52 protein-coding genes (2 of these 52 cut by a window edge) are annotated in these 56,836 nt (G+C 67.2%); 19 read left to right on the top strand and 33 right to left on the bottom strand.

The window, feature by feature from the left end:
• Positions 1-1,734: the 5' portion of an NADP-dependent malic enzyme gene (locus tag EAO27_RS17950; RefSeq protein WP_242772837.1), read on the bottom strand. 531 nt of this gene lie to the left of the window's left edge; only the first 1,734 of its 2,265 coding nucleotides appear in the window; its start codon is at positions 1,732-1,734; its stop codon lies off the left edge, out of view.
• 182 nt (positions 1,735-1,916) lie between these two features.
• On the opposite strand from EAO27_RS17950, the gene EAO27_RS17945 reads away from it, so the two are divergent.
• Both EAO27_RS17945 and EAO27_RS17940 read left to right on the top strand, forming a co-directional pair.
• On the top strand, positions 1,917-3,314 hold the full coding sequence (locus EAO27_RS17945) for a methyl-accepting chemotaxis protein (RefSeq protein ID WP_242772834.1): 1,398 nt from the start codon (positions 1,917-1,919) through the stop codon (positions 3,312-3,314).
• A gap of 139 nt (positions 3,315-3,453) precedes the next feature.
• The gene (locus tag EAO27_RS17940) at positions 3,454-4,551 is read left to right on the top strand and encodes a putative 2OG-Fe(II) oxygenase (protein WP_242772829.1); all 1,098 of its coding nucleotides are present in this window, start codon (positions 3,454-3,456) and stop codon (positions 4,549-4,551) included.
• Position 4,552: 1 nt separating this feature from the next.
• Here the strand turns inward: EAO27_RS17940 and EAO27_RS17935 are convergent, their stop codons facing one another.
• From EAO27_RS17935 to EAO27_RS17915, 5 genes are all read right to left on the bottom strand, one after another.
• Positions 4,553-5,398 carry a MoxR family ATPase gene (locus EAO27_RS17935; RefSeq protein WP_242772816.1) on the bottom strand — a complete coding sequence of 282 codons (846 nt, stop codon included), beginning with the start codon at positions 5,396-5,398 and terminating at the stop codon, positions 4,553-4,555.
• A 90-nt stretch (positions 5,399-5,488) separates the two neighbouring features.
• Positions 5,489-6,160, bottom strand: a complete 672-nt coding sequence (locus tag EAO27_RS17930) for a hypothetical protein (RefSeq protein WP_242772813.1) — start codon at positions 6,158-6,160, stop codon at positions 5,489-5,491.
• Positions 6,161-6,414: 254 nt separating this feature from the next.
• Positions 6,415-6,699: a PspC domain-containing protein gene (locus tag EAO27_RS17925; RefSeq protein ID WP_242772810.1), complete on the bottom strand. Its 285-nt coding sequence runs from the start codon at positions 6,697-6,699 to the stop codon at positions 6,415-6,417.
• A 292-nt stretch (positions 6,700-6,991) separates the two neighbouring features.
• Positions 6,992-7,765, bottom strand: coding sequence for a formyltransferase family protein (locus EAO27_RS17920; RefSeq protein ID WP_242772807.1), 774 nt, complete (start codon positions 7,763-7,765; stop codon positions 6,992-6,994).
• A complete protein-coding gene (locus EAO27_RS17915) occupies positions 7,762-8,613 on the bottom strand; it encodes a polysaccharide deacetylase family protein (RefSeq protein ID WP_242772803.1) in 852 nt (283 codons plus the stop codon). The genes EAO27_RS17920 and EAO27_RS17915 overlap by 4 nt, the downstream gene beginning before the upstream one ends.
• A gap of 124 nt (positions 8,614-8,737) precedes the next feature.
• Between EAO27_RS17915 and EAO27_RS17910 the strand changes: the two genes are divergently transcribed.
• The 4 genes from EAO27_RS17910 (at position 8,738) to EAO27_RS17895 (ending at position 15,569) form a co-directional block, all read left to right on the top strand.
• A complete protein-coding gene (locus EAO27_RS17910) occupies positions 8,738-9,505 on the top strand; it encodes a tetratricopeptide repeat protein (RefSeq protein WP_242772800.1) in 768 nt (255 codons plus the stop codon).
• 63 nt (positions 9,506-9,568) lie between these two features.
• Positions 9,569-10,057: a hemerythrin domain-containing protein gene (locus tag EAO27_RS17905; RefSeq protein ID WP_242772797.1), complete on the top strand. Its 489-nt coding sequence runs from the start codon at positions 9,569-9,571 to the stop codon at positions 10,055-10,057.
• A gap of 95 nt (positions 10,058-10,152) precedes the next feature.
• Positions 10,153-12,813, top strand: a complete 2,661-nt coding sequence (mutS, locus tag EAO27_RS17900) for a DNA mismatch repair protein MutS (RefSeq protein ID WP_242772791.1) — start codon at positions 10,153-10,155, stop codon at positions 12,811-12,813.
• Entirely contained in the window at positions 12,810-15,569 is a 2,760-nt protein-coding gene (locus EAO27_RS17895) for a [protein-PII] uridylyltransferase (RefSeq protein ID WP_242772789.1), read from the top strand. The genes mutS and EAO27_RS17895 overlap by 4 nt, the downstream gene beginning before the upstream one ends.
• A 78-nt stretch (positions 15,570-15,647) precedes the next feature.
• On the opposite strand, the gene EAO27_RS17890 is transcribed toward EAO27_RS17895, so the two are convergent.
• From EAO27_RS17890 to rpmI, 7 genes are all read right to left on the bottom strand, one after another.
• Positions 15,648-17,453 (bottom strand): diguanylate cyclase, encoded by a 1,806-nt coding sequence (locus EAO27_RS17890; RefSeq protein WP_242772787.1) that lies wholly within the window; start codon positions 17,451-17,453, stop codon positions 15,648-15,650.
• A gap of 95 nt (positions 17,454-17,548) precedes the next feature.
• Entirely contained in the window at positions 17,549-18,181 is a 633-nt protein-coding gene (catB, locus tag EAO27_RS17885; RefSeq protein ID WP_242772784.1) for a type B chloramphenicol O-acetyltransferase, read from the bottom strand.
• A gap of 214 nt (positions 18,182-18,395) precedes the next feature.
• A complete protein-coding gene (gene pheT / locus EAO27_RS17880; protein ID WP_242772781.1) occupies positions 18,396-20,783 on the bottom strand; it encodes a phenylalanine--tRNA ligase subunit beta in 2,388 nt (795 codons plus the stop codon).
• Positions 20,780-21,877 (bottom strand): phenylalanine--tRNA ligase subunit alpha, encoded by a 1,098-nt coding sequence (pheS, locus tag EAO27_RS17875; protein ID WP_242772771.1) that lies wholly within the window; start codon positions 21,875-21,877, stop codon positions 20,780-20,782. The genes pheT and pheS overlap by 4 nt, the downstream gene beginning before the upstream one ends.
• Before the next feature lie 99 nt (positions 21,878-21,976).
• Positions 21,977-22,840 (bottom strand): helix-turn-helix domain-containing protein, encoded by an 864-nt coding sequence (locus EAO27_RS17870; protein WP_242772769.1) that lies wholly within the window; start codon positions 22,838-22,840, stop codon positions 21,977-21,979.
• Positions 22,841-23,185: 345 nt separating this feature from the next.
• Entirely contained in the window at positions 23,186-23,551 is a 366-nt protein-coding gene (rplT, locus tag EAO27_RS17865) for a 50S ribosomal protein L20 (protein ID WP_242772767.1), read from the bottom strand.
• Positions 23,552-23,564: 13 nt separating this feature from the next.
• Positions 23,565-23,768 carry a 50S ribosomal protein L35 gene (rpmI, locus tag EAO27_RS17860; RefSeq protein ID WP_106000796.1) on the bottom strand — a complete coding sequence of 68 codons (204 nt, stop codon included), beginning with the start codon at positions 23,766-23,768 and terminating at the stop codon, positions 23,565-23,567.
• Positions 23,769-23,951: 183 nt separating this feature from the next.
• Between rpmI and EAO27_RS17855 the strand changes: the two genes are divergently transcribed.
• Positions 23,952-24,365 carry a VOC family protein gene (locus tag EAO27_RS17855; protein ID WP_242772759.1) on the top strand — a complete coding sequence of 138 codons (414 nt, stop codon included), beginning with the start codon at positions 23,952-23,954 and terminating at the stop codon, positions 24,363-24,365.
• Positions 24,366-24,414: 49 nt separating this feature from the next.
• Here EAO27_RS17855 and EAO27_RS17850 read toward each other — a convergent pair whose 3' ends face one another.
• From EAO27_RS17850 to EAO27_RS17830, 5 genes are all read right to left on the bottom strand, one after another.
• Positions 24,415-24,999 (bottom strand): outer membrane beta-barrel protein, encoded by a 585-nt coding sequence (locus tag EAO27_RS17850; RefSeq protein ID WP_242772750.1) that lies wholly within the window; start codon positions 24,997-24,999, stop codon positions 24,415-24,417.
• Between the two features lie 200 nt (positions 25,000-25,199).
• Complete coding sequence (gene hisN, locus EAO27_RS17845) at positions 25,200-25,979, bottom strand: histidinol-phosphatase (RefSeq protein ID WP_242772748.1); 780 nt, start codon at positions 25,977-25,979, stop codon at positions 25,200-25,202.
• A gap of 96 nt (positions 25,980-26,075) precedes the next feature.
• Positions 26,076-27,629 (bottom strand): phospholipase D family protein, encoded by a 1,554-nt coding sequence (locus EAO27_RS17840; RefSeq protein ID WP_242772736.1) that lies wholly within the window; start codon positions 27,627-27,629, stop codon positions 26,076-26,078.
• A gap of 142 nt (positions 27,630-27,771) precedes the next feature.
• On the bottom strand, positions 27,772-28,707 hold the full coding sequence (locus EAO27_RS17835) for a ribose-phosphate pyrophosphokinase (protein ID WP_242772733.1): 936 nt from the start codon (positions 28,705-28,707) through the stop codon (positions 27,772-27,774).
• A gap of 71 nt (positions 28,708-28,778) precedes the next feature.
• On the bottom strand, positions 28,779-29,192 hold the full coding sequence (locus tag EAO27_RS17830) for a YcaO-like family protein (protein WP_242772715.1): 414 nt from the start codon (positions 29,190-29,192) through the stop codon (positions 28,779-28,781).
• A gap of 170 nt (positions 29,193-29,362) precedes the next feature.
• On the opposite strand from EAO27_RS17830, the gene EAO27_RS17825 reads away from it, so the two are divergent.
• The 4 genes from EAO27_RS17825 (at position 29,363) to rpmG (ending at position 33,775) form a co-directional block, all read left to right on the top strand.
• Positions 29,363-31,027, top strand: coding sequence for an NAD+ synthase (locus EAO27_RS17825; RefSeq protein WP_242772712.1), 1,665 nt, complete (start codon positions 29,363-29,365; stop codon positions 31,025-31,027).
• 90 nt (positions 31,028-31,117) lie between these two features.
• Positions 31,118-32,425: a glutamate--tRNA ligase gene (gltX, locus tag EAO27_RS17820; RefSeq protein WP_242772709.1), complete on the top strand. Its 1,308-nt coding sequence runs from the start codon at positions 31,118-31,120 to the stop codon at positions 32,423-32,425.
• A gap of 264 nt (positions 32,426-32,689) precedes the next feature.
• Positions 32,690-33,400: an energy transducer TonB gene (locus tag EAO27_RS17815; RefSeq protein WP_242772694.1), complete on the top strand. Its 711-nt coding sequence runs from the start codon at positions 32,690-32,692 to the stop codon at positions 33,398-33,400.
• Between the two features lie 207 nt (positions 33,401-33,607).
• Complete coding sequence (gene rpmG, locus EAO27_RS17810; RefSeq protein ID WP_242772691.1) at positions 33,608-33,775, top strand: 50S ribosomal protein L33; 168 nt, start codon at positions 33,608-33,610, stop codon at positions 33,773-33,775.
• Positions 33,776-33,883: 108 nt separating this feature from the next.
• On the opposite strand, the gene EAO27_RS17805 is transcribed toward rpmG, so the two are convergent.
• Both EAO27_RS17805 and EAO27_RS17800 read right to left on the bottom strand, forming a co-directional pair.
• Positions 33,884-34,711, bottom strand: a complete 828-nt coding sequence (locus EAO27_RS17805) for a PhnD/SsuA/transferrin family substrate-binding protein (RefSeq protein WP_242772675.1) — start codon at positions 34,709-34,711, stop codon at positions 33,884-33,886.
• Positions 34,712-34,797: 86 nt separating this feature from the next.
• On the bottom strand, positions 34,798-35,457 hold the full coding sequence (locus tag EAO27_RS17800; protein ID WP_242772659.1) for a YggS family pyridoxal phosphate-dependent enzyme: 660 nt from the start codon (positions 35,455-35,457) through the stop codon (positions 34,798-34,800).
• Positions 35,458-35,518: 61 nt separating this feature from the next.
• On the opposite strand from EAO27_RS17800, the gene EAO27_RS17795 reads away from it, so the two are divergent.
• A complete protein-coding gene (locus tag EAO27_RS17795) occupies positions 35,519-36,115 on the top strand; it encodes a thiamine phosphate synthase (RefSeq protein ID WP_242772644.1) in 597 nt (198 codons plus the stop codon).
• On the opposite strand, the gene EAO27_RS17790 is transcribed toward EAO27_RS17795, so the two are convergent.
• Positions 36,112-37,128, bottom strand: a complete 1,017-nt coding sequence (locus EAO27_RS17790; protein WP_242772641.1) for a hypothetical protein — start codon at positions 37,126-37,128, stop codon at positions 36,112-36,114. The genes EAO27_RS17795 and EAO27_RS17790 overlap by 4 nt on opposite strands.
• Here EAO27_RS17790 and EAO27_RS17785 point away from each other — a divergent pair.
• The 4 genes from EAO27_RS17785 to holA all read left to right on the top strand — a co-directional run bounded on the left by EAO27_RS17785 (position 37,115) and on the right by holA (position 41,865).
• Entirely contained in the window at positions 37,115-37,576 is a 462-nt protein-coding gene (locus EAO27_RS17785; protein ID WP_242772638.1) for a DUF3576 domain-containing protein, read from the top strand. The two genes, EAO27_RS17790 and EAO27_RS17785, sit on opposite strands and share 14 nt — an antisense overlap.
• Before the next feature lie 48 nt (positions 37,577-37,624).
• On the top strand, positions 37,625-40,174 hold the full coding sequence (gene leuS / locus EAO27_RS17780) for a leucine--tRNA ligase (RefSeq protein WP_242772635.1): 2,550 nt from the start codon (positions 37,625-37,627) through the stop codon (positions 40,172-40,174).
• A gap of 120 nt (positions 40,175-40,294) precedes the next feature.
• Positions 40,295-40,837, top strand: coding sequence for an LPS assembly lipoprotein LptE (lptE, locus tag EAO27_RS17775; protein ID WP_242772632.1), 543 nt, complete (start codon positions 40,295-40,297; stop codon positions 40,835-40,837).
• A complete protein-coding gene (holA, locus tag EAO27_RS17770; RefSeq protein ID WP_242772629.1) occupies positions 40,834-41,865 on the top strand; it encodes a DNA polymerase III subunit delta in 1,032 nt (343 codons plus the stop codon). Before lptE ends, holA begins: the two co-directional genes overlap by 4 nt.
• Before the next feature lie 31 nt (positions 41,866-41,896).
• Here the strand turns inward: holA and EAO27_RS17765 are convergent, their stop codons facing one another.
• From EAO27_RS17765 to EAO27_RS17750, 4 genes are all read right to left on the bottom strand, one after another.
• Positions 41,897-42,364, bottom strand: coding sequence for an SRPBCC domain-containing protein (locus tag EAO27_RS17765; protein WP_242772625.1), 468 nt, complete (start codon positions 42,362-42,364; stop codon positions 41,897-41,899).
• Entirely contained in the window at positions 42,361-42,687 is a 327-nt protein-coding gene (locus EAO27_RS17760; protein WP_242772622.1) for a metalloregulator ArsR/SmtB family transcription factor, read from the bottom strand. Before EAO27_RS17760 ends, EAO27_RS17765 begins: the two co-directional genes overlap by 4 nt.
• The gene (locus tag EAO27_RS17755; RefSeq protein ID WP_242772605.1) at positions 42,684-43,157 is read right to left on the bottom strand and encodes a VOC family protein; all 474 of its coding nucleotides are present in this window, start codon (positions 43,155-43,157) and stop codon (positions 42,684-42,686) included. Before EAO27_RS17755 ends, EAO27_RS17760 begins: the two co-directional genes overlap by 4 nt.
• Positions 43,158-43,480: 323 nt before the next feature.
• The gene (locus EAO27_RS17750) at positions 43,481-45,223 is read right to left on the bottom strand and encodes a diguanylate cyclase (RefSeq protein ID WP_242772602.1); all 1,743 of its coding nucleotides are present in this window, start codon (positions 45,221-45,223) and stop codon (positions 43,481-43,483) included.
• 127 nt (positions 45,224-45,350) lie between these two features.
• Here EAO27_RS17750 and EAO27_RS17745 point away from each other — a divergent pair, with 127 nt between their 5' ends.
• Entirely contained in the window at positions 45,351-46,277 is a 927-nt protein-coding gene (locus EAO27_RS17745) for a glutaminase (protein WP_242772599.1), read from the top strand.
• 358 nt (positions 46,278-46,635) lie between these two features.
• Here EAO27_RS17745 and EAO27_RS17740 read toward each other — a convergent pair whose 3' ends face one another.
• Positions 46,636-47,403: a helix-turn-helix transcriptional regulator gene (locus EAO27_RS17740; protein WP_242772596.1), complete on the bottom strand. Its 768-nt coding sequence runs from the start codon at positions 47,401-47,403 to the stop codon at positions 46,636-46,638.
• A gap of 90 nt (positions 47,404-47,493) precedes the next feature.
• Between EAO27_RS17740 and EAO27_RS17735 the strand changes: the two genes are divergently transcribed.
• On the top strand, positions 47,494-48,738 hold the full coding sequence (locus EAO27_RS17735; RefSeq protein WP_242772593.1) for an MFS transporter: 1,245 nt from the start codon (positions 47,494-47,496) through the stop codon (positions 48,736-48,738).
• Positions 48,739-48,761: 23 nt separating this feature from the next.
• Here EAO27_RS17735 and EAO27_RS17730 read toward each other — a convergent pair whose 3' ends face one another.
• The 5 genes from EAO27_RS17730 to EAO27_RS17710 all read right to left on the bottom strand — a co-directional run bounded on the left by EAO27_RS17730 (position 48,762) and on the right by EAO27_RS17710 (position 53,853).
• A complete protein-coding gene (locus EAO27_RS17730; RefSeq protein WP_242772590.1) occupies positions 48,762-49,493 on the bottom strand; it encodes a peptidase in 732 nt (243 codons plus the stop codon).
• A 34-nt stretch (positions 49,494-49,527) separates the two neighbouring features.
• On the bottom strand, positions 49,528-50,331 hold the full coding sequence (locus EAO27_RS17725) for a transglutaminase family protein (RefSeq protein ID WP_242772587.1): 804 nt from the start codon (positions 50,329-50,331) through the stop codon (positions 49,528-49,530).
• An 8-nt stretch (positions 50,332-50,339) separates the two neighbouring features.
• Positions 50,340-51,281, bottom strand: a complete 942-nt coding sequence (locus EAO27_RS17720; protein WP_242772584.1) for an alpha-E domain-containing protein — start codon at positions 51,279-51,281, stop codon at positions 50,340-50,342.
• Positions 51,282-51,408: 127 nt separating this feature from the next.
• Positions 51,409-52,806, bottom strand: a complete 1,398-nt coding sequence (locus EAO27_RS17715; RefSeq protein WP_242772568.1) for a circularly permuted type 2 ATP-grasp protein — start codon at positions 52,804-52,806, stop codon at positions 51,409-51,411.
• 312 nt (positions 52,807-53,118) lie between these two features.
• Positions 53,119-53,853, bottom strand: a complete 735-nt coding sequence (locus EAO27_RS17710; RefSeq protein ID WP_242772565.1) for a sulfite exporter TauE/SafE family protein — start codon at positions 53,851-53,853, stop codon at positions 53,119-53,121.
• Positions 53,854-53,930: 77 nt separating this feature from the next.
• Between EAO27_RS17710 and EAO27_RS17705 the strand changes: the two genes are divergently transcribed.
• On the top strand, positions 53,931-54,365 hold the full coding sequence (locus tag EAO27_RS17705) for a hypothetical protein (protein ID WP_242772562.1): 435 nt from the start codon (positions 53,931-53,933) through the stop codon (positions 54,363-54,365).
• A gap of 635 nt (positions 54,366-55,000) precedes the next feature.
• On the opposite strand, the gene EAO27_RS17700 is transcribed toward EAO27_RS17705, so the two are convergent.
• Both EAO27_RS17700 and secA read right to left on the bottom strand, forming a co-directional pair.
• Positions 55,001-55,342, bottom strand: coding sequence for a LysR family transcriptional regulator (locus tag EAO27_RS17700; RefSeq protein ID WP_242780638.1), 342 nt, complete (start codon positions 55,340-55,342; stop codon positions 55,001-55,003).
• A gap of 2 nt (positions 55,343-55,344) precedes the next feature.
• A protein-coding gene (secA, locus tag EAO27_RS17695; RefSeq protein WP_242772559.1) for a preprotein translocase subunit SecA crosses the window boundary here: on the bottom strand, positions 55,345-56,836 show its 3' portion. Its footprint extends 1,244 nt past the window's final position; only the last 1,492 of its 2,736 coding nucleotides appear in the window; the start codon falls outside the window, past its right edge — the gene reads right to left on this strand; the stop codon is at positions 55,345-55,347.

The following is a 56,836-nucleotide window of genomic DNA, read 5'->3' as shown; positions in this document are numbered from 1 at the left end:
CTTGCCCTCGGCGGGGTCAATCACGCGCCGCACCTCGCGCATCGTCTGCGAATAGGTGCGTGTGACGCCGGTGATCATCGCGTCGCCCAACCCCAGCTTGAGCAGTAGCGAGCCGAAGATGTTGCGGTCGCGGTTGACCATGCGCTCGATGTCGCGGCGCAGATAACCGCGCCGCTGGAGCCGCTCGTACAGCATGTCGACCATCTGCGGCACATGCGGCGAATTGACGCTGTTGTGGACCTCGAAGCTTTCGGCGTCGGCGACGCCCATCGCACGCAGCTTGTCGTGAAGCCCCTCGCGCCCGACGAGCACGGGAATGCCGTAGCCGCCGTCGCGGAACTGGATCGCCGCGCGCAGCACGACTTCCTCTTCGCCTTCGGCGAAGACGACACGCTTCGGATTGGCGCGTGCCGCCTCATAGGCCAGCGTCAGCACCGACGTCGTCGGGTTCAGCCGCGCGCGCAGCCGGTTGCGATATTCGCCGAGGTCTTCGATCGGCCGCTGGGCGACGCCGGTGTCCATCGCTGCCTTGGCGACTGCGGTCGGAACGATCTCCATCAGCCGCGGATCGAAGGGGGAGGGGATGATATATTCGGGACCAAAGCTCGACGCGCGCCCGCCATAGGCCGCCGCGACCTCCTCGGGCACCTGCTGGCGTGCCAGGTCGGCGATGGCGTAAGCGGCGGCGATCTTCATCTCTTCGTTGATCGCGGTCGCGCGCACGTCGAGCGCGCCGCGGAAGATGAAGGGGAAGCAGAGCACGTTGTTGACCTGGTTCGGATAGTCCGAGCGCCCGGTCGCGATGATCGCGTCGGGCCGCGCCGCGCGGGCATCCGGCGGCGAGATTTCGGGATCCGGGTTCGCCATCGCAAAGATGATCGGCGCCGCCGCCATGTCCTTGACCATCTCGGGCTTGAGCGCACCCGCGGCCGACAGGCCCAGGAAAACGTCGGCGCCGACCAGCGCCTCGGTCAGGTTGCGCGCTTCGGTCGGCACCGCATGCGCCGACTTCCACTGGTCCATGCCTTCGGTGCGGCCCTGATAGATGGTGCCCTTGCGGTCGCACATGATGACATTTTCATGTTTGACGCCCATCGCCTTGATCAGCGCGGTGCAGGCGATCGCCGCCGCACCGGCGCCGTTGACGACGACCTTGACCGTCGCAAGGTCACGCCCGGTCAGGTGACAGGCGTTGATCAGGCCCGCGGCGGTGATGATCGCGGTGCCATGCTGGTCGTCATGGAACACCGGGATGTTCATCTTTTCCTTGAGCGCCGCCTCGATGATGAAGCAGTTGGGCGCCGCGATATCCTCGAGGTTGATCCCGCCGAAGCTCGGTTCGAGCAGTTCGACCGCCTCGATGAAGGCCTGCGGGTCTTCGGTCGCGACCTCGAGGTCGATCGAATCGACGTCGGCGAAACGCTTGAACAGCACCGCCTTGCCTTCCATCACCGGCTTCGAGGCGAGCGCGCCGAGGTTGCCGAGCCCGAGGATCGCGGTGCCGTTCGAGATGACGGCGACCAGATTGCCCTTGGCGGTATAATCATAGGCCTTGGCGGGATCTTCGGCGATCGCGTTCACCGGGACGGCGACGCCGGGCGAATAGGCGAGGGACAGGTCGCGCTGCGTCGCCATCGGCTTTGACGCGATGATCTCGATTTTTCCCGGGCGCCCATGTTCATGGTAGAGCAGGGCTTCGCGATCGGAGAATTGCACCTTGCTGCCGCTGTCCATTTTTATCCCCTTGGTTCGAATTTTCCAGACGCGCGCCCAGAAGGGTTCCCTAGCGTCACGCGAGGCAATTGTAACCGCCAATGTGCGAGACGCCCGCGCCGGCGCCGTGTGCAGCAAAGCATTGACCCTGCATTAACCAATATCGGGCATGACCGGTCGATGATCTTGACCTGGGTGGCGCAATGAAATTCGATCCGATCAATCCGGCGACTCCGATGCTCGACCAGTCGGTCGCGGGCGACTGCGGCGAACTGGCCGTCGGTTGCAGCGAGGCAGCGGGCCGCATCCGGCGCTCGACCGACCAGATGGAGCGGCAGATTGCCGAACTCGGGCGGCTCGAGGAATATGTCGTCGGGCTCGAGGCCGACCAGCGCCAGATCGCCGATTCGACCGACGAAGCGAAGCTGCTGTCGGCGCGCGCCTGCGAACAGCTCGACACCGGTGCCGAACGCGTCAACGCGGCGGTCGCCGAATTCCGGTCGGTGATCGACCTGATCGCGCGACTCGGCGCGCACGTCACCAATTTCGCCGCGGTGATGGAACAGGTGCAGCAGGTCAGCCAGTCGATCGAATCGATCGCCAAGACGACCAACATGCTCGCCTTGAACGCCGCGATCGAGGCCGAGCGCGCAGGCGATGCGGGGCGCACCTTCGCGGTCGTCGCTGCCGAGGTAAAGAAGCTGGCGCAGAACACGCGCAGCGCCACCGACGAAATCCGCCGCAGCATCGGAAGCCTCGCGACCGAGGCCAGCGGGCTCGTCACCGAAATCCAGTCGGGGGTCGAACAGTCGAGCCGCGCCGAGGCGCAGTTCGAGACGATCACCGAGGCGCTGCACGATGCGACGCACCTCGTCGCGCTGCTCGACGACCAGAGCGACCGCATCGCCCAGTCGAGCGCGATGGTGCACGCCAATGGTGCGAAGGTGCGCGGGGCGCTCGACCGCGTCGTCGGCTCGGTGCGCGACAACAGCGCGACGCTCGACGGCACGCGCGATTCGATCCTCAAGATGGAGCATGTGTCGAACCGCATGTTCAACGCGGTGATCTCGGCCGGGGTGTCGCCGCGCGATTCGGCGGTGGTCGCGCTCGCTGCCAGCGTGCGTGACGAATTCGTCGCCATCGCCGAACGCGCCGTCGCCGACGGCGCACTCTCGATGGACCAGCTTTTCGACACGCAATATGTCCGGGTGCCGGGCTCGAACCCCGAACGCTTTCGCACCAGCCTGTGCGACTGGGCCGACGCGCACTGGCGTCCGCTGTTCGACCGCATCGTTGCCAACCATCCCGAGGTGAAGATGTCGTCCGCGGGCGACATGAACGGCTTCCTGCCGACCCATATCACCGATTGTTCGCGCGCCCCGACGGGCGATGTTGTCCATGACACCGCGCATTGCCGCAACGGCCGCATCCTGTTCGACGACACCGACAGGGCGGCGAAGAAAAGCGACGCGCCCTTCTTCATGGCGGTCTATCGCCAGGAAGGCGACGGCACCAATTATGTCACCGTGCGCAACGTCTATATGCCGGTCGTGATCGGTGGTCGCCGCTGGGGCGATGTCGAGGTCGCCTACCAGCTTTGATCGCCGGTTGGTCGGCTTGTCTTCGCCCCGCGCGCCGCATAGCGTCGCCGGCGAGGAGGGTGTGCCGGTGCAATGGGTTGAATCGGAAAGAACGGCCCCGCCGCGTCTGGCAGCCGCGGCGCGCCTGGCGCAGGAGGCAATGCGGCTTCGGCCCGACAGCGGTCCCGCGCGCGCCGCCGCGGCCGCGATCGCTTTCCGCAGGCGTGATTTTGCTGCGGCGATTGCCGGGTTCGAATCGCTCGCTTCCCATCGGGGCGGCGCCGCGCCCGACTGGGCGATGCTCAGCGAAAGCTATTTGCGGGTCGGCGACCCCGGGGCGGCGCTGGCGGCCTGTGATCGCGGCCGCGCGGCGGGTTGCGACGGTGCCGCGCTGGCGATCTGTCGCGGCAAGGCGCTGGCGGCGCTGGGCCGGCCGGGCGAAGCGCGCGCGGCCTTCGTCGATGCGATCGATCGCGGCGACGACCGGTTTCGGGGACTTTTCAATCTGCTCGCGCCGCTCGCGCGGCTCGCCGATGGCGGGCCGCTGCTGGCCGCCTGCGATGCGCTGCCGTCGCTGCTAGCGCACGGCACCGTCGCGCGCGCCAATCGCGCGATCGCCCTGTCGCGGCTGGGCCGCGAGGACGAGGCGCGCGCGCTCGTCGACCTTGACCGGCATATCGTGCAGGTGCCGATCGCCGAACAGGCGTCGGACGGCGATGCGGCGGCCTTCAACGCGCAGCTTGCGGCAGAGGCGCTCGCGCTCGCCGGATCGGGCGTGGCCGATGCCGAAACGCGCATCGTCTACGATCCCGATACGCGCGCCGCGCCCGCGATGACGCGGCTGCTGGATCGGGTCCGCGCGGCGATGGAGGCGTATCTGGCAGAGGCGCCGGCGCTTGGCCTCGACCAATGCCTGCCGCCGCCGCCCGCCCGGGCGCGCCTCTTCTGCGGGGTGACGGTGCTGCGCGGGGCAGGGCACAACGGCCTGCACATTCACCCGTTCGGGCATGTGTCGAGCGTCTATCACGTCAACTGCCCCGACACGGTGGCACGCGCCGCCGATGGGCGCGGCGCGCTGTCGATCGGGGCGTGTGCGGCCTATACCGGGGGCTATGCGCCGTGCTGGGGCGAACGGCGGCTGGCGCCGCGGCCGGGCTGGCTCACGCTCTTTCCGTCGCATTTCTTCCACGACGTCATCCCGTCGCGCGACCGCGCGGCGCGGATCTCGATCCCGGTCGATCTGGAACCCGTGGCCTGACTCAGCCGCCCTGGCGGCGCGCCATGAACGCCAGCTTTTCGAACAGCATCACGTCCTGCTCATTCTTGAGCAGTGCGCCGTGGAGCGGCGGGATCGCCTTGCCGACGTCGCGGTTCTGCAGCACTTCGATCGGCATGTCCTCGGCGAGCAGCAGCTTGAGCCAGTCGATCAGCTCGCTGGTCGAAGGTTTCTTCTTCAGGCCCGGCACGTCGCGCACTTCGTAGAAGATATCCATCGCGCGGCTGACCAGCGTCTTCTGGATGCCCGGGAAATGGACCTCGACGATCGACGCCATCGTGTCGCGGTCGGGGAACTTGATATAGTGAAAGAAACAGCGGCGCAGGAAGGCGTCGGGCAGTTCCTTTTCATTGTTCGAGGTGATGACGACGATCGGGCGTTCCTTCGCCGTGATCGTCTCGTCGGTCTCATAGACATGGAACGCCATGCGATCGAGTTCCTGGAGCAGGTCGTTCGGGAACTCGATATCGGCCTTGTCGATCTCGTCGATCAGCAGGACGGGAAGCTTGGGCGAGGTGAAGGCCTCCCACAATTTGCCCTTGCGGATATAATTGCGGATGTCGTGGACGCGTTCTTCGCCGAGCTGGCCGTCGCGCAGCCGCGCGACCGCGTCATATTCGTACAGGCCCTGCTGCGCCTTGGTGGTCGACTTGATGTTCCAGGTGATCAGCGGCGCGTCGAAGGCTTGCGCGATCTGTTCGGCCAGTACCGTCTTGCCGGTGCCGGGTTCGCCCTTCACCAGCAGTGGGCGGCGCAGCAGCGTCGCGGCGTTGACCGCGACCTTCAGGTCGTCGGTCGCAATATAGGCGCTGGTTCCTTCAAAGCGCATGGCAGCTTCGCCTTTCCCTTAACGTGAACGTCAATCTGGGAAAGGGCATAGCGAGGGCCGGGGGGCGGCGCAAGCGCGCCTGACGATGCGTCAGCTGTGCGCCCGGCTCGCTGCGCGCGCGTCGAGAAGGTCCCACAAGCCGCTGTGCTGCGTGATCAATTGCTGCGCGCCGAACAGCATCGCGCGCTCGGCGGCGGGGGTGTCGGCGACCGTCGCGGCCAGGCGTGCGGTCTCGCGCAGGTCGGGCAGCGTGCAGCGCGGCGGTGCCATGTCGAGCCGTTGCGCGCTGATGTCGAGCAGGACGCGGATCGTGCGCCAGTCGAGCGTCAGCGCGATCGCCGCGCCGACCGCGCAGCCGCGGCGATCCGATTCGGCAAGCATGTCGAGCGCCTTGCGCTGCGCCGCAACCGCGGCCTCGCACTGGTCCTGGCCCTGCGTGCTCGGCACGGGGCCGACCGCGGCGGTGATCTTTGACAGAAAGGCGCGTTCTTCGGCAAAGGCCTGCGCCGCCTCGTCCATCCAGTCGCGCGACACGGGATCGACCGCCTTGCGCGCGGCGCTGTCGATGACGCCCGGATGGCGGCCGTGCAGCAGGCAGAGAAAATGAACCGCGTCGGCGAGGTTGCGCATCGCTTCGGCGCCGTTCGACAGCGCCCCCGAACGGACGTGGCGATGCGCGCCGGTGCCCTCGCCCGCGACCAGCGCGTCGAGCATTTCGGCGACGCTGCGCGTCGGTTGCTGGAACTGGGGCGACTGGCTCAACGCTTCTTCCTTGCCTGTGGGCGGCCCGTTCGGTCCGGCCTTGCGTCGAGCCATAGAGCAACGTCGTAAACAGCGCGTTTATGAGGGGCGCGCCAATCGACGAGCCGTTGTCTCGCAGCGAGACAGGCGGTGCGATCGGCGGGCAGGCGACCGGCAAGCGGGGCTTGCCGGTCGCTGTTGCGGCACGGCGGGCGCCGTGCGGCCGGAGCGGGCGGGCGCGAGGGAGAGGGCAGCCCGCCCGGATCCGGGAGCGATCAGGCGGCGAGCGCGAGCGGCGCCTCGGGCATTTGGGCGTCGACGGCTACGGGCGCCGGTTCGGCCGCGGCGGCGCGGCGGTCGGGGAAGATCAGCCGCGACGCGAGTACGACCAGGCCGAGTCCGAAATAGGCGGCGAAGCTCTGCACCGGGAAGAAGAAGAGCGGCGCGATGAAGGCCAGCCGCAACCAAAGCGGGTTGAAGCCGAAGTCCTGGCCCACGGCCTCGCAGATCCCGAAAAAGGTGTCGCGGCGGCGGAAGAGATTGGTGGTTTCCTGCTGCATTGTCTCAGTCTTTCCTGTGGTCCGCGAGCGTCGCCCCGCGGTCATGCCCGACACAAAGCAATGGGCATGCCAATTATGTTTTGACCCGAATTTCGGGGGTTTTCGGACAGGGCCAGATGCGGTTTTCGCCATTCTGACCGGATTCTTTCCCATCGAGCGGGAATATGCGCCAATTACTGGTCGGCACCTGAATGCCCGCTGAAGCGATTCGGGCGCCAACCTGGCGCTATCTGGCGAGGAAATATGAAGATTTTAAGAGTGCGCGGCAAATTTTGTGCGCCGCAGCAAGTTTTTAGGCGTCGCGCGCGCGCGCCAGCCGCCGGTTGTTGCGCTCGATACGCAGATATTGTGTGAACGTCGGGGTGGTGAAGTGCCGTCCGGCCTGTTGCGGCACCGCCACCGCTGCGTGCGCATCCCAGTCGGCGAGCAGTGCGGCAAAGGCCTCGGGCAGTTCCTCGCGCACCCTGTCGTTGGTGCGCCGGATCGTGTCGGCAAGCCGTGGCTGAAAATCGATGTCGACCGCGCGCTTGTAGAGCACCGCGCCGGTGTCGATCCCCTTGTCGATGCGGTGGATCGTGTAGCCCGTCTGGGTGCGGCCGAAATAGATGGGCCAGATCACGCTCTGCGCGCCCGGATATTCGGGGAGCAGTTCCCCGTGGAAATTGATGAAGCCTTCGCGCGGCACGGTGAAGACGCGCGACGCGATATAGGAATTGCCGACCGAAATGCCGAGGTCGGGGGCATGTCGCTTCAGCGCCGCGACCGTCTCGTCGCAATTGACGCGCGGCACGGTCACGATCGGGATGCCGTGCGCCTTTGCCACCTCGCGCGCGTCGGTGCGCATGTCGTGGCCGAACCATTTCCGAATGCGGATGCCGTTGAGCGCGCCGAGCAGCCCGATCTTCCAGACCTTTTTGAGCATCTTGGTCCGGCTGCGTTTCGCGACGATCGTTTCGGACACGATCAGGCAGGCGATCTCGACCTCGGGAACGCGGGTCAGCCGGTCGAGTACCACGCCCGATCCGCCGACCGGGCCGCTCGTCATCAGGGCGACGCGCAGCGTCATGCCTCGCGAAACCCCCGTGCCCACACCATCAGTTCGCGCAGCGGCCAGTGGAATTCGACCTGGTGGCGCGGAATGTCCATCACGTCGGTCGTGCCCGGCCGGACGACGCCGCGGACGGCGCTGAAATTGCTCGTAAAGCCCGCCGCGGCGATCGCCGCACGACCGCGATGATCGATGTCGGTCGCGGTGCCATAGGGCCAGGCGAAACTGTCGCAGGGCCGGCCGACATGACCCTCGATGATCGCCTTGGCGCCCGCGATCTCGTCAGCAAGGCGCGCGGGCTCGCCGGAGATATTGGACAGCCGCGCATGCGTGCGCGTGTGGCACCCGATCTCGCCGATGCCCCCCGCGGCCGCCTTCGCCTGCGGCCAGTCGAGCGTGCGCACGCGCGCGCGATAGGCGGGCATATGCGCGAAATAGCTGTTCAGCGTCTTGGGATCGGCGTCGATCAGGTCGGTCGCAACGAACATCGTATAGGGGACGCGCTCGTCCTCCATCACCGGCCCGCCATCCTCATAGACGCTCGCGAAGCCGTCGTCGAAGCTCAGGTGGAAAAAGCGCCCGTCGCTCGGCCTGCCGTCGGCGATGATCGCGCGCAGCGTCGGCGTGTCGACGAACTCGCCTTCCTGTTTTGCCGCGCGCAGGAAGGCGCGAAAGGTCGGCACCGTGTCGGCAAAGACGGCATGGGCATAGAGGCAGCGGACGAAGGGGGCCGCGGCCGGGCGCTGCCGCATCGCCTCGATCCGGATCCGCGCTGCGCGCGCTGCGCCGCGGATCCGCGCCCGCCACCCGGCGACGGGGGCCCAGGCTTCGGCGGCGGTTTCGGCAAAGCGCAAATCGTCCTGCATCGCGACGCCAATGGCAAATCCGCGCTGCTGGCACAAAGCTTTTGTCGCCCGGGCGTCGAATCGCGAAACCGCGCCGCATGCCAAAATACTGGCGCCTGTCGCCGGTCCCTGCCAGAAAGCGGGCATGGACCATCTGCTTCACCTTCCCAAACGCGCCGTCGCGCTCGGCCTCGCCTGGTTCGCGCTCGCCGCGGCATCGCCCGCACCGTCCACCGCCGAACGGATCGCCGATCTGCTCGACGCGGGCAAGCCGATCGAGGCTTTTTCGCTGGCGCAGGCCAAGGCCGGTGAGGGCGATCCCGAAGGGCAGTTCGCGTTCGGCTGGTTCTACGACAGCGGCGAGCATCTGACCGCCGACAAGGCGAAGGCAGTCGCCAGCTACCGGCAATGCGCCGATGCCGGGCTCAGCCAGTGCCAGTGGCGGCTGGGCGTGATGCTCGACACCGGCGAGGGACTTGCCGAGGACCCGGTCGCCGCCTTCGACCTTTTGTCGAAGGCGGCGGCGCAGGGCAATGTCCAGGCGAAGGTCGACCTTGCGGTGATGCACGCCACCGGGCGCGGGACGCCGCTCGACTATGCCAAGGCGAACAGTTTGTACGAAGCCGCCGCCGCTGCCGGCGAAGCGCGCGGCTTCTTCGGCGTCGGCTTGCTGTACCTCGACGGACAGGGGGTGCCGAGAGATGGCGAGACCGCCGCGGCGTGGTTCTCGGTCGCGACCGCGCTCGGCGATCCGTCGGCGAAGGCGATGACCGATCGGCTGCTCGCGGGGCAGAAGACCGATGTGCTCGATCGCATCGCCGAAAAGGCCAATGCCATCTACGCCCAGTATGTCGCGCCGCTGACCGCGGCGGCACCGGCCGCACCGCCTGCGCGCCCCGCCAGGACACCCTGACGCGCGCGGCGGGAACCGTGCGGCGCCGCAGCCGTTCTTTCGTCGATCAACGACGGAGGTTTTATGGCGGAAAGCAGGATATTCGACCGGCTGAAGGCCGATCACGACCGGCATCGCGATCTGCTTGATCGCATCGACGCGACGCAGGGCGACAGCGACGAACGCCGCTATCTGTTCGAAAATTTCCGCGTCGAGGTCACCGCGCATGCGGCATCGGAGGAGATGTCGCTCTACGCGACGATGCTCGCGCGGCCCGACCTGCGCGATGAGGCGCAGCACAGCGTGGCCGAGCACAAGGAAATAGAGGATCTGCTGACCGAGCTTTACGAGATGGATTTTGCGTCGACCGGCTGGCTGACGCGTTTCCGCACGATGAAGCACCGCTATCTCCACCATATCGACGAAGAGGAAGAAGAGATGTTCCCCCAGGCCGAGGACGGCCTGTCGGCGGCGAAAAAGAAGGAGATCGCAGCGATCTTCGAACAGCAAAAGCCAAAGGAAAAGGCCAAGGCCGCTGACGAGGCGCCGTCGAGTGAAGGCGCGCGCGAGTAAGGAACGCGCCGACCGGTCCGGCCTTCGTCTCGTAGCGGCCGTTTCGTCTGCTGCCCGGCCTTGCCTTGGCGCCGTCAGCGTCTAATCAGGGGCCGATGTCCGCTTCCGTCGCTCTCTCCGCCGCAAAACCCTCGTCCCCCGCCGCGACGCCCATGATGGCGCAATATTGGTCGCTCAAGGAAAAGGCGGGCGACTGCATGCTTTTTTACCGCATGGGCGACTTTTTCGAGCTGTTCTTCGACGACGCGAAAGCGGCGGCAGCGACGCTCGACATCGCGCTCACCTCGCGCGGCGAACATGACGGGCAGCCGGTGCCGATGTGCGGGGTGCCCGTACATTCGGCCGAATCCTATCTCGCGCGGCTGATCCGGGCGGGGCACCGCGTCGCGATCGCCGAACAGGTCGAAACCCCCGCTGAAGCGAAGGCGCGCGGCGGATCGAAGGCGCTCGTCGCGCGCGATATCGTGCGCTTCGTCACCGCGGGCACGCTGACCGAAGAGGCGCTGCTCGAAGGGCGCAGCGCCAATCGCCTCGCCGCGCTTGCCGAGGTCGGCAGCGAGGGACTGGTCGCGATCGCCGCGGCCGATATTTCGACCGGACGCTTCGAGGTGGTCGCGGTCCCGCGCGAGGCGGTCGACGCCGAACTTGCGCGGCTGGCTCCGTCTGAACTGCTCGTCGGCGAAGGGGCCGAGACGCTTCCTGCCTGGGGCGGCGTGCGCCAGCTTGTCCGGCGCCCACAGGGCGATTTTGCGAGCGGGCCCGGGCAAAGGCGGCTTGAGGCGCTCTTCGGGGTCCAGACGCTCGACGGCTTCGGGCAATTCTCGCGCGGCGAACTCGCCGCGATGGGGGCGGTCGCCGCCTATCTCGATCATGTCGGAACCGGCGGGACGGTTTTCCTTCAGCCGCCGGTGCGCCATCTGGCTTCGGGGCGGATGGCGATCGACGCCGCGACGCGCGAAAGCCTCGAACTCGTCCGCACCATGGCGGGTGCGCGCGACGGCAGCCTGCTCGGTACGATCGACCGCACGGTGACCGCGGCGGGCGCGCGGCTGCTCGCCGACGATCTCGCCAGCCCGCTTACCGACCGGGACGCGATCCTTGATCGGCTCGACCTCGTCGACGCCCTTGCGCGCGATGCGCTGTGGCGCGGCGACCTGCGCGCGACCCTGCGCGCGCTGCCCGACGCCGGGCGGGCGCTCGGACGGCTCGTCGCTGGCCGCGGCGGACCGCGCGATCTCGCGCAGCTTCGCGATGCGCTCGCGGGCGCGCGGATGTTGCGCGAACGGCTCGGTCGCCGCCCCGACCTGCCGCCGCTGCTCGCGCGCCTGCTGCCGGGACTCGACGGTCACGGCGCGCTCGTCGACGAACTGACGCGCGCGCTCATCGAAACGCCGCCGGTCGACGCCGCGCAGGGCGGCTATGTCGCCGAGGGTTACGACCATGCGCTCGATGCGCTGCGCGAAACCGCGCGCGACGGGCGCAAGGCGATTGCCGCCCTGGAAGCCGACTATCGCGACCGTACCGGCATCGCCTCGCTCAAGATTCGCCACAATGGTGTGCTCGGCTATCATGTCGAGGTGCCCGCGAAGCATGCCGACGCGTTGATGGCGCCAGAATCGGGCTTCACCCACCGCCAGACCCTCGCGGGCGTCGTGCGCTTCAATTCCTCTGACCTCCACGACGCCGCGAGCCGGGTGACGCAGGCGGGCGTCCACGCGATCGCTGCCGAGGCCGCGCATCTTGAGGCGCTTACCGCCGCCGCTGTCGCGCGGCGCGAGGCGATCGCCGCTTCGTGTGACGTGCTCGCGCGGCTCGACGTCGCCGCTGCGCTCGCCGACCATGCGATGAGCCACAATTGGTGCCGCCCCGATCTTGTCGACGGCCCCTGTCTTGACGTGACCGGCGGCCGTCATCCGGTGGTCGAGGCGGCGCTGGCAAAATCGGGCGAACGCTTCGTGCCGAACGATGTTGCGCTGTCGCAGGCTGACCGGCTCTGGCTGGTCACGGGTCCGAACATGGGCGGTAAATCGACCTTCCTGCGCCAGAATGCGCTGATCGTCGTGCTCGCGCAGGCGGGCGGCTTCGTGCCCGCCTCGGCGGTGAAGCTCGGGCTTGTCGACCGCCTCTTCAGCCGTGTCGGCGCATCCGACAATCTCGCGCGCGGGCGCTCGACCTTCATGGTTGAAATGGTCGAAACCGCTGCGATCCTCGCGCAGGCCACCCCGAACAGCTTCGTCATCCTCGACGAGGTCGGGCGCGGCACCTCGACATACGACGGTCTCGCGCTCGCCTGGGCGGTGGTCGAGGCGGTGCACGAGGTGAACCAGTGCCGCTGCCTCTTCGCGACGCACTATCATGAACTCACGCGCCTCGCCGAAAGCCTGGGCGCGCTTTCGCTCCACCATGTCCGCGCGCGCGAGTGGCAGGGCGATCTGGTGCTCCTTCACGAACTGGCCGACGGTCCCGCCGACCGCAGCTACGGCCTCGCCGTCGCGCGTCTCGCGGGCGTGTCGCCCAAGGTGGTCAAGCGCGCCGAAGCGGTGCTCGCCAAGCTCGAGGCCGGACGCGAAAAGACCGGCGGGCTCGCGGCGGGGCTCGACGACCTGCCGCTCTTCGCCGCGACGCTCGCCGCCGAACCCGAGGCGGCGAAGGACGCGCTGCGCGAGACACTCGCAGGCATCGACCCCGACGCGCTGACCCCGCGCGAGGCGCTCGACGCGCTCTACCGCCTCAAGCAGGTCGAGGCCGGGGCATGAGCGAACTCTTCGCCGGATTGGACGACCGGCGCGCGATCATCGATCGCCGCGCGCTCGCCGACCGGCTGGAAGGCGTCGCCGCCGGCACCAGCGACAGCGGCCAGCGGCGCCGCGCGATGGTCGACTTGCTCAAGGGGGCGCTTGACGATGGCCGCGCCGAAATCACGCGCCGCCTGCTCGCGCATCCCTCGTCGGGACTCGTCGCGGCGCAGGCGACCGCCTTCCTGATCGACCAGATCGTGCGCCTCAGCCACGATTTCACCGTCGAACATCTCTATCCCGCGAGCAATCGCTCGGCGGGCGAGCGCATCACGCTGATCGCGGTCGGGGGCTACGGCCGGGGCGAAATGGCGCCGCACAGCGACATCGACATCGGCTTCCTCACCCCGTTCAAGCAGACGAGCTGGACCGAACAGGTGATCGAGGCGCAGCTCTACACGCTCTGGGATCTCGGGCTGAAGGTCGGTCACAGCTCGCGCTCGCTCGACGAGATGATCCGCGCCGCGAAGGACGATCTCACCAGCCGCACTGCATTGCTCGAAGCGCGCTTCGTCTGGGGCGACCGGACGCTCTACGACCAGGCTTCGGCGCGCTTCGACGCCGAAGTGGTCGCGGGCAATGCCCGCGCCTTCGTCGCCGAAAAACTCGCCGAACGCGACGACCGGCACAAACGGATGGGCGATTCGCGCTACGTCGTCGAACCCAATGTGAAGGAGGGCAAGGGTGGGCTGCGCGATCTCCACACGCTCTTCTGGATCGGCAAGTTCATCCACCGCGTGCGTACCGTCCCCGAACTGGTCGATGCGGGGCTGCTCACCGCGCGCGAACTCCGTCAGTTCGCGCGCGCCGAGAATTTCCTGCTCGCGGTGCGCTGCCACCTCCACACGCTCGCGGGCCGCGCCGAGGACCGGCTGACCTTCGACTTCCAGCCCGAGATCGCGCGCCGCATGCATTTTGCCGAGCGCCCGGGCAAGAGTGCGGTCGAGCGCTTCATGCAGCTCTATTTTCTGCATGCCAAAAGCGTCGGCGACCTGACCGGCACCTTCCTCGCGCATCTCGACGAGCAGATGGCAGCGCGCGGTCGCCGCTTCCTGCCGACCCTGCGCCGCCGCCCGGGCAAGCTCCACGGTTTCGTCCTCGACCGCGGCCGGCTCGCACTGCCGTCGGACGATTATTTCCGCGAGGATCCGGTGCGCCTGATCGAAATCTTCGCGCTCGCCGACAAGCACGGGCTCGAAATCCATCCGCAGGCGATGCGCCAGGCGCGCCACGATGCCAAGCTGATCGATGCGCGCGGGGTACGGCGCATCGCGCGCGCCAACGCGCTGTTCCTCGACGTGCTGACCTCGCCTCGCGATCCCGAAACGGTGCTGCGCTGGATGAACGAAGCCGGGGTGTTCGGCCGCTTCGTGCCCGACTTCGGCCGCGTCGTCGCGCAGATGCAGTTCGACATGTACCATCATTATACCGTCGACGAGCATACGATCCGCGCGATCGGGCTGCTCGCCGACATCGAGCAGAACCGGCTCGAGGGCGACCATCCGCTGTCGACCGCGATCATGGACCAGATCCATTCGCGGCGCGTCATCTATTGCGCGGTGCTGCTCCACGACATCGCCAAGGGGCGCGGCGGCGACCACAGCGTGCTCGGCGCCGAACTCGCGCTGCGCGTCTGCCCGCGTCTCGGGCTGACCGAGGCCGAGACCGAGACCGTCTCCTGGCTCGTCCGCCACCACCTGCTGATGTCGGCGACCGCGTTCAAGCGCGACCTCGCCGACTTCAAGACGATCCTCGACTTCGCGCAGGTCGTGCAAAGCCCCGAACGCCTGCGCCTGCTCCTCGTGCTCACCGTCGTCGACATCCGCGCGGTCGGCCCGGGCGTCTGGAACAGCTGGAAACGGCAATTGCTCACCGAATTGTTCGACGCCGCCGAAGAGGTGCTGCGCCTCGGCCACAAGCAGAAGGGGCGCGAGGCGCGGATCGCAAGCAAGAAGGAAATGGTCGCGGCGCAGTTCGGCTTCGACGACAAGACCTTCGACAAGCTCGCGAAGCGCCTCCCCGAAAGCTACTGGATCGCCGAGCCGGTCGAGGTGATCGCGGCGAACCTGTTCCATATGCGGCAGGCCGGCACTGCGCCGCTCCACATCGCCGCGGTGCCCGACGACGATCGCGGCGCGACGCTGGTGATGGTGCTCGCCGCCGATCACCCCGGGCTCTTCTATCGCATCGCGGGCGGCATCCACCTCGCCGGCGGCAACATCATCGACGCGCGCATCCACACGACGCGCGACGGCCTCGCGCTCGACAATTTTCTCGTCCAGGACCCGCTCGGGCGTCCGTTCGACGAGGCAGGGCAGATCGGCCGGCTCACCCGCGCGATCGAGGATGCGCTCGCCAACAGGCAGAAACTGCTTCCCAAGCTCGAGGCACGCGCTCTCCCGCGCACCCGCGCCGAAGCCTTTCGCATCGCCCCCAGCGTCTTCATCGACAACAAGGCTTCCAATCGCTTCACCGTGATCGAGGTCAACGCGCAGGATCGCCCGGCGCTGCTCAACCAGCTCGCCTATGCGCTCTTCCAGTCGAAGGTGACGGTGCACAGTGCACACGTCGCGACCTATGGCGAGCGCGCGGTCGACACTTTCTACGTCACCGACCTGATCGGCGACAAGATCGACAGCGCGGCGCGGGTGAAGGGGCTGGAGAAACGCCTGCTCGAAGCCGCGGGGAGCCGGAGCGAGGAAGCGGTGGCGGCCTAGGGTGTTTTCAAGTCAGGCGGACTCGCCTGACGACCCGGAAAGCACGGCAAGACAAGATTCCTGGAGCGCGTCGCCCGGCTATGCGGGTTTCGGCTTGCGCGTTTGCGCAACCTCCACACGGTCGCGTCCGAGCGCTTTCGCGCGCAGCAGCGCGGCGTCGGCGGTCGGGATCAGGCGGGCGAAGTCGCAATGATGCGGCGCCACCGCGACTCCGATCGAGACCGAGACGCTGCCCGGCCCCTCGCCCGCATGCCCCGGCTCGATCGCCGCGACGCGATCGCGAATCTCTTCCGCGCGCGCGCGCGCCTGTTCGGGCGACAGCGCCGGAAGCAGGATCAGGAATTCTTCGCCGCCATAGCGAAAGGCTAGCTCGGGTTCGCGCGTGACGGTCGCCAGCACCCGCCCGACCGCGCGCAGCACCGCGTCGCCGGCTTCGTGGCCGTGCACGTCGTTGAAGCGCTTGAAATGATCGACGTCGATCATCAGGCAGCCCAGCCGTTCGCCCTCGCGCTCGGCCTGCGCGACCTGCATCTCGAGCATGTGGCCGAGGTGGCGGCGATTGGCGAGGCCGGTGAGCGGGTCGGCCATCGCCATCTCGCGCAGCGAATCGCGCAGCTGCAAATTGGCGATCGCCAGCCCGATATTCTCGGCGAGCATGTCGAAATAGATCAGCTGCGCGACGCTCAGCTTCGTCTCGCCCGCGGGCATTTCGAAATAGAGCAGCCCCAGCGTCTCGCGCTGCGCCATCAGCGGCAGGCACAGCGTATCGATCGGCTGGCCGGCGTCCCACGCGATATGATCGCAGGGCACGTCGACCGTGTCGCCCGCGGGGCGATGGCGCAGGCCGCGCCGCAGCGCCCAGCAGGATATCGCCGAAAATTGCGCGCTCGAATGCACCGGCCCCAGCCAGCTGCACGCCTCGACCACCAGATTGCTCCGCTTGTCGAGCAGATAGAGCCGTCCCGGTAGCCCGGGCGCGATTTCGGGGATGAAGCGCCCGATGACCTCCTTCAGGTCGTGCAGCGTGTCGCTCCCCTGCATGCGCTGCGTCATGCGCGACAGCAGGTCGCGCATCGTGCGGTCGGCGTCGCGCTCGCCTTCCAGCCGCTGGCGCTCGAGACCGTTTTCGCGAAAGATGCGGATCGCCTGTGCCATGTCGCCGATCTCGTCGATATGGTCGACCGCGGGCGGTTCGGCGGCGAAATCCTGCACCGCCAGCCGGTTGACGACGTCGCTCAGCTTGACGACGGGGTGGAGCACGCGTCGCTTGAAGACGAAATAGAGCACGCACAGGACGAGCAGCGCGGTCAGCGCCAGCGCGATCTCGGAAATTCGCTTCCACAGGATCGAAACCTCGGTCGCGTCCGCAACCCGCGCGGCGATGCGGTTGTCGAGCTGATCCTGGAAGCGCTGAACCTCCAGTTCGGTGCGGTCGAGCTGCCGTTCATATTCGGCACCGAACAGGATCTGGCGTGCGGTCGCGGAATCGCCCGCGGCCTGCGCCGCCAGCGCGGTTTCCTGCTCGTCGTGCAGCGTGTCGGCGATCGCGACGGCCTTTTTGAGCGCGCCGAGCTCGCTCGCCGAAGCGCCCGCGTCGCCGATGTGCCGGATGCGGTTCTCGACCGTCGCCAGCGCCGCGGCTTCGCTGCGATAGGCGGCAAGATACACGGGGTCGCCGGTGTTGACATATTGCCGCGCGCGATCGCTCAACCGATAGATTTCGGTACCCAGCGCCGCGGTCGCCTGGTCGAGCCGGTATCGCTGCTCGACCGCGGCGCGCTCGCGCTCCTGTGCGTTCGATGCAAGGATCATCGTCGTGCTCGACACGATCGTCAGCACGACGGTCGCGCCATAGGCCCAGTTGGTAATCGTCGCCAAGCGCATCGCCGATCCCCTAGCAGGTTGGTCGTCGGAGCGAAGTCGACGCCCGCCGAAGCCGGCCCGAAGCATCTGTCGCTGCTTCGGGCCGATCGTTGCGCTTAACCTGTCCGGCCGGAAATCCAAAGCGCATGGAGCGCATCGACATCGCCGCTCGTCAACAGCGGCATTGCATCCCGCAACCGCTCCTCCGGCCAGTCCCACCAGCCCATTTCGAGCAACAGGGCGATGCGCCGGTCGTCGAAGCGCTTGCGGATCGGGGCGGCAGGGTTGCCGCCGACGATCGTGTAGGGGGCGACGTCGCGTGTCACCACCGCGCGCGTGCCGATGACGGCGCCGTCGCCGATGCGGACGCCCGGCATGACGACGGCTTCCGACCCGATCCAGACATCATGGCCGACCACGGTGTCGCCCGCGGGCAGATAGCCGTTCTGTGCTCCTGCAAAGGCGGCGACCTCGGGCATCCAGAAAAAGGGAAAGGTGCTGATCCACTCGTTTCGGTGGCCCTGATTGCCGGCCATGATGAAAGCCGCGCCCGATCCGATCGAGCAGAAACTGCCGATGATCAGCTGGTCGCCCCCTTCGTCGGGAAGGATGAAACGCGCGCAATCGTCGAAGCTGTGTCCGTGATAATAGCCCGAATAATAGCTGAAGCGTCCGACCCGGATGTTCGGCTGCGTTACCTGCTTGTCGAGCGTCACCCCTTTGAAGGGGCTTTCGAAAAAATTTGTCATGATGGGTACCTGCTGCATTGCCCGCGGCAAGCCGCCGACGGGATGAAGGCAAAACTTGCCGCAGGACGCGGCCGGTGCGGCGCGCCCGTTCGGTTCCTCGCGTTAGCGCGGGAACCCGATGCAGGTGGTACAGGGGGCGGACTTCATCGGTGCCAAGCCTATATCGCGGCGGACGTTATGGCAATGCGCGGGACGCCGATGGGCGGGTTCGGGATTATCCCCGAAGCACCGCCCCCGCTTTCGCCGCAGCTGCCACGACCTTATCCGCCACCGCCTTCAGCTCGGCCTCGGTGAAGCTTTTCTCGGCCGGTTGCAGCACGACTTCGACCGCCAGGCTGACCTGTCCTTCGGGCACGCCCGCCCCCGCGAAGCGGTCGAACAGGCGTGCGTCGATGATCAGCGCCTTGTCGGCGCCCTTCACCGCGCGCACCAGATCGGCGGCAGACAGGCTGTCGGGCGCGAGGAACGCGAAGTCCCGGCGCACCGGTTGCAGCGCGGGCGGGGTGAAGGCGCTGCGCGCCGGGCCGCTCGCGCGCTTCGCGGGAATCGCATCAAGGAAGATCTGCACTGCCATCACTGCGCCGTCGACGTCATAATGACGCGCGAGCGAAGGGTGCAGCGCGCCGAATTCGGCGAGCACCGCCTTGGGGCCGAGCCGCAGCGTCGCGGCCTGCCCGGGGTGCCAGACCCCGGCTTCGGCAACCGGCTCCATCACCTGCAAGCGGTCGGCGGGCGCACCCGCGGCGTCGAGCAGCGCCAGCGCCGCGGCCTTGGCGTCGAAGGCGTCGAAACCCGCCGCCTTGCCCGCTTGCCAGCCGCGCTCGCTGCGGTCGCCCGCCATCACGATGCACAGCGTCGGACGCTCGGCATCGCTCAGGTAACGGCGCCCGATCTCGAACAGACGGATGCTCTCCGCCCCACGCTTCTGGTTGCGCGCCGCCGCGGCGAGCAGCCCGGGCAGCAGCGAGGGGCGCATCACCTTCAGCTCTTCGCTGATCGGATTGGCGAGGCTCCACGCGCCGCCGCCGAAGGGCGCGGCCTCGCGCTCGCTGACGAAGCTCCACGTCACCGCTTCATGATAACCCGCCGCCGCAGCAGCGCGGCGCAGCCGGCGTTCGAGCATCTGCTCGGCGGTCGCGGTCGGCTTGGCGACGCCGTCTGTGCGCGGCAACGCGACCGATGCGATCGCGTCGAAGCCGATGATGCGCGTGACTTCCTCGACGATGTCGGGCGCGGCGTCGATATCGCGGCGCCAGCTCGGCACCGCGATGCGCCAGGGACTGCCCTCGGTGATGCCGAAACCCAGCGATTCGAGGATCGCGCGCTGCTTCGCCGGCTCGATCGCGATGCCGCCGAGTGTCGCCGACAGCGCCGGGTCATAGTCGACCGTCTTGGTCGCCAGCGGCGGTTCGCCCGCGCGCGCCATTGCCGACGGGGTGCCGCCGCAAATGTCGAGAACCAACTGCGTCACGATTGCGGTTGCATCATCGAGGAACGCCGGGTCGACCCCGCGCTCGAACCGGCTGCGCGCGTCGCTGGTCAGTGCGAGCGCTTGGCCCGTCAGCGCGATGCGTTCGGGGGTGAAATAGGCGATTTCGACGAGCACATCGGTCGTCGTTTCGCTGCACCCGCTATGCTCGCCGCCCATGATGCCGGCGATATCGTGGACGCCGCTGTCGTCGGCGATCACCGTCATGTCGCCTGCGAGCGTATAGTCTTTGCCGTTCAACGCGGTGACGGTTTCGCCGTCCGTCGCGCGGCGCGCGACGAGCGCGCCGGTCAGCTTGGCGCGATCATAGATATGGCTCGGGCGGCCGAGGTCGAACATCACATAATTGCTGATGTCGACGAGCGCCGAGATCGAACGCTGCCCGATCGCGTCGAGCCGGCGGCGCATCCATTCGGGGGTCGCGACGCTGTTGTCGACCCCTGCGATCGTGCGGCCATAGAAAGCGGGACAGGCGTCGGGCGCGTCGGTGCGGATTTCGGTCGCGATCGGGCCTTCGCCGGCGATCGCGGGGATCGCGAGCGGCTTCAGCGTGCCGAGCCCCGCGGCGGCGAGGTCGCGTGCGATCCCGCGCACGCCCATGCAATCCTGCCGGTTCGGGGTGATCGAGATGTCGACCACCGGGTCGTTCGCGCCGGCATAATCGGCGAAGGGGGTGCCAATGGGGGCATCGGCGGAAAGCTCGATGATGCCGTCATGGTCGTCGCCGAGCTCGAGTTCGCGCGTCGAACACATCATGCCGTTCGACGTGACCCCGCGCACCGCGGCGACCTTCAGTTCCATGCCGTTCGCCGGCACCACCGCGCCGGGCAGGCCGAGCACGCCGACCAGCCCCGCGCGCGCATTCGGCGCGCCGCAAACGACGGTCAGCGGCTCGCCGCCGTCGCCGGTGTCGACGGTCAGCACCTGCAATTTGTCGGCCTGCGGGTGCTTGTCGGCGGTCAGCACCTTGGCGACGCGGAAGCCGGCGAGCTTCTCGGCCGGATTCTCGACGCCTTCGACCTCGTGGCCGATGCGGTTCAGCGTCGCGACGACATCGGCGACGCCATAGTCGCCTTCCAAATGTTCGCGGAGCCAGTCGAGGGTGATCTTCATGCCGAAATCCCCCCGCTGAGCGTGGGCACGCTCAGCGCGCCGAACCCGTAGTGCGACAACCAGCGCAGATCGCCGTCGAAGAAGGCGCGCAAATCGTCCATGCCATATTTGAGCATCGCGAGCCGGTCGACCCCGACCCCGAAGGCGAAGCCCTGCCATTCGTCGGGATCGAGCCCGCAATTGGTGATGACGCGGCGGTTGACCATACCGCTGCCGAGCAGTTCCATCCACGCATGGCCGTCGTCATCGCCGTTGCCGCCGACGATTCTCCTGCCCTTTTCTTGGCGGTAGCCGACGTCGACCTCGGCCGAGGGTTCGGTGAAGGGGAAATAGGAGGGGCGCAGGCGCAGCACGATGTCATCGGTCTCGAAATAGGCCTTGAGGAAGGTTTCGAGCGTCCATTTGAGGTGCCCCATATGAATGCCGCGGTCGATGACGAGACCTTCGACCTGGTGGAACATCGGCGTGTGCGTCGCGTCGCTGTCGCTGCGATAGACGCGGCCGGGGGCTATGATCCTGATCGGCGGCTCTTTTTCCATCATCGTGCGGATCTGCACCGGCGAAGTGTGGGTGCGCAGCAGCATACGCTGCGCGGCACCTTCGCCAACTTCGGGGAAATAGAAAGTGTCGTGCATCGCGCGTGCCGGATGCGTCTCGGGAATGTTGAGCGCGGTGAAATTGTGCCAGTCGTCCTCGATCTCGGGGCCTGTCGCGACCGCGAAACCCATGTCGGCGAAGATTTCGGCCAGCTCGTCCATCACCTGGCTCACCGGATGCACGCTGCCGCGCGGGCTCGCGGCCGCGGGGAGCGTCATGTCGAGCTTTTCGCCCGCGAGCTTCGCTTCGAGCGCGGCGCCTTCGAGCGCCGCCTTGCGCTCCGCCAGCGCCGCGGTGACGCTTTCGCGCAGCGTGTGGATTTGCGGGCCGACCGTCTGCCGTTCTTCGGGGGTCATGCCACCGAGCGTCTTGAGCAGCCCGGTGATGCGGCCCGCCTTGCCGAGCGCGCCGACGCGCAGCGCCTCGAGCGCGTCGAGATCGGTCGCGGCGGCGATCGCGCCGGTCAACTCGGCCTGCATGGCCTGGTAATCGCTCATTGTCGGTCTTCCTGCGGCGGCGGACATGCCACGCTTTATTGCGGCGCCGCTTGCACCGAACGGGGCGCACCGGTCAACCCCGAAGGGCCGCAATTGCGCTCAGCTTGCGGGCTTGTGAAGCCCCTGCACCGCCGCTCCCGCTGCGGCGGCGCGTGCGCGCGCGGCGGCGCCAAGGATCGGCTTGGGCCGTGCCGCATAGGCGCGCGGGCTCATCCCCATGAAGCGCCTGAAATCGCGAGTGAACTGCGCCTGATCATAATAGTGATAATCGAGCGTATCGATCCACGCCATCGACGGATCGAGCATGAAGCGCGCGAGGCTGCGCAGGAAGCGCTGGCGACGGATGAGCAATTTGGGCGGGAAGCCAAAGGCGCGCAGGCTGAGACGCTCGGTCGAGCGCTCGGACAGGCCGAGCTTGTCGGCGAGTTCGCCGACGCTGGAAAGATCGTCGTCGACGAGGGCGCTGTGCGCGGCGAGGATCGCCGGGTCGTCGTGCGGGGCGCCGCCCAGCAGTCCGGTGAAATGATCGTCGATGGCCTGCGCTGCCGCTTCGACGTCGTTGGCGCCGCGCAATTGCTCGGCCAGCGGGGCGAAAACGGCAAAGGCCGGATGGGTGGCTGCGTCGCAAAAGCGGTCGGCGAGCGTTTCGGCGGGAAGGGCGAAGAATTTCGCCCAGCCCATCGGCAAGATGCCGATCCCCCAGGTGCGCATGCTGCCGACCGAAAAATAGGTCGCCTTGCTCGTCGGACCGGTGACGTTGAAGGCAGGGGCGGGGGCAACGGGATCGTTGCCGATCGCGCTGAAGGTCGTGTCACCTTCGATGAACCGCATGTTCGCCCATTCGGGATGGAGATAGTCCTCGATACGCACTCCCGGCGGCGCTTCGACTTCGGTCAGGTAGATGATGCTCGAATAGGGGCGCAGCGTGGCGGACACGGGAAAGAAGCGCGTCGCCACGCGCACGTCGGCACCTTGCCTCGAATGACTGGCCTCATCCGACATGACATTGTGTCCTTGCGGACACAGGCGCAAAAAACAACAGCCTAAGCGCTTTGCGTGTCGGGTTTCTACAATTTTTGGGAGTGTGGCGCAGCGATATGTCGCCGCGTGGGATCTTCCACCGTGCCGGCGGCTTTCTGCGACCCACGGCTACTCGGTTCGGAGGGAGGGGGGCGATGTATCGGTCACGATCATCGCCGGAACGGCGCGAAGGGGGACCTTCGCGTCGTTCCTGTTTCCAGCGAAGGAAAAAAGGGCGGTCCCTCGCGGGACCGCCCTTTTTGCTTTTCAGCAATGGCGCCGAAAGGCTCAGGCTGCCTTGGGCAGCGCCGCCTTCGCCTGTGCGATGATGGCGGTGAAGACGCCGCCTTCGTTCATCGCGAGGTCGGCCATGACCTTCCGGTCGAGTTCGATCCCGGCCAGCTTCACGCCGTGCATGAACTGCGAGTAGGTCAGGCCTTCGGCGCGGACGGCAGCGTTGATACGCTGGATCCAGAGGGCGCGGAAGGTCCGCTTCTTCACCTTGCGATCGCGATAGGCGTATTGGCCGGCCTTTTCGACGGCCTGCTTGGCGACACGGATGGTGTTCTTGCGACGGCCGTAATAGCCCTTCGCCTGCGCCAGAATCCGCTTGTGCTTGGCGTGCGTGGTGGTGCCGCGTTTGATGCGTGACATTGCCTAGCGCTCCTTACTTCAGGCCGTACGGCGCCCAGAGGCGCACATGGGCCACGTCCGAATCGCTGAGCACGCTGGTGCCGCGGTTGGTGCGGATATACTTCGAATTGTGCGAAATCAGGCGGTGGCGCTTGCCGGCAACGCCGTGCTTCACCTTGCCCGAGGCGGTGAATTTGAAGCGTTTCTTCACACCGCTCTTGGTCTTCAGCTTGGGCATTTTCGTCTCCTTGTTTTGCGACGATATCGACCGGCCCTGGCAGCCCTGACAGCCAGGCAGGTCATCTACACTATCGTGCGAAGGCGCGCGCCTAACCGGATTCGTGCGGAAATGCAAGAATGTTCCGGGGCGGCGGCGGATCGGGTAGAAGGCGAGCCTGTCTCGTTTGCGGGAGTGAGTCGCATGACCGAGCAATATTGCGCGATGCCGGGTGTTGTGCCGCATCTGACGATCGGCGGCAACCGCGCCGCCGAAGCGATCGATTTCTACGCGCGCGCGTTCGGCGCAACCGAGAGCGGGCGCCATCTGGCCGAAGACGGACGGCGCATCATGCACGCGCATCTCGAACTCAACGGCGGGCCGCTGATGCTCAACGATGATTTTCCGGAAATGGGCGACGGCAGCGGTGCGCCCGCGCCCGCGGGGGTGGGCCTCCATCTCGACGTGCCCGATGCCGATGCGGCGTGGGCCCGGGCACTGGCGGCAGGAGCCTTGGTTCGTTTCCCGCTCGACAATCAATTCTGGGGCCAGCGCTATGGCCAGGTTACCGATCCGTTCGGTCATGTCTGGTCGATCGGCGGGCCGGTGACCGGATAGGCAAGCGAAGGGGCGGGACCCTGAGGCCCCGCTCCCCCCGCAAAATGGTTTAGAAGCGTACGCCCAGCGCGACGCCGGCGTGACGGCGCTGGAAGTTGATCCCGCCGATGCGGCCGTTGTCGCCATAGCCGAATTCGACGCGGCCATAGAATTGCTCGCCGAAGCCGTGCTCGTAGCCGATCGCGCCCTGGAAACCCGAACCGCTTTCAGTGGCGCGGAGCACGCCGCTCTGCGCTTCGACGCGCAGCTTGGCATAGCCGACCTTGCCGTAGATCTGGCCCTTTGACCCGATCGCATAGCCGAGGTGCAGGCCTGCGCCGAGATTGTCCTTGACCTTCAGCGTGTCGACGCCGTCGCTGGCTTCGACCGACGATTTTTCGAAGGTGACATAGGGGCCGACGACGAACGACGAACCCGCCGCGATGTCGAAGCCCACTTCGCCGCCGAACGCGACTGCGCTGCCGACCTTGTAGACGTCGTCATCTTCCACAATGCTGCTGACCGTCGGCGTTTCATAGACGGCGCGCACCTCGGCACGGAAACCCGCCTTGGCATTGCTTTCGCCTTCGTCCTGCGCGAATGCGGGCGAAGCAAAGCCGACCGCACAGATCGCGGCCACAATCGTTTTTTTCACGAATACCCCCTGTTTAGAAGACGCTGGGTCCAGCGTCGGGGGCGCCGATATCAGTTTCGAAGCGACTGTAAAGCTGGAAACCAGCCAAAGCGGTTGCGTTCACGGGCCGGTGCCGCCGACCCTGTGGATCGTGATGGTTCGCGCGAACCGTTGCAGCATGTCGCCTGGCGGGGACAAAAGCTGCGATTCGGCTTGTCTCGTCAGTGGTGGCAGGCGAGTCCCTCGACTACATCCTCAAGTCGCGCGGGATCGCCGAGCGCGATGACATGCCCGTCGCTCTCGCTGTGCAGGGGGTCGCCGTTCCAGTCGCACATCGTTCCGCCCGCGCCCTCGACCACCGGTACCAGAGCCGCATAATCATGGAGCTTGAGTCCTGCCTCGACCACCAGGTCGACATGTCCGCTCGCGACCAGCCCGTAATTATAGCAGTCGCCGCCGAAAATCAGGCGCTTGTGCGCGGTCTGCGCCGCAAGCGCCATGAAATGCTCGCCGTCGTGATCGCTGAAATATTGGGGGCCAGTGGTGGCGAGTACCGCGTCGGCGAGGCTGCGGCAGGCCCGGGTCGTGGCAGGTTTGCCGTTGAACAGGGTCGGCCGGCCGGTCACGCCGACCCACCGTTCGCCGACAATCGGCTGGTCGATGATGCCGAGCACCGGCCAACCGTCCTGGAGCAGTGCGATCAGCGTGCCGAAAATCGGACGCCCGGCCATGAAGCTGACGGTGCCGTCGATCGGGTCGAGCACCCATTGGCGGCTCGCATCGGCGCGTTCGCTGCCATATTCCTCGCCGATGATGCCATCACGCGGAGCTTCGGCATCCAGCAGGCGGCGCATCGCCGCCTCGGCGGCGCGGTCGGCTTCGGTCACCGGCGACGCGTCGTCCTTGGCCTCGTGCGTCCAGGCGGCGCGAAAGAGCGGGCGGATGGCGGCGCCGGCGGCGTCGGCGAGGCGATGGGCGAGGGCGATGTCGTCAGCGCGCATTGGGGCTCCGGTGGGTCATGATGCAAGAGGCGGGAGCCGGGCCATGCCGATCGCCGGGGCGCTTGTCATCCGCCAATGTCGTGTTGGCGGACGACATCAGAGCAACCAGTCGATCGGCAAGTGCGACAGCAGCCAGACGGAGGCGCGGTTCCACGCCGTGGTTCCGGGCTCGGTCGCAAGCACTTCCTGCTTTCCATGTTTCGTGTCGATCCATTGTACTTGGCCCTTCGGCGACAGGGTGACGGCGTAGCTGTGATCGGACAGGCGCTGGCGCAACCCGTCGGCGACCAATCCTGCCAGATAGGGGCTGTCGATCAGGAAACCCATTTCGCAATTGAGTTCGGCCGAGCGCGGGTCGAAATTGAATGAGCCGACGAACAGCCGTCGGCGGTCGACGACGAAGGTCTTGGCGTGCAGGCTTTCGCCGCCGCCGCTGAAGCGGGTGGCGCTGTGCTCCGCGGGTTCGGCAGGTTCGGTTCGGTCTTGCGTGCCCGGGCGAACCTCGAACAATTGCACGCCCGCGTCGAGCAGCGGCTTGCGTTTCTTGATATATCCGGCGTGGACCAGCGGCACATCGGTCACCGCAAAGCTGTTCGTGACGACCAGCGTGTCGACCCCGCGCCGGGCGAGTCCGGTCAACAGCCCGGTGCCCAGATCGGCCGGCACGAAATAGCCCGACACCAGGTCGAAGCTGTCCTGTGCCTCGGCGATCGCGGGTTTCAGCCGGTTGACGAGCAGCGATTCGGGCGGTTCGGCACCCAGCGCCTTGGCGGGATCGTCGCTGAACAATTGCACCCCGGTCCATTGCCAGTTCAGCGTCTGTGTCATGGCATCCTGGATGAAGGCGGTCTGGGCGATGGCCTGGCGATATTGGCGGCCGCGTGCGCTGTTCGATTCAGGGGGATTGCGTAGCGCGGCGAGAGGGATGGCGCGACCGGCGGGGATCAGCAGTTCGGCGGGGTAGGCCGAGCGGCTGTTCCAATAGCGGTCGAACTGCGCGGACACCTCGGGCAATACGGCGCCGATCGCCAGCGCGTCCATATCGATGAACAATCCATCCTGCTCGGCGCCGAAATATTCGTCCCCGACATTGCGCCCCCCGACGATCGTCACCGCGCCGTCGATGGTCAGCGACTTGTTGTGCATCCGCCGGTTGAGGCGCGGGAAGGCGAAGAGATAGTTGGCGGCGCGGACCCGTCGCACGCTCAGCGGGTTGAACAAGCGGACCTCGATCTGGGGATGGGCATTGGCTCCCGCGAGCAGCGGGTCGAGCCCCGCCGTCGTGTTGTCGTCGATCAGCAGGCGGACGCGAACTCCGCGGTCGGCGGCCTTGACCAGCTCGGCGAGCAGGAGCCGTCCCGACAGATCGTCGTTCCAGATATAATATTGCAGGTCGACCGACCGCTCGGCCGCGCGAATCATCTCGACGCGCGCGGCAAAGGCGTCGAGCGCGTCGGGCAGCAGATATATCCCGCTCTGCCCCGGATGCTGCGCCGACACGGGGGCGATCGCTGCCGCGACGGCGGCGGCCGGATCGGAAATTGCTTCGCTGCTCCGTCGGCCGTCGAGCGACGGCAGCGGGAAGGCGAGCCACAGCACCAGTGCGAGCAGTACGAAGCTTCCGGTCGCAAAGACCAGCGCCGTCAGCATGCGCCGGACGAACCGGCGCCGGCGCGGTGATCGCTGGTCAGGCAATCTGCATTCCGTCTGCCATCGCGGTGCCCCATGTCATGCCTTCCTCGTCCCAAGTCTGGGCGCAAAGCGACGGCAAGGCAATGCGGCGCGCGCGACCTCAGTCGAACAGGCTGCTGACCGAACTTTCGTCGGCGATGCGCTTGATCGCTTCGCCCAGCAGCGGGGCGACGGTCAGCGCACGGACCTTGCCGCTGTCGTTGACGGCGTCGGTCGGCTGGATCGAGTCGGTGATGACGAGTTCGGTGAGCTCGCTCGCGTCGACGCGTGCGACCGCGCCGCCCGACAGGACGCCGTGGGTGCAATAAGCGACGACGCCTTCGGCGCCCGCCGCCTTCAGCGCTGCGGCGGCGTTGCAAAGCGTGCCGGCCGAATCGACGATATCGTCGATCAGGATGCAAAAGCGCCCCTTCACGTCGCCGATGATGTTCATCACTTCCGATTCGCCGGCGCGTTCGCGGCGCTTGTCGACGATCGCCAGCGGTGCGTTGTCGAGGCGCTTGGCGAGCGCGCGGGCGCGAACCACGCCGCCGACGTCGGGCGATACGACCATCAGATTCTTGCCGCCGAAACGCGCCTGGATGTCGGCGCTCATCACCGGCGCGGCGTAGAGATTGTCGGTCGGGATATCGAAGAAGCCCTGAATCTGCCCGGCGTGCAGGTCGATCGCGAGCACGCGGTCGGCGCCCGAGGTGGTGATCAGGTTCGCGACGAGCTTGGCCGAGATCGGCGTGCGCGGCCCGGGTTTACGGTCCTGCCGGGCATAGCCGAAATAGGGAACGACCGCAGTGATGCGCTTAGCCGAGGCGCGCCGCAGCGCGTCGTTGATGATCAGAAGTTCCATCAGATTGTCGTTCGCCGGAAAATTGGTCGGCTGCACGACGAAGACGTCCTGGCCGCGGACATTCTCATGGATCTCGACGAAGACTTCCTCGTCAGCGAAGCGGCGGACGCTGGTATCGGTCAGCGGCAGCTCGAGATAATCGGCGATGGCGCGGGCCAGCGGCAGATTGCTGTTGCCGGAGATGAGTTTCATGGGGTGCAAGGCCCTTTCGCGCGGTTGGGATTGCGCGCCCCCTTAGCCAGCGAAGGCGAGGAGGGGAAGGGTCATCTTGCGTTGCCCTGTGCCCGGCCCTCCGTGTCGCAGCAGCAGGAACGTCCCGGGCCGCCGAATGCCGGCGGGGGTTCGACCCATCCCGGCGGATAGGGCGTATAATAGTCGGCGCCGCGCCGGTCGCAGGGAAGCCAGCGGGGTTCGTTGCCGCTAAGCGCCCATTCGGGCAGCCAGCACACTTCTCCATCGACACTGCCGAGCGCATAGCCGTCACGTCGATCGAGAATCTCGAAGCGGTGCCGATGTTCTACGGCGGGCGGCATGGCGCTGCCGCGAAAGCGGTTCAGTTTTTCGCGGCGCGGCGTCTGGCCGGGGAATTCGCGGCAACGCATCCATTCGACCGCGACAAAGCGGGGCTCGCCCCCGGCTTGGACGAGCGCCTGAAAGGCGCGGGTGTCGCTTCGCACATGAAAATAAACGGCGGCAAAGGCGGCTGCGATCGCTACCAGAATTGCCGCGTCACGCCCTCGCTTGTCCCGCCTAGCCATGCGCAACCCCTTCCGCTTGGTTCAGGTGCCAGATGTCCGGGCAAGTCTGCAAGATTGCAATCGTGCCCGTCCGGCTTATGGCTCGATCCATGAGCAACACGGCCAAGCTGACCATCGTCCTTTCCCAGATGACGCAGGCGGTCGGCGATCTTGCCGCCAACGCCGCTGCGATGCGCGCGGTGCGGGCGCGGCATCGCGATGCAGACCTCATCCTCTATCCCGAACTCCAGTTGATCGGCTATCCGCCCGAGGATCTGGTGCTCAAGCCCGCGCTCGCTGAACGCGCCGCGACGATGCTCGACGCGCTGGCGGCGGACACGGCCGACGGCGGCCCCGCGATGCTGGTGGGATCGGTCGAGAGCGATGGCGCAAACCTCTACAATATTGTCGCTTTGCTTGACGGTGGCCGGATCGTTGCGACGCGCCGGAAGCACGAACTTCCCAATTACGGCACCTTCGACGAAAAGCGTGTCTTCGCCGCAGGCCCGTTGCCCGATGTGGTCGAATGGCGCGGGGTGAAGCTCGGTCTGCCGATCTGCGAGGACGGCTGGCTCCCTGCCGTGAGCGCGCATCTCGCCGCGCAGGGTGCCGAACTGCTGATCTCGGTCAATGGCAGCCCCTATGAGATCGACAAGGACGAGCGGCGGCTGAGCAAGGTGTTCGCGGCACGGGTGGCCGAAACGAAGCTGCCGCTGATCTTTCTCAACCGCGTCGGGGGGCAGGACGAACTGGTCTTCGATGGCTGTTCGTTCGTGCTGAACCGCGACGGACAGGCGGCGCACCGCTTGACCGACTGGGATGAAGAGGAGCGCGTCACCCACTGGGCTGTCGACGCTGGCGGCTGGCGCTGCGCCGAGGGTGCCATCGCGGCATGGGAGGATCATCCTGCCGATATCTACAGCGCGATGATCCTGTCCTTGCGCGACTATGTCGAACGCAACGGCTTTCCCGGCGTCGTGCTCGGCCTGTCGGGCGGGATCGATTCGGCAATCTGCGCTGCGATCGCCGCCGACGCGCTCGGCCCCGACAAGGTCTGGTGCGTGATGCTGCCGAGCCGCTTCACCAGCCAGGAAAGCCTCGACGACGCGGCGGGCTGCGCGGCGATGACCGGATGCCGGCTCGACACTATCCCGATCGTCCCGGCGGTCGAGGCCTTCGACGCGATGCTCGCGGGCAGCTTCGCCGACCGCGACGTCGACATCACCGAGGAAAATGTCCAGTCGCGTATCCGCGGCGTAACCCTGATGGCCCTGAGCAACAAGTTCGCTCCGATGCTGCTGACAACCGGCAACAAGAGCGAGATGAGCGTCGGCTACGCGACCATCTACGGCGATATGGCGGGCGGCTACAACCCGCTCAAGGACGCGTACAAGACGACCGTCTTCGCGCTGGCCGCCTGGCGCAACGCGAACGTCCCGCGCCTCTCGCGCAATCGGGTGACGCCGGTGATGCCCGGACGTATCATCACGAAACCACCGAGCGCCGAACTGCGTCCGGACCAGAAGGATGAGGACAGCCTTCCGCCTTACGCGGACCTCGACCGCATGCTCCACATGCTCGTCGAAGAGGAAGCGAGTGTCGACGATGTCGTCGCGAAATACGGCTTTGACCGAGACGTGGTGGCACGGATCGAGCGCTTGCTGATGCTCGCCGAATACAAGCGGCGTCAGGCGCCGCCGGGGGTCAAGCTCTCGACACGCAATTTCGGGCGCGACCGGCGCTATCCGATCACCCACGGATTCCGGACCGGGTGATCCAAAAGGGCGAGGGCGGGGCTGTGACCCGAGCGGCGCAACCGGATAGCTATCGCCATCCAACCCCGCATGGGGCTATAGGCGCGCGCCATGACAGTTGTGACCCGCTTCGCCCCTTCGCCGACCGGAACCCTCCATGTCGGCAATGTCCGCACCGCGCTCCACAACTGGCTGTGGGCGCGAAAACATGGTGGGCGCTTTCTGCTGCGCATCGACGACACCGACCTTGAGCGCTCGAAAGAGGAATATGTCGATGCGATCCGCGCCGACCTGGCGTGGCTGGGCTTTGATGTCGATGGCGAGGAGCGCCAGTCGGCGCGCTTTGCGCAGTATGAGCGCGAGTTTGCGAAGCTGAAGGCGGTGGGGCGCGTCTATGCCTGTTACGAGACGCCGGAGGAGCTCGATATCCGCCGCAAGATCCTGCTCTCGCGTGGGCTGCCCCCGGTTTACGAGCGCAAGCCGGCCGATGCCCCGGTGCCCGAGGGCGTGGCGCCGCACTGGCGCTTTCGCCTCGATCATGATGCGCCGATCGCATGGGCTGACATGGTGCGCGGCAACCAGCATTTCGATCCGAAAACCATGTCCGACCCGGTGGTGCGCCGCGCCGACGGCAGCTGGCTCTATCTTTTGCCGAGTGTGATCGACGATATCGATATGGCGATCACCCATGTTGTGCGAGGCGAGGATCATGTGTCGAACACCGCGACGCAGATCCAGATGTTCGAGGCGCTCGGTGCGGCGCCCCCCGCGTTCGCGCACGAGGCGCTGCTCGTCGGGACCGAGGGTAAATTGTCGAAGCGACTCGGTTCGCTCGGCATGGAAGCCCTGCGCGACGCGGGGATCGAGCCGGTCGCACTCGCGGCGATGCTCGCGCGATTGGGGACGAGTGACCCGGTCGAACCGGTGACTTCGCTGAAGCCGCTGATCGAAAGCATCGATTTTTCGCGCTTCGGCCGCGCGCCGGCGCGTTTCGACGAGGCCGAGCTGGCGCTGCTCAACCAGAAGATCCTGCATCACACCGATCATGATATGGTCGCGGGCCGGCTGCCCGCTGCGATCACCGCCGCGCGCTGGCACGCGATTCGCCCAAATCTGATGACGGTCGCCGAAGCCGCCGAGTGGGTTGCGGTGTTCGACGGCCCCTTTGCGCCGCCGCCTGCCGATGAAGCCGACCGGGCGGTGATTGCCGCCGCCGCCGCCGCTGCGCCCGCGATCGACTGGGATGCCGACCCGTGGCACGCGCTGACCGGCGCAGTGAAGGCGGCGACGGGAATGAAGGGGCGGGCGCTGTTCCTGCCGCTGCGCCGCGCGCTGACCGGGCGTGATCATGGCCCCGAAATGGCCGAACTCTTGCCGTTGATCGACAAGAGCGCTGCGATTGCGCGGCTGTCGGCGTAGGGCGTCGCGACAGGCGGCAAGGTACTTCCCAGCCGCGGACTCGCGCGGCGCTCCTTGACCTGCGACCGATCGCGCCGGTTCCATGGGTCATGGGGGCGGTGGCGACCCGGCTTGCACCTTGTTCTCGATTGACCGGCGAGCCTCTCCCTTGCCGATCTTGCTGCTTGACAATTGTTGGTATGTTATAATATCTCATTATTTCGACCTGACGAACAAGAGCGATCAGCGCGAGGCGCCGGGTCGCACACGGCAAGGAGAGAGGCCATGACCCTGATTCCCCTGATATCATCGGTGTTTTCGTCACGGCAACCGTACACCGCGCTCGCGCGCGGCGGCTACAACCCCGGTGCCGGGCACCGCCCCGTTGCGGCGGGACTCGCGATCGGGCTGCCCGTCGCGCTGGTGATTGCGGTCGCGCTGTCGCCGATGATCGTCGACCAAAAGCCGAAATCGGACCCGATCATCGGCACGCTGATCAAGGTCGAGAAACCGCGCGAAATTGAACCGGTCCCCGACGCGCCGCTGCCGCGCTCGACGCCACTCGTCGCGCCGAAGCCCCTGGTCGAGACGGCGCCGATCACGGATATCTTCGTTCCCACCGCCGAAAAATTGCCACCGATTCCGGTGACGCCGCTTGCCGGGTCGGGGCCGGCGGTCACGGTCGACCCGCCTGCGCCGCCGCCCAAGCTCGTTCTCGCACAACTCGATCAGCGTCATATCGCGAGTTTTCAGCCCGACTATCCGCTGCGCGAACAGCGTGAGGGAATCGAGGGCGTGGCACGCGTGCGTGTGCTGATCGGCACCGATGGCCGGGTGAAAGCTGTCGAACTCGTCAGTACCGACAGTCCCGGCTTCTTTGATGCGACGAAGAAACGCGCGCTCGCCAAATGGCGTTTCAAGCCTGCGACGCGCGGTGGCGCGCCCGAGGAAAGCTGGAAAGAGATGACGGTGCGCTTCGAAATCCGCAACGCCTGACCGCAGTGATGGGCGGTGCTTCGCACGCTGCCGCCCGTCGCTTTGACTTGACACAAGCGCCGAATCTCGTCATTGGCGCGCGGATATATGGGGGCAGCGCGGAACCGCGCAGCCCTCATTGTTTTTCACACCAACCGCCGGGGCCCCCAGTCCCGCCGCATGTGCCGGATGATCCGGCGGATGCGCAGCCATTCGAGGAACAGGGCCATGGCCAAGCCGACGACGATCAAGATCAAGCTGGTGAGCACCGCCGACACCGGCTTCTTCTATGTCACCAAGAAGAACCCGCGCACGATGACCGAGAAGATGGCGCAGCGCAAATACGACCCCGTCGCGCGCAAGCACGTCGAGTTCAAGGAAGCCAAGATCAAGTGATGCATCGCGCCGCGCGCTGACGGCGCGTGGGCGAAACGGCATCATTCCGGCGAACGCCGGAATCCGGAAGGGCGGCCGCGTGCCGCCCTTTTTCGTGCGCCGTCCAAGTTATCCGGGTTTGAACGCGTCGTACCGGTCCGCCTCGAACGCGCGAAAGCGCACCGCGCCCGCGGTTTCGGTCCAGCCTTCGGACAGTGGGCCAGCCAGCGCCTCGCCCGCCGGGCCGAGCAGGGCGGCGCCGAGCGCCTTGCAATCGACCGCGGCGCTCGTGCGACACACCAGTGGGCCGGGCGGTAGCGGCCCGGACCGCCACAACGGTCGAAGCATCGCCGCGCGTTCGGGGGCCTCGGCTTGCAGTTTCCGCCAGGGTTCCTCGGCAAAAGCGGCGATGTCGGCACGCCCGTCGAGCAGGTCGAGCATCGCGGCGTCGTGCGTGCCGGCATGGCGCCGTGCGGCAAAATCGGATGCCCGGACGCCGACCGTGCGCAGGGCGTCCGCCTGGACGAGTGCGCCCGACGTCGAACCCGGCAGCACTTCGCTGTAGCGCAGCCGGCCGGCGGCTGCCTTGAGCTCCGACAGCGTTTCCAGCCCGGTGTCGCCGCGTACAAGCAGGACGCCGCGATAGCGTTCGAGTACCGTGTCGGGCGTGTCGAGTACCGCGACGGCTTCGACCTGCGGACAATCACGCATCGCGACGAAGGCGCCCAGATTGGTCATCGCAACGTCGACGTTGCCGTCGCACATCGCTTTCGCCAGCGCGTCGGGGGTATCGAGCAATATGATTTCGGCGTGTCGTCCCGAGACTCGCGCAACTGTCTGCGCCAGCGGTTCGAGCGCGATGCGGCGGTCGTAGCGCGGATAGCTGTAGGTGGCGACGCGCAGCGCGGGCACCGGTTCGGGCGGCGATACCAGAGCGGCCATAAGAGTCAGAAGCATGGCGAGGCTTAACCTGCGCGCGATGCCGGTTCAATGCTGCTCGCGAACGGCGCTCCAATGGCGCGTCGAATGCGCCGATGCGGGGATCAGCGGGCGCCGAACAGCGCGGTGCCGACGCGGACGTGTGTCGCCCCCAGCATCACCGCGCTTTCATAGTCGCCGCTCATCCCCATCGAGCGTAGCGACAGGCCGTGCCGTTCGGCGAGCTCGTCGAGCAGCGCGAAATAGGGGGTGGGCGCGACATCGGCGGGAGGGATCGCCATCAGCCCATCGATCGTGAGGCCCGCGTCAGCCGCCTCGGCGAGCAGTGCCGGCAGATCGGCGACCGTGCAGCCTCCCTTCTGTGCTTCGTTTCCGATATTCACCTGTACGAACAGTTGTGGACGCTTGTCCGCCTTTGCGCATGCCCTGGCCAGCGCCTGGACCAGCGACGACCGGTCGACCGAATGGATCGCGTCGAACAGCGCCACTGCTTCGTCGGCCTTGTTCGACTGGAGCTGGCCGATCAAATGGAGCGTGATATCGGGTGTCTCGGTTCGCAGCGCAGGCCATTTGGACGCGGCTTCCTGGACCCGGTTCTCGCCAAAATGGCGTTGCCCGGCAGCGATCAGCGGACGAATCGCCTCGGCCGGATGCGTCTTCGACACCGCGATCAGCGTCACAGTATCGGCCTTCCGTCCGGCGCGTCCGGCCGCCGCGGCGATTCGCGCCTCGACTCCGTCCAATCGCTGCGTTGCGTTCTCCATCGTCCGTTCCTCGCTGGCGCTGCGCGTTGCGCGCGGCGGCGGTGCGCCTATAGGAAAGGCGATGCGCCGGCGCCACCCCTTGCCCCTCATCTGGCTGTTCACCGACGCGCGCCTCGGCGATACGTTGTTCGCCGCGGTGCGCGCGATGCCGCCGGGGAGCGGAATCGTCGTTCGCCACGACGGCCTTGTGGCCGGTGCGCGCTGGCGACTTCTGCGCCGCCTCGTCCGTCTTGCGCGCGCGCGGGGCCATGTCGTCCTGCTCGCCGGAACGCCGGTGCTTGCCCGTCGCTGGGGTGCCGACGGCGTTCATTTGCGCCAGCCGCTGGCGCGCTTGGCCGCGCGCGGGCGCGCGCTTGGCCTGATTGTCGCGATGCCGGTGCATGACGCGCGGGAAGCGCGCGTCGCACGGCGTGTTGAGGCGGATCTGGCCTTTGTGTCGCCGTTGCATCCGACGCGCTCGCATCCCGGCGCGCCGGCGCTTGGCCGCAAGGCTTGGCTGCGCCTCGCGCGGCAGGCCGGTGCGCATCCTGTCGCGCTGGGCGGCCTTGACCCCGCGCGCGCGCGCGCGCTGCGCCGCACCGGCGCGTCACACGGCCTCACCCCCGGTTGGGCGGCGATCGATCACTGGCTGGAAAAGGCGCCGCGGCGCCCGACTTAGAAGCGGAACGCCGTTCCGACATAGACCGCCTGACTGTCACGCCGCGCGTCGGTCAGCGGCTGGACACCGTCGTCGGTGCGATAGCGCACCCCGGCGGTGACATCGAGGTTCCTGGTCAGGCGATAGCTGCTGATGACATCGACGGTCTGATCGTCGCCGGGCGAGGTGACGCGATCGGTCGCGCCCGCGGGTTCGCTCGGACGCGTGAGCATCCGAGTCGCGAAACGCGATTTCCTCTCGCCACGTTCGGGGGCCTGCGCTTGCGGCAGGTTTCGCAGGTCGACACCGCGCGGCAGCGTCGGTGTGACGAATTTCTCGAGGCCGACTGACGCACCCAGATTATAGGCAACGGGTGCGATCGTGACCGGCGCCTTGCGGTTCGTTCCGAGCAAGGCGGCGCGCGCCGCGTTCGAGGCGTCGTCGCGGGCCCGAATCACCACGGTAATCGCACGATTTTTGCGATTTTCGTCGGTCACCGCGGGGGTGAAGCTGAAATTGCGGCGGGCGTCTGCGGAAACCTGTGCATAACGCGCGATCAGTCGCGGGTCGCCCGACGCCGGGGTGAACTGGCCGAGCAGGGCGTCCGACAGCGAGGTCTCGCGGATACGGTCGGCGCGCGACATGGCGGCGAGTGCGGGGGGCAGGGCAAGCGAAAGCGTCGCCAATGCGACGACCCCGCTTTTCCAAAAATGTCGCGGTTTGCGCGGCATTGTCTGCGACTCCAACCCCAGTTCCGTTCCTAGATAGGCCGCCTCAGCCGATTTTTCCAGCGATTCGCAAGAAACAAATGCTTCGCATCCTATTTTCACGGCTATTGTGGCGCGATCACCACAGTGGCCGGCCGGCCCAGGCGCAATTATGGGCGCCAATCTTGCTCGCGGATGAATGGCGCGGACCGGCGCATTGCCGCGCTTGCCGCCGCGCGGCAGGCGCGATAGAGACGCTTGCAATTCCAGCCGCGCCGGCCGCGCCCGCGCAACAAAGATAAGGTATTTCGGCATGCCCCAGCTCAACGTCCTCGCCGCGCTCGGTCGCCGTCCGGTCTCGCTCGCGCTGCTTGGCGTCGCGACGCTCGGCCTTGCGGCATGCGGCGGCAAGGAACGGCCGCGTGCGGACCTTGCGGCGAGCCAGGTGACGACGATCGGTGTGAATTCCTATCTCTGGCGCGCCTCGCTCGATGCGCTGTCGTTCATGCCCCTGCTTCAGGCCGATTCGTCGGGCGGCGTCATCATCACCGACTGGTACGCCAATCCGGGCAATCCGAACGAACGGATGAAGGTCACCGTGTCGATCCTCGATCAGGATCTGCGCGCCGACGCGCTGCGCATCGCCGCGTCGCGCCAGATCGCGCAGAACGGCACCTGGGTCGACGCGCCGGTCCAGGCCGCGACCGTCCAGAAGCTCGAGGAAATCATCCTCACTCGCGCCCGCGACCTGCGCCGCGGCGCGTTTGAAGGCTAATCCGACGGCGCGTCGCATGCGCCGCTCCAGATCAACGGGAAACAAGACATGACCCGCGAACCGCGCTTTGGCGCCTTGGCTGCCGACGCCCGCTGGCAGGCGGCCTGGGATGCCGCGAACAGCTTTGCGACCTCCGATACCGAGGGCCGCCCGAAAGCCTATATCCTCGAAATGTTCCCCTATCCATCGGGGCGCATCCACATGGGGCATGTTCGCAACTATGCGATGGGCGACGTGCTCGCGCGCTTCAAGCGGATGACCGGGCACGACGTGCTTCATCCGATGGGGTGGGACGCCTTCGGCATGCCCGCCGAGAATGCGGCGATGGAAAAGGGCGTGCACCCCGGCGGCTGGACGCGCGACAATATCGCCGCCATGCGCAGCCAGTTGAAGCGCCTCGGTCTCGCGATCGACTGGAGCCGCGAACTCGCAACGTGCGAGCCCGACTATTACGGACAGGAACAGGCGCTTTTCCTCGACATGTTCGCGGCGGGGCTGGTCGCGCGCAAGGAAAGCTACGTCAACTGGGACCCGGTCGACATGACCGTGCTCGCGAACGAACAGGTGATCGACGGCCGCGGCTGGCGCTCGGGTGCGCTCGTCGAAAAGAAGAAGTTGTCGCAGTGGTTCCTCAAGATCACCGACTTTGCCGACGACCTGCTCGAAGGGCTAGGCAGCCTCGACGGCTGGCCCGACAAGGTGCGTCTGATGCAGGAGAACTGGATCGGCAAGTCGCAGGGGCTGGAATTCAACTTCAAGCTCGCCGGCGGCGCGCCGGGCTTTGACGTTTTCACGACGCGTCCCGACACCCTGTTCGGCGCGAGCTTCGCGGCGATCTCTCCCGATCACCCGCTCGCAGAAAAACTCGCCAAGGATTCGCCAGAACTCGAGGCGTTCATCGCCGAATGTCGCCGTCAGGGCACCGCCGCCGAGCAGCTCGATACCGCCGAGAAGATGGGCTTTGACACCGGTATTGCGGTCGAGCATCCGCTCGATCCCGACTGGCACCTGCCGGTGTGGGTCGTGAACTACGTGCTGATGGACTATGGCACCGGCGCGATCTTCGGTTGCCCCGCGCACGACCAGCGCGACCTCGACTTTGCACGCAAATATGAACTGCCGGTCCACCGGGTGATCGCCGATGGCGACGAGACCGCGCAGCATTTCACCGGCGACGAGGCCTATGTCGGCCCCGGCAAGCTGGTGAACAGCCACTTCCTCGACGGCATGACCATCGACGCGGCCAGGGCTGCGATCATCGCGCGCGCCGAGCATGAGGGTTGGGGCAAGGGCACGACCGTGTGGCGCCTGCGCGACTGGGGCGTCTCGCGCCAGCGCTATTGGGGCACCCCGATCCCCTTCGTCCATTGCGACGCCTGCGGCCTGCTGCCCGTGCCCAAGAGCCAGCTTCCCGTCGTGCTCCCCGAGGACGCCGATTTCTCAGTCCCCGGCAACCCGCTCGACCGCCATCCGACGTGGAAGCACGTCGCCTGCCCGTCGTGCGACGGCGAAGCGGTGCGCGAGACCGACACGCTCGACACCTTCGTCGATTCGTCCTGGTATTTCCTGCGCTTCGCCAGCTCTCCGTCGGACAAGCCCTTCGATGCCGAGGTGATCCGCCGCTGGCTGCCCGTCGATCAATATATCGGCGGCATCGAACATGCGATCCTTCACCTGCTCTACGCGCGCTTCTGGACGCGCGCGCTGCACAAGATGGGGATGATCGACATCGTCGAACCCTTCGCCAGCCTGTTCACGCAGGGCATGGTGACGCACGAAACCTACAGCCGCGAACAGGGCGAAGGCCTGCCGCCGCTCTATTTCACCCCCGACCAGATCAGCCGCTCGGCCGACGGCGCGACGCTCGACGCCGACGGCGCGCCGGTCACCGTCGGCCGCGTGATCAAGATGTCGAAGTCGAAGAAGAATGTCGTCGATCCCGACGCCATCCTCGATCAATATGGCGCCGACGCCGCGCGCTGGTTCATGCTCTCCGACAGCCCGCCCGAGCGCGACCTGCCGTGGAGCGAGGCGGGCATCGAGGGCGCGTGGCGCTTCGTCCAGCGCCTGTGGCGCCTGTTCGGCGAAACCGGGAATGTCGGCGACGGGAGCGAAGACAAGGCACTGGCGCGCAAGCTGCATCAGGCGATCGCCGGCATTGCGACGGATATCGAATCGTTGGGCTTCAACAAGGCGGTGGCCAAGATTCACGCGCTCGCCAACGACATCGAGAAGGCGCCGCCTTCGGCAACGCGCGCCGAGGCATGTCGCACGTTGATTCTGCTCGTCGCACCGATGCTGCCGCATCTCGCCGAAGAAGCCTGGGCGGCGCTGCCGGCGGGCCAGCGCACGACGGCGATGATCGCCGATGCCGAATGGCCCGCCGCCGATCCCGCTCTGCTCGTCGATGACGAAGTGACTATCGCGATCCAGGTCGCGGGCAAGCTGCGCGATACGATGACGCTGGCCAAAGGGCGCGATAAGGAGAGTATCGAGGCGGCCGCGCTTGCACGTCCGCGTATCGTCGAACTGCTCGCCGGTGCGCCGCCGAAGAAGGTGATCGTGGTTCCCGACCGGTTGGTGAATATCGTCCCTTGATGCCGATGGACCGGAACCTGCCTTCCTGTTTTTCGTTCGCGTTGAGTGAAGCCGCGATGCTGGACGGCGCGTTTCGACTGCGCTCGACACGAACGGAGATAGGGAGCATGAGGGTCATGGATGCGTAGCCTTTTCATCTCCTTGCTTGTCGCGGCTTCGCTGCTCGTCGGCGGCTGCGGTTTGCGCCCGCTCTATGCGAGCGGCAGCGATGGGGCGGTCGCGACGATCCTGTCCGACATCGATGTTGCGCCGATCGAGGGGCATCAGGGCTGGCTCGTGCGCAACGCGCTGCGCGACCGGCTTGTTGCGGCGCAGAATGGCGAAGGCGCCGGCAAGAGGTTGCGGCTCGACGTGCGGCTCGAGGACAGCATCACCGGCTTCGGTGTGCGCGCCGACGATGCGGTGACGCGCGAACGCCGCACCTTGCGCGCGCGCTACCAGCTTGTCGATTCGGCAACGGGGCAGGTGTTGCTCGACGCGACGGCCTTCTCCGACGCCGGCATCGATGTCGTCGGCAGCGAATACGCGACGATTGCCGCCGAATCGACCGCGCTCGAACGTCTTTCGCAGGCCGTCGCCGATCAGATCGTTGCCCGCATTGCGGTTTTCGCGGATCGTGGCGGCGCGCGCGCGCCCGACGCACCCGTCACACCGGCGCTGTGAAGACCGTCAAGCCTGGCGATCTCGAGCGCCAGACACGGCTCGACCCCGCGGTCCGTTTCGTCCTTCTCACCGGTCCCGACGATGCGACGATGGAAACGCTTGGCGCACGGTTGATCGGTCTTGCGGGCAGGGAGGCCGAGCGAGCCGATTTCTCGAATAGTCAATTGTCGCAGGACCCCTCGCTACTTGCTGTGGAGGCGGCGTCGATGTCGCTTTTCGCCAGTGCGCGCGTAATCCGGCTCGAAATCGCTGGCAGCGGTGACGATTGCCTTGCTGCGGTCGAGGCCCTGCTTGTCGCCGACACTGCGGTCAACCCGGTGATTGCAACCGGCGCTTCGATTACTGCCAAGTCGAAGCTCGTCAAACTCGTTGAAGGCTCGCCGCACGCCGTGGCTGCCATTTGTTATCAACCCGATCGTCGCGCGCTCATCGGCATTGCGATCAGCGCGGCGGACGAGCAGGGACTGAGGCTCGGTAACGCGGAAGCTCAATCGCTGATCGATCTCGTCTCGGGCGACCAGACACTGATGCGGCGCGAGCTTGAGAAGGTTGCGCTCTATCTCGATGCGGGGGTGGATCGGCGGCGGCAGGTGAGCGCTGCCGACATTGCAGCCTTAGGCGCCGCGACGCACGAGGAGGATGTCAGCGAATGCATCAACGTCGCGCTGGGCGGCAAGGTGCGCGAGCTGCCGGCGATGCTCGCGCAGGCGGCGGCGGTCGGGGTCGCCGAAATCCGGCTGATCCGCGCGCTCGCGATCCGCGCGATGCAACTCGCGCGGCTGCGCGCCGAGGTCGACGCCGGCGCGCACCCCGCGAGCGTCGTCGCGGCGAAGAGCAGCGGGGTGTTCTGGAAGGAACGCGACGCGGTGACCGCGCAGTTGCATATCTGGGATTCGGTGCGCATCGCGCGCCTGATGACGCGCTTGCTCGACTGCGAACGCGCGCTCAAGGCATCGGGCACCGCGGGCGCGGTCCTGTTCCGCAAGCTGATCACCGACATCGCGCACCAGGCGGCGCGCGCGCGCTGAGGGCGCGCGACGTGCGGCGCCGCCGCTGCGATCAGGCGTGCCCGCGCAGCGCGGCGAGCCGCGCGCGCCAGTGTTCGCCCAGCCGGCGCTGGAACAGCAGCAGGTCGAACCCGTGGCGTGCGGCGTGCCCGCGCGGGATGCCGTCCCAGCCGCGATGCTCGACGGTCACGCGCGTTTCGGCGCCGACCGCCTCGAAGCGGACATCGACCGCGGTCGCCTGACCGGCGGCGAAGCTCGGAAGCCGCCAGCCGAAGGCGAGCCGTTCGCCCGGCCGCCAGCACGCGACCCGTCCGATCTCCCACTCCGACCCGTCGGCGAAGCGCGTGACCAGCCGGCCGTCGGGCCCCTCGGGATCAAAGCGCAGCGTGCCGTCGCCGTCCGGCGACAGCGCGAACAGCGGGTGGCTTTGCCACCAGGTGCCGATTTCGCGCGTGAAGACGTCGAACGCGCGCCCCGGCGACGCCGCGACGCGCAGCGCCACGATCACCGCGGCGCTCACCCGCCGTGCTCGACATGCGCCTTGAAGGCGGCGAGCTGCCCGGCCCACAGCGCCTCGGTCTCGGCGAGCCAGCGCTTGAGGTCGTCGGTCGCGCCGTCGCGCAGCCGGTAGATGCGGACGCGCGCGTCGAACGCCTGGTGGCTGTCCTCGACCAGCCCGCCCGCTTTCAGCGCGCGCAGATGGCGGCTCATCGCGGGCGGCGCCAGCCCGAGCGCGCCCGCCAGTTCGCCCGCGCTGTGCGGGCGCTGCCCCAGCAGTTCGACCGCGCGCCGCCGTTTCGGATCGGCGAGCGCGGCGAGCGTGCGGTCGATCGCCGCGTTCAATCGTCGAGCCGCGTCTGCGTGGTAAAGCCGCCCTCGGCATCCCATTCGGCGGCGGTGCGGGCTTCGACCGTGACCCCGAAGGTCCAGATATGTCCCTCGGGATCCCGGGCGCGATAGGTGCGGTCGCCGTAGAATTGCGTTGCCGGTTCGGCGATGATGTCGGCGCCCGCGGCGCGCGCCGTTTCGCAGTGCGCGTCGATATCCTCTCCCGCCGCGAGCTGGACATGCACCGACTGGGTGTTCTTGCCGCCGATCGATTTGGGGCTTCTGTGGTCGTCCGACCATTCATTGCCGATCATGACGACGCTGTCGCCGTAGCCCATCTCGCTGTGCGCGAGGTCGCCGGCTTCGTCGAGCAGCACGAACAGGGGGTCGAATCCGAACGCCCGTTCCAGCCAGCGGAACGCCGCCTTGCTGTCCTGATAGCTGACCGCGCTGGCAAGCCCCTTGGGGCGCGATGCTTCGACCATATCCTGTCTCCCGAGTCGGATTTGATTTCTCCAATCTATAATATTTTCGTAAAAATGAAAATATATATATCTGAGGATGCGGCATCGCCGAACAGCGGCGGGCGGGATCGGCACGCGGTTCGTGAAAGCCACCCGCGTGTGTCCGGTTTCGATGGAATCAGAACCGCTACGCCCGATTCGCGATCGGCGCTCATCCCCCTGGCATCGGTGGCCCCCTTGTCATCATGGCGAGATGGCTTCGCTTCGCTCGCAATGGCCAAGACGGATGCGATCGGGATAGGAGCCTTCCGTTTTTACCGTATTTTGCGGGGTGTCGGCCAGGCTCAGCGGGCCGCAACGCTCCAGGCGGCGGCGCTGTCCGCGACGGTGCGGTGCGCGCTGCCGGACATGTCGGAGCGGGCGCGATTGCGGCCCGCCAATTTGGCGTCGTAGAGCAATGTGTCGGCGCGTTCGAACGACGCGTTGAAGCCGCCGTCGGCCGGGGTGTCGGGCGACAGCGCGACGACCCCCATGCTTGCGGTGACCGGACCCGAAAGGCCGGGCACCGCCTGGGCGACGATGGCGGGGATCGCCTGTCGCCGGCGTTCGGCCTGCTCGCCGGGATCATCGCCGCGCAGCAGGAGCACGAATTCCTCGCCGCCGAGCCGGAACGCCCGAACATCGGCGTCGGGCTGGAGCGCTTTTGCGGTCGCCTTGAGCACGGCGTCGCCGACCCCGTGGCCATGGGCGTCGTTGATCGCCTTGAAATGATCGAGGTCGAGGACGGCAAGCGCGCCGAAACCCTGCGCGCGCGCCTCGGGATAATCTTCCTCCAGCGCGCGCCGGTTCGACAGGCCGGTCAGCGGATCGCATCGGGCCAGACGGTCGAGCAGTTCGGCCTCGGTCTGCGCGCGGTCGCGCTGGTCCTTGAGCGTCATGAAGCGGTCGGCAACCCCCATCGCGGTCGACAGGACTTCGAACACGCAGCCCAGATAGAAGAGCAGCATCGCATCGTGGCTGACCAGCGCGGGCGAAAGCCCGGTCACCAGCCGGATCAGTCCGACGACGACCATCGGTGCCCATCCGATCGCCTGATATTTGGCCGCCCGGCTGCCGCGCCGGAGCGCGTCGGCCATCGACCAGATGAAGAGCGCGAGAATCGGCGCGAAGGCTGCGGTGTAGACGGTCGACTGGATGGGGCGCGCCACGAACGGAAAGGCGGCGTGGAACGCGCTCAGCGCCACCGCGGCGGCGGCGCAATAGGGCAGGGCGCGCCGCAGGCGGGGGTGCAGCTGGCCGGGTTCGACGAAGCTGTAGGTGAACATCGCCCCCGAGGCGACCGACAGGCCGAAGACGAGCGTCGTCATCCAGCTGAGCGTCATCACCGGCAAGCCGAGCAGCGGCGCCGACAGGTCCGACGAGACGAGGACGGTGAGCATCAGCGAGACGGTCAGCGCCGAATGCCAGAGCACGAAAGGCTCGCGCAGGATGCGATAGAAGGCGGCGTTGAAGATGAGCGGCATCAGCAACATGCCGCTCAGCCCGGCGAGGAGGAGCAGCGCGCGGGTCGGAACCGGCCCGGCGCCGGGGTCGTCCGCGGCGAGCCAGGCGCGTTTGAGCGTCATCGTGTGGCTGGGCCGGTCGAACGCGACGATGATCTGGCGCGTGTGCGGCGTGACCGCCGGCAGCGGCAGCTTGAAATATCCGCCGTCGCGGGCGTTGAGCAGCGCGCGCGCGGGCGCGCTCGTGCGGCGCACGACGCCGTCGGCATCGATCGCGAGGACGTGGGCCGCCTCGAGTGCGGCGCGGCGCGCGAACAGATAGCGCGGCGGCGGGTCGCCGGCGCCGAGATCGAACCGCAGCAGCACCCGTTCGGCGGCAATCGAATGGCGCCGGTCGCCGCAGCGCCACGCCAGCCGCGACGTCGCGATTCGCGCCGACGGCTGCGACAGCGATGCCGTTGCCCAGCACAGGCTGTCGATCCGGGGCGGTGCCGACGCGTGCGCGGACGCCGAGCCAAAGGGCGCCACGACCAGCAGGGTCAGGATCGCCGCCAGAGCTGCAGTGCGGAGGAACGTCCATGGCATCGCGCCGCCGTGGCGGACAAAAATTATGATGGGGTTAAGCATGATCGCGGCGCATGCGGTGCCGGACGTCCGGGCGCAAGCGGCATCGGGGCTTCATCCGCCGGCGATCCTGCGATAGATCGGGCGCATGCCCGACCTCGCCCGCTGCCTGGCCGAAGCCTATGACATCGCCCTGCCGCATCGCGGGAAGGGCAAGGTCGCCGACTATATCCCGGCGCTGGCGCGGGTCGATCCGATGCGCTTCGGCATGGCGCTCGCGCTCCCCGACGGCACGCTCCATGTCGCGGGCGACGCCGACATGCCCTTTTCGATCCAGTCGGTGTCGAAGGTCTTCACGCTGGCGCTCGCACTGCGCCGCGTCGGCACCGGCCTGTGGGACAGCGTCGGCCGCGAACCGTCGGGCAGCGCGTTCAACTCGATCGTCCAGCTGGAGAGCGAAGCGGGCATTCCGCGCAACCCGCTGATCAACGCGGGGGCGATCGCCACCACCGACCGGTTGATCGACGGGCGCGACGCCGATGTCGTGACGCAGGAAATCCTCGACTTCGTCCGTGCCCGCGCCGGCGACGACGGGGTCGGCATCGACCTCGACGTCGCGCTGTCCGAATCGCAAACCGGCGCGCGCAACCGCAGCCTTGCGCATTTCATGGATGCGTTCGGGACCCTCCGTCACCCCGTCGAAACCGCGCTCGGCGTCTATTTCCGGCAATGCGCGATCGCGATGAGCTGCCGGCAACTCGCGCGCGCGGGCCTGTTCCTCGCGATGGCGGGGCGCGACCCGCTGACCGGCGAACAGCTCGTCGAGGCGCATCGCGCGCGGCGCATCAACGCGATCATGATGCTGTGCGGCCATTACGACAATTCGGGCGAATTCGCCTTTCGCGTCGGCCTGCCGGGCAAGAGCGGGGTCGGCGGCGGCATCCTGTGCATCGCGCCGGGGCAGGGATCGATCGCGGTCTGGTCGCCGGGGCTCGACGACGCCGGGACCTCGCTGGTCGGCGCGATCGCGCTCGAGCATTTCGCCTATGCGGCGGGGTGGTCGGTGTTCGATTGAGTGGGGCGGTGCGCGGGGGCGCCGGCTCGGGGGTGAGCGGGCACCTGGTGGCCTTGGCGAGCGCTCTTCGAGGACGATGGGGCGTGATCCTTGTGTCTTCGTGCGAAATTTCAATCTCGCCGGCGTCGGTGCACCACGTCGTCGTTGCTGTCGGCAAGCCTGTGCCTGCCCGCAACCGGCTGTTTTCTTCTGTTCCCCGCGTCGCGCAGCGACGGGGAGGGGGACCGCCCGCGCAGCGGGTGATGGAGCTCGCCCCTCCGTCAGCGCTGCGCGCTGCCACCTCCCCATGGCTTCGCCACAGGGAGGATAAGGATATCTGTCCGCAACCGGTCGTTTCCCCCCTGCGCCATGCCGGCGCCTAGGGTTTCAGATACCGGCTCGGCGCGACCCCCAGGATCCGCTTGAACATCGTCGAGAAATTGCCGGGGCCGTCGTAACCGAGGTCGTAGGCGATCGAGGTGATCGCCTCGCCCGCGGCCAGCTTGGGCAGCGCCGCCGACAGACAGGCCTGCTGGCGCCATTCGGCGAAGCTCATCCCCGTTTCGCGGCGGAAGAGCCGCGTGAAGCTGCGCCGGTTGATCGCCATCGCGCCCGCCCATTCGTCGATCGTCGTCGCCGCGCTCGGCCGTTCCAGAAATTCGTGGCACCGCCGGGCGAGCGCCGCGTGCGTCGGAAAGGGCACCGCGAGGGGGATCGACGGCGCGCGCTCGATTTCCGCCATCAGCAGCCGCATGACCAGTCCGTCGCGCCCCGCAACCTCATATTCGGGCGGCACCTCGGCCGCGGCACCGAGCAGCTGGCGCAACAGCGACGAGACGCCGACGACCTGGCATTCGCCGCCCCGCCCCGCGCATTCACCGGGTTCGACAAGGACGCTGCGCGTTTGCACCGCACCGACCATGCGGACCGAATGCGGCGTGCCGGCGGGAATCCAGACCGCGCGTTCGGGCGGGGCGACCCACGCTCCGTTAGGCGTGCTCACCGCCATCACGCCCGTCGCGGCGTAGAGAAACTGGCTGCGGCGATGGCGATGTTCGGCAAGCTCGTAGGAATCGGGATAGTCGTGGCCGATCGCGACCAGCGGGCGCGCGACATGATCATTCGCGTCGGGGTAAAAATCCATCATGTCCCATTCGCAGAAAAGATTGGCTCATACAACAAAGCGGGAAAGGGATGGGGCTGATAGGCGCGCCGGACATTTTTGAAAGCCCCCGCGATGACCGACACCACCGCCCGCCTGCCTGCATCTCCCGATCTCGCTCCCGTTGCCGCGCCGCGGCAGGAGGGACCGAAGCTGGTCGTGCAGATCGTCGGCGCGGTCGCCTTCGCGCATCTCCTCAACGACCTGATCCAGGCCGTGCTTCCCGCCATCTATCCGATGCTCAAGGACAAATATCATCTGAGCTTCGGCGAGATCGGCTGGATCGCGCTGATCTACCAGTTCACGGCATCGCTGCTCCAGCCGTGGGTGGGCCTTTATACCGACAAGCGCCCGCTGCCCTATCTGCTGCCGCTCGGAATGTTCGTCACGCTGGTCGGCATCGGCGGGCTCGCGATGGCAACCAGCTATCCGGCGCTGATCCTCGCATCGGCCGTCATCGGCGTGGGGTCGGCAACCTTCCACCCCGAAGCTTCGCGCGTCGCGCGCATGGCGTCGGGCGGGCGCTTCGGTACCGCCCAGTCGGCGTTTCAGGTCGGCGGCAACACGGGTTCGGCGCTCGGTCCGATCGTCGCCTCGGCGATCATCCTGCCCTTCGGCCAGACCGCCGTCGGCTGGCTCGCTTTTGCCGCCATCGCGGCGATCTGGGTGCTGTTCGCGGTGACCCGCTGGCGCATCAGGGAGGCCGCAGCGCAGCCGGTCGCCAGGGGCCCGGCGGAGGTTTCACCGTACAGCCGCCGCGAAATCGTCCGCGCCCTGTCGGCGATCGGCATCCTGATGTTCGCGAAATTCATCTATATCGGCGCGTTCACCAACTATTTCACCTTCTACCTCATCGAGCGCTTCGACCTTAGCGTGCGCGAATCCCAGTTCTATCTTTTCTGCTTCCTCGCCGCGGTCGCCGCCGGAACCTTTGCCGGCGGTCCGGTGGGCGACCGGATCGGCCGAAAGGCGGTCATCTGGACATCCTTCCTGGGGGTCGCGCCGTTCGCGATGATCCTGCCGCACGCCAACCTGTTCTGGACCGCGGTCTTCGCGATTTCGATCGGCCTGATCATGTCATCGGCGTTCGCCGCGCTCGTCGTCTATGCGCAGGAGATGGTCCCGGGACGCGTCGGCCTCGTGTCGGGGCTGATGTTCGGCCTGATGTTCGGGATCAGCGGGATCGGCGCGGCCGGCCTCGGGCAGCTGGCGGACATCCACGGTATCGTGTGGGTGTATGAGTTCTGCGCCTGGCTGCCGCTGCTCGGGCTCGCGACGATCCTGCTTCCCGGCGCCCCGCCGCCGCGCCGGACCGCCTGACCGTCGGCCCAGCCCGGCCCCGACTAGAAATGAAAGTCGGGCAGTTCCGCCAGCGCGACTCCCAGCGCCTCGGCCCAGCCGTCGGACACGCTTTCGAAATAGGGGTCGTTGCGCTCGAAGCGGCGTTCGCGCACGCTCACGAAATCGTCGCGTTCGTGGATCTTGAGGTCGATCGGCAGGTCGACCCCGGCGTTGGCGCGGATCGTCGAATCGAACGAGACGCAGAGCAGTTTCACCGCATCCTCGAACGACATCGCGGGGTCGTAGGAGCGCACGATGATCGGCCGCCCATATTTGGTCTCGCCGATCTGGAAGAAGGGATTGTCCTCGCCCGCCTCGATGAAATTGCCCTCGGGATAGATCAGGAACAGCCGCGGTTCGGAGCCCCTGATCTGGCCGCCGACGATCAGCGAGGCGCGAAACAGCGATTCGGCGGCGGGGCCCTCGGGGCTGTGGCGCATCACGATCTGGCGCAGCGTCTCGCCGACGATCGTCGCCACCGCGAACATCGACGGCGCGGCGAGGATCGACGGGTGCCGGTCCTCGGGCGCCTTGGTGCGTTCGTCGAGCAGGCTGACCACCGCCTGCGTCGTCGCCAGATTGCCCGCCGACATCAAGGTGATGACGCGCTCGCCCGGCAGGTGCCAGCTGCGCATCTTGCGGACCTGCGAAATGTCGTCGACGCCCGCGTTGGTGCGCGTGTCCGACATGAACACCAGCCCCTTGTTCAAACGCATGCCGACGCAATAGGTCATCAGATCCCGTTTCTCCGCCCCGAATGCCGTCCGCTTATTGCTGGACCTGCAATTGGACAACCAGATTTTCCTGCGCCGCACCATAGCGCATGCCGCGAACCGGGGCGGCGTCGCGATAATCGAGCCCGGTCGCGACCCGGATATAGCGCTGGTCGGGCGAGTGGCCGTTGCTGACGTCGAAGCCGATCCAGCCGATATGCTCGAAATGCGCCTCCGCCCACGCGTGCGTCGCGTCCTGGTGCGTCCGGTCGTTCATCATCAGATAGCCCGAGACATAGCGCGCCGGATGACCGAGGTGGCGCATCGCGGCGATGAAGATATGCGCATGGTCCTGGCACACGCCGCCGTCGCCGCCGAGCGCCTGTTCGGCGGTCGTCTCGGCATCGGTGACGCCGATGCGATAGGCGAGCCGGCCGATGATCGCCGCCGACAGCGCATGCGCGCGCTCGATGTCGGAGGCGAAGTCGCGCCCCAGCTCGGCGACCAGCGCACGCACCCCGCGCCCGGCGCGCGTCAGCAGCGTCGGGCGCAGAAAGGTCCACAGCGGCATCGCGCCGCGGTGCGGGCCGATCACCCCGTCCCACGTCACCAGCTCGACCTCGCCGGTGCAGCGGATGACCAGTTCGTCGGCGCCGCCGTGCACCGCGACCAGATCGACGCCGTTGCCGTGATGGTCGGTGTAGTGAAGCTGGCGCTCGCCGCCCTCGACCGCGATGTCCCAGTGGTGGATCAGCTGCTGCCCCGGTCGTTCCTTCGGCGTCAGTCGGACCTGCTGGAGCGCATAGGCGACGGGAGCGTCATAATGATAGCGGGTGGTGTGCTCGACGCGCAGACGCATGGCGGCCCCTATTCCACGAAACGGTAATCGCGCTCGATCTGCTGCGCGAGCGCGGCGTTGGCGCGAAGAAAATCGGTGATATATTCGTGCAGCCCGCCGTCGAAGATCGCCTGGATCGGGCGCGACAGCCGGTCGTCGCAGATCGCGGCAGCCATCCGTCCCGCCGCGGTCTCCTCGCCATAACCGCGCTGCAGCCAGTCGAGATTTTCGCGCATATTGTCGCAGCAAAAGGCAAGGCTGCGCGGCATCTGTTTGTAGAGGATCAGGAATTCGGCGATCTTGAGCGCGCTGATCTCGGTCCCGTAGAGCCAGCGATAGGCGCGGTGTGCGGACACCGAGCGCAGGATCGTTTCCCACTGCACATTGTCGATCGACCCGCCGATATGCGCGACCGAGGGCAGCAGCAGGAAATATTTGACGTCGAGGATGCGCGCGGTGTTGTCGGCGCGTTCGAGGAAGGTGCCCAGCCGCGCGAAATTATAGCCGTCGTTGCGCAGCATCGTCCCGGTGAAGGCGCCGCGCACCTGCGCGCTCTGCTGGCGGATCGCCGACAGCACGTCGGGCAGGTCGTCCTCGCGCACCTGCCGCTTGAGCAGGCCGCTCAGCGTCATCCAGCTCGTGTTGACCGCCTCCCACACCTCGCGGGTGAGGTAGGTGCGCGCCGTCCGGGCATTGTCGCGCGCCTGCTTGACGACCGAGAGGATGCTCGACGGATTGGCGGGATCGCGCAGCAGGAAATCGACGACGCGCGCCGAGTGATACGCATCGTGCGCCTGCCGGAACCGCCAGTCCGATCCCGCGGTCACCAGCACCGATCGCCACTCGGCCGGCGCGGTGTTCGAACGCGTCAGCGCGATGCGGAACCCCGCCTCGATCAGCCGCGCATTATTCTCGCTGCGTTCGAGGTAGCGCGCCATCCAGTAAAGCGAGCCGGCGGTCTTGCCTAGCATGGGCGCGCCTCCCCAAGGACTTCGTCATTGCGAGGAGCCGAAGGCGACGCGGCAATCCAGGATGGGTGTGAACCGCCCTCGATTGCTTCGCTTCGCTCGCAATGACGGAAACGGAGGATGATCACCATCAATCCTCCAGCACCCAGGTGTCCTTGGTTCCGCCGCCCTGGCTCGAATTGACCACCAGCGAGCCCTTGGTCATCGCGACGCGGGTCAGCCCGCCGGGGGTGATGGTGATGCCCTGCGGCGACATCAGGACGAAGGGGCGCAGGTCGACGTGGCGCGGCGCAAGGCCGTGGCGCGTGAAGATCGGCACCGTCGACAGCGACAGCGTCGGCTGCGCGATATAGTTGGCGGGATTGCCCTCCAGCTTCTTGCGGAACGCCGCGATCTCCTTGCGGTTCGCGGCGGGGCCGACGAGCATGCCGTAGCCGCCCGATCCGTGCACTTCCTTGACCACCAGTTCGGGCAGGCGGTCGAGCACCTCCTTCAGATGTTCGGGATCCGAACAGCGCCACGTCGGCACATTGGGGAGCAGCGCCTTTTCGCCCGTATAGAATTCGATGATGTCGGGCATGTAGCTGTAGAGCGCCTTGTCGTCGGCGATGCCGGTGCCCGGCGCGTTGGCGATGGTGATGCCGCCGGCGCGATAGACGTCCCAGATGCCGGGCACGCCGAGCACCGAATCGGGCCGGAAATTAAGCGGATCGAGGAAATCGTCGTCGACGCGGCGATAGAGAACGTCGATCGGCCGGTACCCCTGCGTCGTGCGCATCGCGACGCGCCCGCCGACGACGCGCAGATCGTGCCCCTCGACCAGTTCGGCGCCCATCTGGTCGGCGAGGAAGCTGTGCTCGAAATAGGCGCTGTTGTGGATGCCGGGGGTCAGCACCGCGACGGTCGGGGTGCCCTGGCAGGCCGGCGGCGCGCAGGCCGAGAGCGAGCGCAGCAGGTTGATCGGATAGTCGCCGACCTCGCGCACCGGCACCTTCGCGAACAGCTCGGGGAACATCTGGAGCATCGTTTCGCGATTTTCGAGCATGTAGGACACGCCCGACGGGGTGCGGGCATTGTCCTCGAGCACGTAGAATTCATTGGCGCCGGTGCGCACGATGTCGATGCCGCTGATGTGCGTATAGACGCCGCCGGGCGGATCCATGCCCATCATCATCGGCAGGAACGCCTCGTTGCGCGCGATCAGTTCGGTGGGCACGCGGCCGGCGCGGAGGATTTCCTGGCGGTGGTAGATGTCGTGGAGAAAGGCGTTGAGCGCGCGCACGCGCTGTTCGATGCCGCGCGACAGCCGTCGCCACTCGCTCGCCGCGATGATCCGCGGCACGACGTCGAAGGGGATCAGCCGCTCGTCGGCCTCGTCCTGGCCATAGACGGCAAAGGTGATCCCGGTGGTGCGGAAAAAGGCTTCGGCCTGCTGAGCCTTGCGGTGGATGCGCGCCGGCTCCTCCGCGTCGAACCACTCGCAAAATTCCCGATAGGGTGCCCGAATGTCACCCCCCTGGCCCTGCATCTCGTCGAAGAAGCTAATGGAGCCTGTCCTTTCCACGCAACATGCCCAAACCGCCGCGAGGGTCGCGGCGCCCGATCGTTCCAGCTGCTGCGCGCCTGCCGGCTACGCGGCCGTCAGACTTGTGAAGGCGATGCTAGCACCGCCGCGCCGGAAGACAAGATGGCTCTGAAACCAATATCCTCGCTGTGGCGAAGCCATGGGGAGGGGCGCCATGCGACGCTTGGTGGAGGCGCAGCGACGTCGCGCCATCGTCCCTCCGTCAGCGCTTCGCGCTGCCACCTCCCCATGGCCAGCGGCCGCAGGGAGGATCGTTCAAAAGCCGAACAGCAAGCGCACCGCCACGAACCCGACGAGCAGCGCGGTCAGCCGCCGGATCAGCACCGCCGGCCCGGTCTTCACCGCGATCTGGGTCCCGATCGCGCCGCCGACCAGCACCGCGACCAGCAGCGGCCAGTGGTCGGCCACCGCCGCGACCATCGCGCCGCCCTGCCCCTTGATCAGCTGCCCGGTCAGCCCGAACAGGCTGTTGACGAGGATGAACAGGCTCGCGGTCGCCGCGACCGCGCGCGCCTCGGCCCAGCGGACGAGGTGGAGGATCGGGGCAAGGAAGATGCCGCCGCCGATGCCGACGACCCCGGCGAGATAGCCGAGCCCCGCCGCGATCGGCAGCAGCAGCTTCGGCGGCAGGTTGACGGGTTTCGCCGCCTGCGGCTGGACGAGCAGCGCGATCGCCGAGGCGAGCAGCGAACCGCCGAGCAGCATCACGAGCGCGCCCTGCTTCACCGGGGTCAGCCCGCCGAGGAAGGCAAGCGGCGCCGCGACGGCGATCAGCGGCAGCGCCTTCGCCCACGGCATCGCGCCCGACCGCGCGAAGCGGATCGTACCGCCGCTCACGACGATGACGTTGCACGCGAGGCTGATCGCCGGGACAAGCCCGACCGCGATCCCGCCGAGGATCAGCAGCGCGGTATAGGTAGACCCGCCGCCGAAGCCCACTGCGGCATAGAGCAATGCGGTCACCAGAAACGCGAATGCCAGCCCCGCCATGATCATCCCCTTGCCTGCGCCGCAAAGCCATATACACGGAAATATAGCTTTGCCAGTCCGCAGGAGACCCGCCCGCCATGCCGCTTCGCCTCGCCCTCCTTGCCCTGCTCGCGGGTGCCGCCGCGCCGGCCGCGGCCGCCGATCCCGCCGCCTGCCCCGCCCCCGCCGATCTCGGCGGAACGCCGCTCGCGCCCTGGGCCGCGGCCGACGGCGACGCGGCCGGACCGCTGGCGCCCGGCCGCGCGGTGACCCTCGCGATGACAGAGGGCGCCGTGACGCGCAGCCTGCATATCGCCAGCGCGGGTCGCTACGGCGTCGCCGCCGACGGCAAGGTCTGGATCGACCTCATCGCGAACGGCCGGACGCTCGCATCGGTCGACCACGGCCACGGCCCCGCCTGTTCGGGCATCCGCAAGATCGTGTGGTTCGACCTTGTGGCCGGGGACTATGATCTGGCGCTGACCAAGGGCGAAACCGCGAGCGTCCGCGCGCTGGTGGTGCGGGCGCCGTAGCGATCTGTCACTCTGGGGCCGATGTCGGCTTTGGGGTGGGGAGCTGCGGATTGAGCGACGAACCGGTTTCCCCTCCCGCGTGCGGGAGGGGCAGCGAGGCTTGCCAGCTTGCTGGCTAGCCGCAGCGGGGTGGGCCATCGCGACGCCGCGGCCCACCCCCACCCCTCCCGCAAGCGGGAGGGGAGAAGAATGGCCGCTTCCGGTCGTTAGCGGTCATTCGGTCCAGTTCGACAGCGAACGGCGGAAATGGGGTGGGGAGCGGACGTTCCCGCCTGCCTTCGTCATCCCGGACTTGATCCGGGATCCATAGCAGCGTCGAAGTCATGGACCCCGGATCAAGTCCGGGGTGACGATGAAAGACAGGCCCGTAGCCGTCGAAGCGACCCCGCTCCTCCCTGTCGCGCAGCGATGGGGAGGTGGCAGCGGCGTCAGCCGCTGACGGAGGGGCCGACGCCGTCAGGCGTCGCAGGGCCTTTCGGCCCCTCCACCGCATCGCTGCGCGAGCGGTCCCCCTCCCCATGGCCTGCGGCCACAGGGAGGATTTCCGATGCCCGCTCCCGGTTGTTAGCGGCCACTCGCCATCCCGTGTTCAACCTGGGGTGACGACAATGGAAACGTCTGTTCCCCCGAAATCCTCACTCTGCCTTCAGCATCGCTCCGACCATCGCCAGCTCGCGCATCGCCGCCTCCTTCGCCGCGGCTTCCGCCTTGCGATAGGCCGCCAGCACCACGCGCGTCGTATCGCCGAGTTGCGCACCCGCTCCCGGCCGCGTCTCGACCAGCGGCGCGGCGAAACAGGCGTTCATTTCCTCGACCAGCAGCCAGGCGCGGCGATAACTCATGCCGATCGCCCGCGCGGCGGCCGAGATCGATCCATGCGCGTCGATCGCTTCGAGCAGGTCGGCCTTGCCCGGCCCCATCGCGATGGCGTCGCCGGGGCGGATGCGCAGCCGAAGCTCGATCCGCCCCGCGTCCATCGTCACAGCGCGCCGTGGCAGTGCTTGTACTTGCGTCCCGATCCGCACGGGCACGGCGAGTTGCGGCTGATCTCGAGCTCCGCATAGGGGTTTTCGCCCTGCGGCAGGTCGGGACGCGGCGCCTGCATCGGCGGCAGCGTGTTGGCGATCACGCCCAGCGACCCGCCGTCGACGTCGGCGCTGTTGTCGTCGCCGGTGAAGGGATCGATGTGCGTCGTCAGGAAATCGGGCAGGTCGGGCAGCGGCATCGGCTCGGGTTCCTGGAACCGGAAATCGAGCCGTGCGACAGTACGCGTCACATCCTCGCGGATGTTCGACAGCATGCGTTCGAACAGCGCAAAGGCTTCCTGCTTATATTCGTTGATCGGCTGTTTCTGCGCATAGGCACGCAGGAAGATCGCCTGCCGAAGCGCGTCGAGCGTCGAGAGATGCTCTTTCCAGTGATGGTCGAGCGTCTGGAGCAGCACCGACTTCTCGATCCCGCGCCATGTCTCCGCGTCGACCTGCGCCGACTTTTCGGCGACGACCGCGTCGGCCGCCTGCTGGATGCGCTCCTCGAAGATTTCGGGGTCGACCGCATCCTCCTGCATCCAGTCGTCGATCGGCGGCGCAAGGTCGAGGATGTTCGCGACGCGCTCCTTCATCTGCTCGATGTTCCACTGTTCGGGATAGCTGCCCGGGGGGCACGCGTCGGCGACGATCGCATTCACCGTCTCGGCGCGCATCGCCGCCATCACCTCGTCGACGGTCTCGCTGTCGATGATCTCGCCGCGCTGTTCGTAGATGACCTTGCGCTGGTCGTTCATGACGTTGTCATATTCGACGACCTGCTTGCGGATGTCGTAGTTGCGCGCCTCGACCTTTTTCTGCGCGGTCTCGATCGCCTTCGACAGCCACTTCGACCCGATCGCCTCGCCATCCTCCAGATTCTTGTTCATCATCTTGGAAAAGAGCGTGTCGGGGCCGAAGATGCGCAGCAGGTCGTCGTCGAGGCAGAGGTAGAATTTGCTGAGGCCGGGGTCGCCCTGGCGCCCCGAACGGCCGCGCAGCTGGTTGTCGATGCGGCGGCTTTCGTGGCGCTCGGTGGCGAGCACGAACAGCCCGCCGGCGGCCTTCACCGCCTCGCGCTCGGCGGCGACCTCGGCCTTGATGCGCGCGACCGCGGCGTCGCGCTCGGGGCCTTCGGGCATGTCCTTCAGCTCGTCGTCGATGCGGAAATCCTCGTTCCCGCCCAGCTTGATGTCGGTGCCGCGGCCCGCCATGTTCGTCGCGATCGTCACCGCGCCCGCGCGGCCCGCCTGCGCGACGATATGCGCCTCGCTCTCGTGGAAGCGCGCGTTGAGGACGCTGTGCGCGACATTTTCCTTTTCGAGGAAGGAGGAGAGCAGCTCGGACTTCTCGATCGACACCGTGCCGACCAGCACCGGCTGGCCGCGCTCCTGCGCCTCGCGGATCGTCTTGGCGATCGCGCCGAACTTGTCGGTGATATTCTTG

The organism is Sphingopyxis sp. YF1 (assembly GCF_022701295.1).
Taxonomy (GTDB): Bacteria; Pseudomonadota; Alphaproteobacteria; order Sphingomonadales; family Sphingomonadaceae; genus Sphingopyxis.
This window is presented reverse-complemented; position numbering and strand designations above follow the sequence as displayed.

Bases quoted from the DNA above. Each gene is read 5' to 3' on its own strand.
- EAO27_RS17945 (WP_242772834.1), top strand. From the start codon at position 1,917: ATGAAATTCGATCCGATCAATCCGGCGACTCCGATGCTCGACCAGTCG.
- EAO27_RS17940 (WP_242772829.1), top strand. From the start codon at position 3,454: ATGCGGCTTCGGCCCGACAGCGGTCCCGCGCGCGCCGCCGCGGCCGCG.
- EAO27_RS17935 (WP_242772816.1), bottom strand. From the start codon at position 5,398: ATGCGCTTTGAAGGAACCAGCGCCTATATTGCGACCGACGACCTGAAG.
- EAO27_RS17925 (WP_242772810.1), bottom strand. From the start codon at position 6,699: ATGCAGCAGGAAACCACCAATCTCTTCCGCCGCCGCGACACCTTTTTC.
- EAO27_RS17920 (WP_242772807.1), bottom strand. From the start codon at position 7,765: ATGACGCTGCGCGTCGCCCTGATGACGAGCGGCCCGGTCGGCGGATCG.
- EAO27_RS17915 (WP_242772803.1), bottom strand. From the start codon at position 8,613: ATGCAGGACGATTTGCGCTTTGCCGAAACCGCCGCCGAAGCCTGGGCC.
- EAO27_RS17910 (WP_242772800.1), top strand. From the start codon at position 8,738: ATGGACCATCTGCTTCACCTTCCCAAACGCGCCGTCGCGCTCGGCCTC.
- EAO27_RS17905 (WP_242772797.1), top strand. From the start codon at position 9,569: ATGGCGGAAAGCAGGATATTCGACCGGCTGAAGGCCGATCACGACCGG.
- mutS (WP_242772791.1), top strand. From the start codon at position 10,153: ATGTCCGCTTCCGTCGCTCTCTCCGCCGCAAAACCCTCGTCCCCCGCC.
- EAO27_RS17895 (WP_242772789.1), top strand. From the start codon at position 12,810: ATGAGCGAACTCTTCGCCGGATTGGACGACCGGCGCGCGATCATCGAT.
- EAO27_RS17890 (WP_242772787.1), bottom strand. From the start codon at position 17,453: ATGCGCTTGGCGACGATTACCAACTGGGCCTATGGCGCGACCGTCGTG.
- catB (WP_242772784.1), bottom strand. From the start codon at position 18,181: ATGACAAATTTTTTCGAAAGCCCCTTCAAAGGGGTGACGCTCGACAAG.
- pheT (WP_242772781.1), bottom strand. From the start codon at position 20,783: ATGAAGATCACCCTCGACTGGCTCCGCGAACATTTGGAAGGCGACTAT.
- pheS (WP_242772771.1), bottom strand. From the start codon at position 21,877: ATGAGCGATTACCAGGCCATGCAGGCCGAGTTGACCGGCGCGATCGCC.
- rplT (WP_242772767.1), bottom strand. From the start codon at position 23,551: ATGTCACGCATCAAACGCGGCACCACCACGCACGCCAAGCACAAGCGG.
- rpmI (WP_106000796.1), bottom strand. From the start codon at position 23,768: ATGCCCAAGCTGAAGACCAAGAGCGGTGTGAAGAAACGCTTCAAATTC.
- EAO27_RS17855 (WP_242772759.1), top strand. From the start codon at position 23,952: ATGACCGAGCAATATTGCGCGATGCCGGGTGTTGTGCCGCATCTGACG.
- hisN (WP_242772748.1), bottom strand. From the start codon at position 25,979: ATGCGCGCTGACGACATCGCCCTCGCCCATCGCCTCGCCGACGCCGCC.
- EAO27_RS17840 (WP_242772736.1), bottom strand. From the start codon at position 27,629: ATGCTGACGGCGCTGGTCTTTGCGACCGGAAGCTTCGTACTGCTCGCA.
- EAO27_RS17835 (WP_242772733.1), bottom strand. From the start codon at position 28,707: ATGAAACTCATCTCCGGCAACAGCAATCTGCCGCTGGCCCGCGCCATC.
- EAO27_RS17825 (WP_242772712.1), top strand. From the start codon at position 29,363: ATGAGCAACACGGCCAAGCTGACCATCGTCCTTTCCCAGATGACGCAG.
- gltX (WP_242772709.1), top strand. From the start codon at position 31,118: ATGACAGTTGTGACCCGCTTCGCCCCTTCGCCGACCGGAACCCTCCAT.
- EAO27_RS17815 (WP_242772694.1), top strand. From the start codon at position 32,690: ATGACCCTGATTCCCCTGATATCATCGGTGTTTTCGTCACGGCAACCG.
- rpmG (WP_242772691.1), top strand. From the start codon at position 33,608: ATGGCCAAGCCGACGACGATCAAGATCAAGCTGGTGAGCACCGCCGAC.
- EAO27_RS17805 (WP_242772675.1), bottom strand. From the start codon at position 34,711: ATGCTTCTGACTCTTATGGCCGCTCTGGTATCGCCGCCCGAACCGGTG.
- EAO27_RS17800 (WP_242772659.1), bottom strand. From the start codon at position 35,457: ATGGAGAACGCAACGCAGCGATTGGACGGAGTCGAGGCGCGAATCGCC.
- EAO27_RS17795 (WP_242772644.1), top strand. From the start codon at position 35,519: ATGCGCCGGCGCCACCCCTTGCCCCTCATCTGGCTGTTCACCGACGCG.
- EAO27_RS17785 (WP_242772638.1), top strand. From the start codon at position 37,115: ATGCCCCAGCTCAACGTCCTCGCCGCGCTCGGTCGCCGTCCGGTCTCG.
- leuS (WP_242772635.1), top strand. From the start codon at position 37,625: ATGACCCGCGAACCGCGCTTTGGCGCCTTGGCTGCCGACGCCCGCTGG.
- lptE (WP_242772632.1), top strand. From the start codon at position 40,295: ATGCGTAGCCTTTTCATCTCCTTGCTTGTCGCGGCTTCGCTGCTCGTC.
- EAO27_RS17755 (WP_242772605.1), bottom strand. From the start codon at position 43,157: ATGGTCGAAGCATCGCGCCCCAAGGGGCTTGCCAGCGCGGTCAGCTAT.
- EAO27_RS17750 (WP_242772602.1), bottom strand. From the start codon at position 45,223: ATGCCATGGACGTTCCTCCGCACTGCAGCTCTGGCGGCGATCCTGACC.
- EAO27_RS17745 (WP_242772599.1), top strand. From the start codon at position 45,351: ATGCCCGACCTCGCCCGCTGCCTGGCCGAAGCCTATGACATCGCCCTG.
- EAO27_RS17740 (WP_242772596.1), bottom strand. From the start codon at position 47,403: ATGATGGATTTTTACCCCGACGCGAATGATCATGTCGCGCGCCCGCTG.
- EAO27_RS17735 (WP_242772593.1), top strand. From the start codon at position 47,494: ATGACCGACACCACCGCCCGCCTGCCTGCATCTCCCGATCTCGCTCCC.
- EAO27_RS17730 (WP_242772590.1), bottom strand. From the start codon at position 49,493: ATGACCTATTGCGTCGGCATGCGTTTGAACAAGGGGCTGGTGTTCATG.
- EAO27_RS17725 (WP_242772587.1), bottom strand. From the start codon at position 50,331: ATGCGTCTGCGCGTCGAGCACACCACCCGCTATCATTATGACGCTCCC.
- EAO27_RS17720 (WP_242772584.1), bottom strand. From the start codon at position 51,281: ATGCTAGGCAAGACCGCCGGCTCGCTTTACTGGATGGCGCGCTACCTC.
- EAO27_RS17715 (WP_242772568.1), bottom strand. From the start codon at position 52,806: ATGCAGGGCCAGGGGGGTGACATTCGGGCACCCTATCGGGAATTTTGC.
- EAO27_RS17710 (WP_242772565.1), bottom strand. From the start codon at position 53,853: ATGGCGGGGCTGGCATTCGCGTTTCTGGTGACCGCATTGCTCTATGCC.
- EAO27_RS17705 (WP_242772562.1), top strand. From the start codon at position 53,931: ATGCCGCTTCGCCTCGCCCTCCTTGCCCTGCTCGCGGGTGCCGCCGCG.
- EAO27_RS17700 (WP_242780638.1), bottom strand. From the start codon at position 55,342: ATGGACGCGGGGCGGATCGAGCTTCGGCTGCGCATCCGCCCCGGCGAC.